Below are 52,180 nucleotides of genomic sequence, written 5' to 3'. Positions count from 1 at the left end.
TTGCCGCTGGCTTGCGGCAATACCGTCGTCTTCAAGGGCTCCGAAATCTGTCCGGCCACGCATGGCCTCATCATCGAAGCCATCCAGGATGCCGGCCTGCCTGCGGGCGTGGTCAACTTCATTACCAACGCACCGCAAGACGCCGGGCAAATTGTCGAGGCCATCATCGCCAACCCGGCGGTGCGACGGGTCAATTTCACCGGGTCGACCCGTGTGGGCCGCCTCATCGCCTCGCAATGCGCCAGGCACCTCAAGCCCGCCGTGCTGGAACTGGGCGGCAAGGCGCCTTTCATCGTCCTGCACGATGGCGACATCGAGGCGGCCGTACAGGCCGCAGCCTTTGGTGCCTTCGCCAATTCTGGGCAGATCTGCATGTCCACCGAGCGCATCATCGTCGACGAGCGCGTCGCCGATGACTTCGTCGCGCGTCTGGCCGCCAAGGCGCGCAGCCTGCCGCTGGGCGATCCGCGCCAGGGACCGGTGGTATTGGGTTCGGTGGTGGATCTGGCCACCGTACAGCGCTGCAACGCCCTCATCGACGATGCCCTGGCCAAGGGCGCAACGATGGTCTGCGGCGGCAAGGCCGAGAGCACGCTGATGCCGGCGACGCTGCTGGACCACGTAACGGCGCAGATGAATATCTACCACGAAGAGTCCTTCGGACCGGTCAAGCCCATCGTGCGGGTCAAGGATGATGAGGCCGCCATCGCCTGTGCCAACGACAACGAATATGGCTTGTCGGCAGCGCTGTTCAGCCGCGATGTCGCCCGCGCCCTGAGCCTGGCGCGCCGTATCGAATCGGGCATCTGCCACATCAATGGCGCCACCGTCCACGACGAGGCACAGATGCCCTTCGGCGGTGTCAAGTCGAGTGGCTTCGGCCATTTCGGCGGCAAGGCCGGCATCGCCGAATTCACTGACCTGCGCTGGGTCACGGTGCAAACCACGCCACGTCATTACCCGTTCTGAGCCGGACGAGATCAGGCGCGCAAAGATCCGGCCTGACCGAACACCACAACAATAATCGCAACAGCGGGCCGATCCGCATCGGACCCGTGCGATATCAACGAGGAGACCGCCATGACAACGACATCCTGGCTCTTGCAGCACGACTGCGCGCCCGCGCGCATCGCTTCACCCACCCCCGCGATCACCGTTGGCAACACCCGGGAGCGCGCATGAGCACCCACACCGTAGAACAAGCCAAGACCGTCGATATCGGACGCGTGCTGGATGAGGGCGCATTTACCGGTTTCCAGAAGCTGGTGGTGTGCCTGGCGGCGCTGTCGATCGTCATGGACGGCTTCGATGGGCAACTGATCGGTTTCGCCATCCCCAGCCTGATCAAGGAATGGGGGATCACGCGCAACGCCTTCGCTCCGGCGGTCGCGGCCGGCCTGGTGGGCATGGGCATCGGCAGCGCCTTCGCCGGGCTGTTCGCGGATCGTTTCGGGCGTCGCCTGGCCATCATCGGCAGTGTCTTCGTCTTCGGCCTGGCCACCAGCCTCATCTCGCTCTCGCCGGACATCACCACCATTGCCATCCTGCGCTTCTTCGCCGGCCTGGGCATCGGCGGGGCCTTGCCGACCTCGACCACCATGACGGCCGAATTCAGCCCGGCCCGCAGACGCACGCTGGCAGTCACGGCCACCATCGTCTGCGTTCCGCTGGGCGGCATGCTGGCGGGCTTGTTCGCCAACCTGGTGTTGCCGCACTACGGCTGGCGTGGCCTGTTCCTGCTGGGCGGTCTGCTGCCGGTCGCATTTTCGGTGTTGCTGTGGTTCGTCATCCCGGAGTCGCCGCGTTACCTGGCGCGCCAGCCGCATCGCTGGGATGAGCTGCGACGCCTGCTGCGGCGCATGTCGCGCGCGGTGGCAGCCGACATCCGCTTCAGCGATGCGCGTGAACAGACCACGCACCCGCGTGCCGGATTCGGCGCGTTGTTTGCCCCCGGGCAGGCACGCGACACCATGGCGCTGTGGATCGCCTTCTTCATGAACCTGCTGGCTGTCTACAGTGCATTCAGCTGGCTTCCCACGATGCTGGCCGGAGAGGGCCTGAGTCCCTCGGTGGCCGGCAGCGGCCTGACGGCCTACAACGTCGGTGGCGTCCTCGGGGCATTGCTGTGCGCTTTGATCATCGGCCGCTTCGGCTCACGGGTGCCGATGTTGCTGTGCTGCCTGGCCGCTGCGGCGACCGCATTGCTGCTGCGCAGCCTGGACGTGGCCAGCCAGACCACGCTGCTGGTGGTCGGAATAGGCTTGCACGGGCTCTTCGTCAATGCCGTCCAATGCACGATGTATGCACTGTGCGCCTATATCTATCCGACCCAGGTGCGCGCCACCGGCACTGCCGCAGCACTGGCCTTCGGTCGGCTGGGCGCCATCCTGAGCGCCTTTGCCGGCGCCATCGTGATCACCCAGGGCGGTGCCTCAGGTTATCTGGCGATGTTGGCAGGGGCGATGCTGTTCGTCTTTGTCGCGTTGCTGTCGGTACGCAAGCATATTCCCCGCGCTACGGTAGCCCCTGCGCATCTGAAGAAGGAACATTAAGCATGAACATTGCCATCGTCGGCGCTGGCGCCATGGGAGGCCTGTTTGGTGCGCGTCTCGCACTGAGTGGACAGCAGGTCAGTTTCATCGAAGTCACCCCCGCTACGATCGCTGCGATCAGCAGTAACGGCCTGTCCCTGAGCGATGACAAGGGCGTGCATACGGTGAGGGTGCCGGTCGGGACGGCCGACACCTTCTCCGAACCGTTTGATCTGATCGTCTTTTTTACCAAGGGCTTCCATACCCACGGCGCCGCCCATGCCCTGGGTCATCTGGTGGGGCCGGGAACCTGGGCGCTATCGGTGCAAAATGGCCTGGGGAATGCAGAAATCATTGCCGAAGTGATTCCGCGCGAACGCATCATCGTCGGCATGACCAACCTGCCCGCCGACCTCAGGTCTGCCGGGGTGGTGCACAGCCATGGCGATGGCCAGGTCAGGATATGGACGCTGTCGGGGCAGCACCGCCCGGAGGTGAGCCAGATCGCCGAAATCTTCAGCCTCGCCGGCCTCCATTGCAGCGCCGACCCGCAGGTGCAACAAGCCATCTGGGAAAAGATCGCCTTCAATGCAGCGTTGAATTCGGTCTGTGCCGTCAGCGGCTGCAATGTGGGTACGGTCGGATCAAGCGGTGAAGGCCGCAGCCTGGCATTGCGCATCGCCACCGAAACGGTGGCCGTGGCCCATGCACTGCAGATTCCGGTCAGTCTGCCTCAGGTGGAGCAGGCGATAGATCATGCGTTCAGGATGCACACAAACCACAAGCCATCGATGCTGCAGGATATCGAAGCCGGACGGCAGACCGAAATCGACTTCATCAATGGCGCCGTGATCAGGCACGGCCTCGAGCAGGGGGTGCCGACGCCGACCGTGACGGCGCTGTATCAGTTGGTCAAAATGATGGAGGCCAATGCCAGGTTGAAGAAAAGTGGTGGTCCCATCTGAGTGGTCTTGCCCCAAGGTCGGCAAGAAAGCTGATGACGGCAGAAACCGTCACTGTCGCGGACTCCCGAACCTTGGCAAGGTGGCCAAAAGTTTGAAGCCTCAGATGCAAGTATAGCCACCGTCGGCCTGGATGACGGCGCCAGTGATGAGGCTGGCCGCCTCCGAGGCCAGAAACGCCACCACTGCCGCGACTTCGTCCGGGCGCCCCATGCGCTGCTGGGGTGTGAGATCCATCCAGCGCGCGATCAAGGCCTTTTCCTTTTCCAGCTCCTGCAGCAGCGGCGTGGCGATATAGGTCGGCGCCACTGCATTGACCCTGATCCCGCGCGTGGCCCACTCCACCGCCAGCGAACGCGTCAGGTGGTGGACCGCCGCCTTGGAGGCGTTGTAGTGGCACTGCGGCTGCGGCACGTTGACGATCATCCCCGACATGGAGCCGATGTTGATGATGCTGCCCCTGCCACGTTCCAGCATGCGTCGGCCAAAGGCCCGGCAGGTCTTGAAGACGCCGCCCAGGTTGACCGCCAGCACGCGGTCCCATTCGTCATCTTCCATTTCCTCGGCCGGCGTGTTGCTGACCACGCCGGCATTGCAGACCAGGATGTCCAGCGGTGGAATCCTCGCGGCCAGGGCGTTCAAGGCCTTGCTATCGGTCACATCCAGCGCGAACGCCTGGCCTGGCCGCGCCAGTCCGGTGGCGATGGCGGCGGCACGATCCCCGTCAAGATCGGTGCAGACCACCGTGGCCCCTTGCTCGGCCAGTGCTGTCGCGCAGGCGGCACCGATGCCTTGCCCGGCGCCGGTCACCAGGGCCAGTTTGCCAGTGAGGTCCTGGGGTGAGCGTGTGTTCATGTTTGTGTCTCCTTGAAATCATAAATGATAGTAATGCTACATAAATCAGGCCTATCTTTTGACGTGCGGAATCTTTTTGGGCGTTTATCGTTAAATATATAGAAAAAATTCGACGCTTCTAAGTTGTCCACGGTGCATTTATCTAGTTATACTAGATTTTCCGTCGTTCGAGGAGGTGCATCATGCAGGATGTGTTGGCCCGGCTGTCGGGCAAGCTGTTTATCGCAGGCCAGTTCGTCGAGGGGCAGGGCTCGCGGCTGCAGGTGCGCAATCCCGCTCGCAACACGCCCATCGGCGACATTGCCGTGGCTACTTCGGCCGAGATCGATTCTGCCGTCGCGGCGGCCGAGCTTGCCTGGCGCCCCTGGTCGCGCCAGCCGGCACGGGTCCGCGCCGATGCCTTGCACAGGCTGGGCAGCCTGATCCTCGATGACGCGCCGACCATGGCCCAGGTGATGACGGCAGAACAGGGCAAGCCTCTCGGCGAGGCCCTGGGCGAGATCAAAAAGCTGGCTGAAGCCTGCCATTTCTATGCCGAAGAAGCCCTGCGGGTGCACGGCGAGATCATTCCCAATGACCAGCCCGGTTACCAGAGCCTGGTGATGCGCGAAGCCATCGGCGTGGTGGCGGCCATCACCCCCTGGAACTATCCGGCCGAACTGGTCGGCTGGAAGCTGTGCGCCGGCGTGGCCGCTGGGTGTGCGGTGATCATCAAGCCCTCCGAATTCACTCCCTTCACGGCACTGTATATCGCCGAGAAAGCCCGGCAGGCAGGCATTCCGGCCGGTATCGTGACCGTGCTGACCGGCGATGGTGCCAGCGTCGGGCTGGCGCTGGTGCAACACCCGTCTGTCTCCAAGATCGCCTTTACCGGATCGAGCCAGACCGGCTTGCGCATCCAGCAATCCTGTCCCTCGATCAAGCGCCTGTCGCTGGAGCTGGGCGGCAATTGCCCCATGCTGGTGACCCGCCACGCCGATCTGGCACAAGCGGTACGGGGCGCCGTGCGGCGTTCCTTCCGCAACATGGGGCAGATCTGCATCGCCATCAATCGCATCTATGTCGAGCGCGCCGTCTATGCGGACTTTCTGGAACAGTTCGCCACGGGCACGCGCGCGCTGGTCATCGGCGACGGGCTGTTGCATCCGCAGGCGGACGTAGGATCAATGGCGCAGCTTGCGCCCCTGCAGAAGACCCGGGTGCACCTGCAGGATGCGCTGGAGCAGGGCGCCAGGCTGGTGGCTGGCGGCACTGCCCCGGATGGCGAGCAGTTCGTGCAGGGCTTCTTCTTCCAGCCCACCATTGTGGCCGACTGCACCCACGCCATGCTGGTCATGCGCGAAGAGACCTTCGGCCCGCTGGTCGGCGTGGCGCCCTTCGATACGCTGGATGAGGCCATCGCGCTGGCCAACGACACGCCCTATGGCCTGGCCGCCTACGCCTATACCCAGAACCTGCAGGAAATCCATCGCTGCGCGGCTGAGCTGGACGTCGGCAATGTGGCCATCAACCATGTCGACGCCGGCATCATGAATGCGCCCTATGGTGGGCGCAAGCAGAGCGGGGTCGGCGTGGAGCACGGGCGCGAGGGCTTGCTGGAGTATTTCCAGTTCAAGCACGTGCGTCTGCATCACGGCGTGGGAGTCTGATCATGACGGCCTGCCTGTTGGGCATAGACCTCGGCACCTCCGCCTGCAAGGCCTTGCTGCTCTCGACCGATGCACGCATCCTCGCCAGCGCCAGCGTGGACTATCCGGTGTCGCAACCGCGCGAGCGCTGGGTCGAGCAGGAGCCGGCGCACTGGATAGCAGCGGCGCGCCAGGCCGTGGCCCAGGTGCTGCAGGCAGCGGGATCGGTCGAGGTGCTGTGCATCGGCCTGTCGGGACAGATGCATGGCCTCACCGCGCTGGATCAACACTACCGGCCGCTGCGTCCGGCCATCCTGTGGAACGACCAGCGCAACCAGGCCGAGGCCGACCGGATCACGCAGGCGGCCGGTGGCTTGACGTCCTTGCTGGCACACACCGGCAACCGCATGCTGGTCGGCTATACCGGAGGCAAGCTGCTATGGATGCAGCAGCACGAGCCGCAATGGTATGAACAGCTGCGGGTCGCCCTCAATCCCAAGGATTATCTGCGTTACGTGCTCACCGGAGAGATCGCCACCGAGGTCTCCGACGCATCCGGCACGGGCCTGTTCGACGTACGGCGCAGGCAGTGGGCGACCGAGCTGATCGCCTTGGTCGGGCTGGATTCCGCCCATTTGCCCGCCTGTTTCGAATCGCAGGTCGTCAGCGGCCATGTGCACGCTCAGGCAGCCGCCATGTTTGGCATCGCAGCGGGGATTCCGGTGATCGGGGGCGGCGGCGACAGCGTGATCCAGTCACTGGGTGCCGGCGTGGTGGCCCCCGGCACGCTGCAGACCACCATCGGCACCGCCGGCATCGTCGCCGCTGCGCTGGATCAACCCCTGTCTTCGCCGGATGGGCGGATACAGGTCTTCTGCAACGTCGCTGACCAACGCTGGCATGCCATGGGCGTGTCACTCAATGCGGGCGGGGCGCTGGCCTGGTTCCGCAATGTGCTGTGTGCCGGCGCGGGCGAGTCGCCATCCTTCGAGGCCATCGCCGAGGCCGCCGGGCGTAGCGTTCCCGGGGCACATGGCTTGCTGTTCCTGCCTTACCTCAACGGCGAGCGCTGCCCCCATCCCGATCCTTCAGCCCGTGCCGCCTTCATCGGCCTCCATGCCCGCCATGATCACGCCGACCTCTCGCGCAGCGTACTGGAGGGCGTGGTGCATTCCCTGTGCGACATGCAGGACCTGATGCGCAGCATGGGCGTGTCCTCTTCGGAAGTCAGCACCTCCGGCGGCGGCGCGCGCTCGGCAGTATGGCGGCAGATCCAGGCCGACATGCTGGGTTGCGACGTCCTCACGCGCCAGGGCGCGGCCGAAGGAGCCGCCCTGGGCGCAGCGCTGCTGGCCGGCGTCAGCATGCAGGTATGGCCGGACATCGACCACGCCGCCAGCCTGCTGCCGGAGCTTACCCGCGAGCGCCCCGACGTCACCCGGCGCGAGCGCTATGAGCAGGCCCGCGCCATCTATCAGCAACTCTATCCGCTGCTCACCGGCAGCTTCGCCCGCCTGGGCGCATTGGCAGAGCTCGGGGAGGTGCCATGAACCAGCACGCACACGCCAGCTACGAGGCCCTCATCTTCGACCTCGACGGCACACTCATCGACAGTGCGCCCGACATCGCCGCCGCCGTCAATGCCTACCTGGCCGAACAAGGCCATGCCGCCCTGGAGGTGGCGCAGGTCGAACGCTTCATCGGCAATGGTCCGCGCCGCCTGATCGAGGACATCCTCGTTGAACAGGGTGTCGCCCTTGGCACGGCCGAACTGGATGCCGCCGTGGCGTGCTACATCGCTCACTACCGCCGCAATCCGGCCAGTCATACGCGCTTCTTTCCCCATGTGCGCGAAGACCTGGCCAAGCTGCGGGCGGCCGGCATCCGTCTGGGCATCTGCACCAACAAGCCGCATGCGCTGACGCGGCAAATCCTCGATCTGCTGGAGCTGTCGCCGCTGGTGGAAGTGGCGTTGGGCGCCGATGCCGTACCGGCCTGCAAGCCCGATCCCGGCCATCTGCTGGCGGTGGCCGAACAGATGGCGCTGGCCGAGGGCGCCTGGGCCTACGTCGGCGATACCACGGTCGACCAGGCCACGGCCGCTGCGGCCGGCGTGCCGTTCTTCGTGGTGCCCTGGGGGGGCGGCAGCGATGTCAGGGTTGGTCAGGAGCAAAGACTGCATCGCCTGGAGGACCTGCTGTCTTATAGAATCGCCCCCTGGGTAAAACCGACAATAAAAGCCGACAATAAAGGACAGTCATGAGCAATAGCCTGCTACAGCAGATACTGCGCGAGCAAGAGGAAATGAAGACCGCCGAATTGCGCATCGCACGCTTCGTCAGCCAGGCGCCGGGCGAGGTGATCCACATGACCATGGCCGCGCTGGCCGAGCGTTGTGCCGTCAGCGACCCGACCATCGTGCGCTTCTGCCGCCGCTTCGGCTTCAACGGCTATCAGGACTTCAAGTTGGGACTGGCGCAAAGCCTGGTGCCCACGGCGCCCTTCGTCTACGAGCAGATCACCAGGCACGATGATATCGGCAACATCGTGCGCAAGACCTGCCGCAATTCCCTGTCCGCCATCCAGCGCGCGCTGGACGATCTGGTCCCGCGCCAGATCGAAGAGGCAGCGGCCCTGCTGCAGTCGGCCAACTGGATCGGCATCTATGCCAGCGGCATTTCCGAGATCACCGCGCTGGACGCCGAACACAAGTTCCAGCGCCTGGGCCTGCGTTGCTCGGCGGTGATGGAAGAAAAGAAGCAATGGATGCACGCCGAGCGCTCGCGCCCCAACGAAGTGGCGCTGATCTTCTCGCAATCGGGGCATACCAAGCGCATGGTGGAACTGGCCATGGCGGCCCGTACCGGCGGCGCCCGGGTGGTGTCGGTGACCGCAGCCAACAGCCCGCTGGCAGCGGTCACGGATGCCCTCATTGCCGTCTTGCCCTATGACCAGACCGAATTCATGACGCCGCTGGCTTCGCGTCTGAATCACCACCTGGTGGTCAACATGCTGGTGACCGCCATCGCCGTGGCCAGCAACAGCGAATTCCCCGATCAGTTGCCGGCGCTCGATTCCTGGATGACGGACAAGATCTAGCGCTTTGCCCAACCTCATCCGGGCCCGTGTTTTTCAAGAGGAGACATCCATGCAGTTGAACCAGAACGAAGCAAAGAAACTGGCCGGCCGCCGCGCCATCGAGGAATTCGTACGCAATGGCATGCGCCTGGGACTGGGCTCGGGAACCACGTCGCACTTCTTCGTGCGGGAACTGGCCAAGCACATCGCCGATGGCCTCGACGTCACCTGTACCGCCACCTCGCGCTCCACCATCGACGTCGCCCGCGAAGTCGGCATTACCATCATGGACCCCAATGAAATCGGCCAGCTCGACCTGACCATCGACGGTCCGGATGAAATCGACCGCGACTTCCAGATGATCAAGGGGGGTGGCGCCTGCCTGCTATGGGAAAAGATCATCGCCCATGCCTCCACCCGGATGATCACCATCTGCGACGAGAGCAAGATCGTCGACCGGCTGGGCGCTTTCCCGCTGCCGGTAGAGGTGGTCCAGTTCGCCTGGAAGCAGACCGAACGCATGATCGCCAGGCTGTTGCAAGGGCAGGGCGTCGAGGCGCGTATCGTCCGTCGTACCCGGGACGAGCGGCCGGTGGTGACCGATAGCGGCAATTTCATCCTGGACTGCCACTGCCAGAGCATCGCCAATGCCCCGCTGCTGGAGACCGAACTCAACCGCATCCCCGGCGTGGTCGAGAACGGACTGTTCACGCGTGAAGCCGCGGGCATGGTGGTGGGCTGCTTTGATGGCACTTCCCATGTTCGCTTGCGTGCAGAGATCTAGTAAAACTCCGTCCGCCTGACACAAGCATTCTTTTGCCTTGCTTTGCGTTTTTTCTTGTTGTGTTTTTCCCCGAGGATGGCCCCTGATGTAAGCAGAAGCGTTTCACTGATAGTCAGCATGGCCTCGCTTGCATCATTTTTATAGCAAAACTATATAAATTTTTGGAGGTAGACATGAAGCACAATCACCAATCCACCCGCCGCCAGATCGTCCTGGGCAGCCTGGCACTGGGGGCCATGGCCACCACGCGCTGGGCGTCGGCGCAGCAGAAACTGCTGATCCCGTTCAGCAACAAGAGCCTGGACTATTACTTCTTCGTGATCGAGGAGGCGGCCGTGAAGCGCGCCGTCGAAGCCAACCAGGGCAGCTTCCAGGCCACCAACGCCAGCTTCGACAACACCCGCCAGCTGGAGCAATGGCAATCGCTGATGCTCTCGCGGCCGGCGGCGCTGGTGTCGGACCCGATCGACAGCCAGGCCATCGTCAGTGCGCTGCGCCGCTATAACCAGCAGAAGATCCCGGTGGCCATCATCGATACCCCGGCCGAAAGCGGCAACGTCGCCATCACCGTCAGCTTCGACAACCGCCTGGGCGGCGTCATGGCTGCCAGGGAAATCATCAACCGTCTGATCAAGAAGCACGGCAGCCCCAAGGGCAAGGTCCTCAACTGCTACGGCGCGCTGGCCAGCGTGGCCTGGCGCCAGCGCAAGGAGGGCATGGATGCCGAGTTCGCCAAGTATCCCGGCATCACCTACATTGCCCGACCCACCGAAGGCAAGCTGGACCAGATGCTGTCCGTCACCCTGGCCACGCTGTCCGAACATCCTGACCTGGACGCCGTGCATGCGCCCAGCGATTCGCCGGCACGCGGCATCGCCACCGCCCTGCAGCAGAAGAACCGCTGGAAGAAGGTTGATGAAAAGGACCACGTCATCTTCGTCACCATCGATGGCGAGCCGGTGGCGCTGCGCTGGATCCAGGATGGCTACATGGACGCCTGCGTCTCGCAGGACCCGATCGCCTATGGCGAGGTGGCGGTGGAAATGCTGGTCAAGTATTCCATCGCCGGCAAGGAAGTCCCCATCGGGCCGTACGAGAACAAGAAATACTTCTGGGAGAAGGGCCTGATCGTCAAGGGCCAGACCGGTCCCACGCTGATCATTCCGCCCTTCGTGATCGACCGCAGCAATGCCGCTGACCAGCGGCACTGGGGTTACGTGGCCGAGAAGGTGTGGGGCATCGCCTATACCTGATGGCCTGCCGGCCGATGAGCCAATAGCGGCCAATAGCGGATCACCACTCGCCAAGGAGGCGCCATGACGACCCAAGCAGCTCCCCGTGCATCGGTACAGGCCCAAGCGGACCTGGCCCTGCACGTGGAAAACATCAGCAAGCGCTATGGCGCCTTCCATGCACTGCGTTCCATCAACCTGGGCATCCGCCGTGGCAGCATCCACGGCCTGCTCGGCGAAAACGGTGCCGGCAAGAGCACGCTGGTGGGCATCATTTCCGGCCAACGCGCTCCCAGCGAAGGCCGCATTTTCCTGAACGACCAGGAGATCCAGGGCGCCGACGTCAAGCGCATGGAAGCCGCCGGCGTCTTCCTGGTACCGCAGGAACCGATGATCATCGAGCACATGTCGGTGATGGAAAACCTGATGCTGGGCCTCTGGCCGGCCTCACGCGGTTTCATCGCCTGGCGCCGCATGCGCGAGAATGCCACGCGCATGCTGGCCGGCACCGGTATCGAGGCCGACCGCCTGGCCGGTAGCCTGGATGCCGTCGCCCGTCGCAAGCTCAATATCCTGCGGGCCATGTTCTCCGGCGGCAGCGTCATCATCCTCGATGAGCCGACGGCCTCACTCACGGTGCCGGACCGTCTGCAGCTGTTCGACTTCATGCGCCAGCTGCGCGCATCCGGCGTGACCTTTCTCTTCATTTCCCACTTCAACGATGAAATCCTCGACATCTGCGACGCCGTCACCGTACTGCGCGATGGCGAACTGGTGGCCAACTGCGAGGAGGTGGGCAGCCTGAATTCCTCCCGGCTTTCCGAGTTCGTCCTCGGGCGCGAACTGGACCTGTTCCAGCGCGATCGCAGTCTATCCCCCAAGGGCGAGGAAGGGATTCGCCTGAGCGGCGTGCGGGGAGAGCGATTGGACGTGGCGCAGCTGGACATCCGCGCCGGCGAGATCGTCGGTTTCACCGGCTTGCCAGGGGAGGGGGCCAAGGAGCTGGCGCGCAGCCTGTTCGGCCTGGCAGCGCTGCAGGCCGGGCAGATCGCCTTTGCACGCGAGGCGACGGCCCGCGTGCCGCAGACGCCTGACCAGGCCTTTGCCATGGGCATCGCCTATCTTTCCGACGACCGCCGTCGCGACGGTGTGGTGGGGCATCTGTCGATCCGCGAAAACATCGCGCTGTCTTCACTGCGCCAGCGCATCCGGCGCGGCCTGGTGGATCGTGGACAGGAGCAGCAGGTCTGTTCCTCCTACTTCACCCGCATGGGCATCAAGGCCGGTAGCGCAGACGAGGCCGTCAATACCCTCAGCGGCGGCAACCAGCAAAAGGTCTGCCTGGGCCGCGTGCTGGCGACCATGCCGCGCCTGCTGATCCTGGACGAGCCGACCCGTGGCATCGACGTGGGCGTCAAGCAGGACGTCCTGCGCATCCTCGATCAGCTGAGCCGGGCCGGCGTGTGCGTGATCATCGTCTCCACCGATGTCGACGAACTGGCCCGTGCCGCGGACCGCGTCTGCATCTTCCAGCGCGGGCGTATCGCCCATGTGGTCGAGGGCGACGACATCAGTACCGACAGGCTGCGCCAGCTTTCGCAATGAGCGCCGCCTGGAACAGACCATGACAAAAGGAGACACCCGCATGACAAGCGCAACAGAAATCGGCGCCACGCCCGGCGCCCCGCAGTCCGCCAGCGGACAACCTGGCCCACAAGGCAGGCCACAGGGCAGTTCATCACACCGGCCCCGCCAGGTACTGGGCTGGGTACTGCGCAATGTGGTCTGGATCTGGCTGGTGGCCCTGGTGCTGGGCTTCGGCCTGTTCAGCCAGTTCTTCCTCAGCGTGATGAACCTGCAGAACATCCTGGTCCAGGCCACCGTGCTGGGCCTGCTGGCGCTGGCAGTGGCCCTGCCGTTGCTGGTGGGCGAGATCGACCTGTCGCTGCCGGCCAACCTGGGCTTTTCCTCGGCCATCGGCGCCTGGCTGTATGCCAGCGTCGGCGGGCCGTGGTGGATCACCATGCTGGCCGGCGTGGCGGTGGCCACCCTGATCGGCTGGTTCAACGGCCTGTGCATCACCCGACTGCGCATGGTCTCGCTGATCCAGACACTATCCATGATGATCGTGCTGCAGGGCGCCTTGCTGGCGCTGACCCAGGGCAAGACCATCACCAACCTCGACGATGGCTACATCTGGATCGGATCGGCCACCCTGGGTGGCTGGCCGATCATGCCGGTGATCTTCGTGCTGGCCTTGCTGGCGATGTCGGTGCTGCTGCGCCGGACCGTGCTGGGCCGCTCCATCTACGCCGTGGGCGGCAATGCGCTGGCCTCGCATGCGGCCGGCATCCGGGTACACCGGATCAAGATCATCTGCTACGCACTGGCCGGTTTCCTCGCGGGTGTTGCCGGTTATCTGCTGGCTTCCTGGCAGATCGCCATCACCTCCAACCAGGGCGCGAGCTATCTGCTATATGCGATCGCCGCCCCCATCATCGGCGGTGTGAGCGTATTCGGCGGGCGTGGCAGCGTTCTGGGCATCCTCGGTGGCGTGCTGTTGCTGACGGTGATCCAGGTCGGCCTGGCCATCACCAACGTGCCCTCGTTCTATGTCGGCATGATTGGCGGGGTGATGATCTTCATCGCCGTTGCCATCGATGCCATCCGCGTGCGCTTCTTCGTCCAGTGAGCCCGACGATGGAAGCCTTGATCCGCAGTCTGCAGGACATCGTAGGCCCGCCCCACGTGCTGACCAGCGCCTCCGCCAAGCGCCGCTATTGCCGGGGATATCGCTATGGCCAGGGCGACGCGGCTGCCGTGGTGCGCCCCGGCAGCCTGCGCCAGATGTGGCAGGTGCTGCAGGCCTGTCATGCGGCCGATACCATCGTCATCTGCCAGGCGGCCAACACCGGCCTGACGGGCGGCTCCAGTCCTGCCGAAGCGGGCTATGACCGGCCCGTGATCGTGCTCAACACCTTGCGCCTGCGTCGGCTGGAACTGCTGGCACAGGGACAGCAGGTGCTGACCCAGCCCGGCGTCACGCTGGACCAGCTGGAACGGACCCTGAAACCGCTCGGTCGCGAGCCGCATTCGGTGATCGGATCAAGCTGCATGGGCGCCTCCGTCACCGGCGGCATCTGCAACAACTCCGGTGGCTCGCTGATACGCCGTGGTCCGGCCTACACCCAGTTGGCGCTGTATGCGCAGGTGGATAGCGACGGTCAACTGCGTCTGGTCAATCATCTGGGGCTGGAATTGGGAGAGACACCGGAAGAAATCCTCGACCGCCTGGACGGCGGCCAGTTGCCCAATACCGACGGTGGTGGCGTTGGCGCTGCTGACAACTGCGACTGCGGTGGTCGCCATGCGTCCGATCATGAGTATGCCCAGCATGTGCGCGATGTCGACGCCGCCACGCCAGCCCGCTACAACGCCGACCCGCGCCGCCTCTATGAAGCCTCAGGCTCGGCCGGCCACGTGGTGGTATTCGCCCTGCGGCTGGACACCTTTGCGGCCGATGCCTCGTCCACCGTGTTCTACATCGGCAGCAACGACGCCGCCGAACTGGAAGACATCCGGCGCGGGCTGCTGCAGCAGTCGCCGCATCTGCCGATTGCCGGCGAATACATGCACCGCTCCGCCTTCGAGGCCAGCGAGCGCTATGGCAAGGACCTGTTCCTCTTCATCCATCATTTCGGCACGGAACGTCTGATGCAGGCCTTCGCCATGAAGAGCCGGGTCGACGCCTGGCTGGAGCGGCTGGGCCTGCGCCCCGGCTGCAGTGATCGCCTGCTGCAGCGGCTCTCCGGCTGGTTGCCGCGACATTTGCCGGCGCGATTGACGCAATATCGGGATCGCTACCAGCACCACTTGCTGTTGAAGATGAGTGAAGACGGCGCGGCCTTCGCGCGGGGCTTCCTGCAGGCGCGCATGCCGTCGGTGACGGGGGATTTCTTCGAATGTGATGCCGCCGAGGGCAGGGCGGCCTTCCTCAACCGCTTCGTGGTGGGCGCCGCCATCGTGCGCTATCGCGCCGTCCATGCGCAGGAAGTGGAAGACATCGTGGCGCTGGATATCGCGCTACCGCGCAATACCCGCGACTGGTTCGAGCAGCTTCCTCCTGAGATCGCCGACAAGATCCGCTTCACCATGTATTGCGGCCACTTCTTTTGCCACGTGATGCACCAGGAATACCTGGTCCGGAAGGGGGAAGACTGCGAGCAGGTCAAATCAGCCATCCTGGCCCTGCTCGACGCCAAGGGCGCCAAGTACCCGGCCGAACATAACGTCGGCCATCAATACCGGGCCGAACCCGCACTGGAAGACTTCTATCGCAGGCTCGACCCGACCAACAGCTTCAACCCCGGTATCGGCAAGACCTCGCGGCTGAAGCACTGGCGCTAGAGAAACGGTCAAGGAGCTGGATGCGCGGCTGTCTCTTCACCACCTCAGCCGATGCCGAATGAATACTGCATTGGCGAGCGGTGTCACCGCGCCTGGCTAACTGGCTTGCTACAGGCAGACGTCGAAGGTTTCGCACAGGATGTTGCTCAGACCTTCCCGCAGCAGATGAAAGCGAAAGGCCTTATGCGGCCCTTGTGGCAGTACCGCGTCAGCAAGGGGCTGGGCAAGTGCCAGCCCTGCGTCGCTATTGGTGAGCATGACATAGCCATCTCCGCTCGTGGTCGATGCCATCACGAAGGCCCTGTAGCCCGGGTTGTTGCCCCAATGCCAGATCAGAATATCGTCCGGTTTGCGCTCCAGCCCCCAACCCAGACCCCAGCCCAAATCCAGCTTGGGATTGACTATCACGGGTGACTCGACGATCTGCCTGAGAGTGCGCTCATCGTTGAGAAGGGCGGCGAGAAACAGCCCGTAGTCCTTGGCACTCGTGTAGAGCGTGAAAGCGGCCACGGGAACCCTGAAAGGGAAGGGCCGCATGACCGTTCCGTCGCTGGTCGAACCAGCCACGATATGTTGTTCCAGTCTCGATTGGCGAATGAAGGCACTGTTCTTCATGCCCAGTGGCCGGAAGACCCGGCGTTCCATGAATTCGTCGAGCTTTTCATGGGTCACTGCCTCGACTGCACGCTGCAGCAGCACATAAGCTTCGCCGGAGTATCGCCACCTCTCGCCAGGCTCGCCTTCGAAGGTCAGTGGTCCTCCCGCCCAATTGGGCAGGCCGCTGGTGTGGTTCAACGCCATGCGTACCGTGATGGACTGGATGCGAGGATCGCTCACCTGATCGGTCTTCGAATTCTGCTTGTAGGGTTGGGCCTGATGCAGGTATCCATCCGGAAGGTAGTTCAAGACAGGAGCGTCAAGGTCCAGCGTCCCATCCTGTACGAGCTTGAGCACCGCATAGGCGAACACGGGCTTGCTCAGGGAGGCCGCTTCAAAAACGCTATCGGGAGTCAAGAGCGAAGCGGATGCGCAACCTTGAGCCGTTTCGACGGATAGAAGTTGGCGTTGCTTGATGAGCGCCGTTGTGGCGCAGACACCGTACCGGCTGGCGTTTTGCTGTAGCACGTCCCGCAGCGAAACGATCTGTGCTGATGTTCTGCCGTCATGAACTGAGGCGCAGCCGTTGGTCAGTGCGGCCACGATGCCCCACAGACTGGTCAATACCGTTTTCTTGAGTGGATGTCTGAACATGTCTTGAATGCTTGCGGTCCCAGAGGAACTGGCTGCAATGGTGATGTTTTCCGGTGCTTGAAGTTCGTTGGTCGTTGAACTTAGCGCCGCGAATATTCCGTTGACAGGTTTTACGTGTCAACCATTCGCTCAAACGAGATCATTCCCTCAAAGAACTTTGATGAAGACGCCTAAAAGTGTGTTCGCGTCTGAGGCGTCACTTCATCTTGGTAGAGTTCGCTCGCACGAAGTTGATGCGCAGCGCCCTCTCGTTGTTGTGATCCATGAGGACTGTGCCAGCCTGATTTGTTTTGAGGCAGACCAGCAGAATGACAAAAACCCTATCAAGCTCTCAGCCGAGAGAATCGAATTGGCGATATCTAATGGCGATCGCGTTGGCGAGCCTGCTCCATCTCGCGCTAGCGTGGTGGCTGACGCACGCGACCGCGCCACGCGTTCGGGCTCATGGCGTTGAGCGGGAGTCTCGGTCGATTACGGTCGTTCTCGTGCCGTCGGCAACTGCGAGTCCTGCCCTGTCATTGCGTGGAGAACCGGCAGAATTATCTCCAGTACCCAGGCGAAGAGCATCACGGGCAGCAGTCCTGCCGAGACCATCTACCGTGTCGCCGACGACCGCGCTGGTGCAATTGGAAAGTAATGGATTAAAGCAGGCGAGCGACGCTACTCAAAGCTTGGCCACGTCCGCGTCTCCTGCCGTACTGGGGAGCGATAGCCGGGCGTCGATTGGGGCGCCATTGATCCTTCCAGATCACTACAGAGACACGCAACCACGGCAAAAGAGCTATGCGGAGATGGCCAATGAGCAATTAAACCCTGGCGGACCACGTAACAGCCTCGCTGAGGGGATCAAGAAAGCCGTCGTTCCGGAATGCACGAGCGGCGGCGGCTTGCTCGGACTGCCCGTCATCATCTACAAAACCGTCAACGGTAAGTGCAGATAGGGGCAGAACGAGCGTTTTCAGCCGCTATCAGAAAGCGTCGCCCGGCACCCGCACCCAACCCTCCATCAGCACCCGCGCACTGCGGCTCATGATGGCCTTGGTGACCACCCACTGATCGTCTTCCAGCCTGGCCTCGGCGCCCACGCGCAAGGTGCCGGAGGGGTGGCCGAAGCGCACGCTGTTGCGTTCGCCACCACCTGCAGCCAGGTTGACCAATGTCCCGGGAATGGCCGCGGCCGTGCCAATGGCTACCGCTGCGGTCCCCATCATGGCGTGGTGCAGCTTGCCCATGGACATGGCGCGCACCAGGACGTCGGTATCCTGCACGCCCACCGTCTTGCCGCTGGAGGAGACATATTCCTTGGGCTTGGCCACGAAGGCTACTTTGGGAGTGTGCTGGCGGGTGGCGGCTTCTTCTACCTTGGTGATCAAGCCCATGCGGATGGCACCGTGGGCGCGGATGGTCTCGAAACGCGCCAGCGCGGCCGGGTCGCTGTTGATGGCGTCCTGCAGCTCGGTGCCGGTGTAGCCGATCTCTTCCGCATTGAGGAAGATGGTCGGAATGCCGGCATTGATCATGGTGGCCTGGAAGCTGCCCACGCCGGGCACGTCCAGCGTATCGACGACGTTCCCGGTGGGGAACATGGCGCCGCCGGCGCCTTCTTCCTCGGCCGCCGGGTCCATGAATTCGAGTTGCACTTCGGCGGCCGGGAAGGTCACGCCGTCCAGTTCGAAGTCACCGGTTTCCTGCACCTGGCCGCCCCGGATCGGGACATGCGCCACGATGGTCTTGCCGATATTGGCTTGCCAGATGGTGATCACGGCCACGCCATCCTGCGGCAGCTTGGAGGGATCGACCAGGCCGGCGGCAATGGCAAACGGGCCGACGGCGGCCGACAGGTTGCCGCAATTGCCGCTCCAGTCCACGAAATCCTTGTCGATGGAGACCTGGCCGAACAGGTAGTCGACGTCATGGCCGGGACGGCTGCTGCGCGAGATGATGACCGTCTTGCTGGTGCTGGAGGTAGCGCCGCCCATGCCATCGATCTGCTTGCCATAGGGATCGGGGCTGCCGATGACGCGCTGGAGCAGCTTGTCACGGGCGCGACCCGGTACGCGGGCGGCCTCGGGCAGGTCGTCCAGCTTGAAGAAGACGCCCTTGCTGGTGCCGCCACGCAGGTAGGTGGCGGGGATACGGATCTGGGGGACTTGGCTCATGCTTGTTCCTTTGCGTTCTGGCCGGCACTGGCGGAGGCTTCCAGGAAATCCTGGGCGAAGCGTTGCAGTACGCCGCCGGCTTCATAGATCGAGACTTCTTCGGCGGTATCGAGACGGCAGGTCACCGGCACTTCGACGCGTTCGCCGTTCTTGCGATGGATGACCAGGGTCAGGTCCGCGCGCGGGCGGCGCTGGCCGATGACGTCATAGGTTTCGGTACCGTCGATGGCATAGGTGTTGCGATTCTCGCCGGTCTTGAACTCCAGCGGCAGCACGCCCATGCCGATCAGGTTGGTGCGGTGGATGCGTTCGAAGCCCTCGGCCACGATGGCTTCCACACCGGCCAGGCGCACGCCCTTGGCGGCCCAGTCGCGCGAAGAACCCTGGCCATAGTCGGCGCCAGCGATGATGATCAGCGGCTGCTTGCGTTCCATGTAGGCTTCGATGGTTTCCCACATGCGCATGACCTTGCCTTCCGGCTCCAGGCGCGCCAGAGAACCTTGTTGCACGCTGCCATCGGCTTTCTTCACCATCTCGTTGAACAGCTTGGGATTGGCGAAGGTGGCGCGCTGCGCGGTCAGGTGGTCGCCGCGGTGGGTGGCGTAGGAATTGAAGTCTTCTTCCGGCAGGCCCATCTTGGCGAGGTACTCGCCGGCGGCGCTGTCGAGCAGGATGGCGTTGGAGGGCGAGAGGTGGTCGGTGGTGATGTTGTCGCCCAGCACGGCCAGCGGGCGCATGCCCGAGAGCGTGCGCTCGCCGGCCAGCGCGCCTTCCCAGTAGGGCGGACGGCGGATGTAGGTGCTCTGCGCGCGCCAGTTGTACAGCGGGCTGACCGACTGGCTGCGATCCACGCGGGCCGAAAACATCGGCGTGTAGACATTGCGGAACTGCTGCGGCTTGACGGCGCTGGCGACCACGGCGTCGATCTCCTCGTCGCTGGGCCAGATGTCCTTGAGGCGGATCTCGCGCCCGTCGGCGGCCTTGCCCAGCACGTCCTGCTCGATGTCGAAGCGGATGGTGCCGGCAATCGCATAGGCCACCACCAGTGGCGGCGAGGCGAGGAATGCCTGTTTGGCATAGGGGTGGATGCGGCCGTCGAAGTTGCGGTTGCCGGACAGCACGGCAGTGCTATAGAGGTCGCGGTCGATGATTTCCTGCTGGATCTTGGGATCGAGCGCGCCGGACATGCCGTTGCAGGTGGTGCAGGCGAAGGCCACGATACCAAAGCCCAGTTTCTCCAGGTCGGCAGTCAGGCCGGCTTCGTCCAGGTACAGTTCGACCGCCTTGGAGCCAGGCGCCAGCGAGCTCTTGACCCAGGGCTTGCGTTCCAGTCCCAGACGATTGGCGTTACGTGCCAGCAGCGCCGCTGCGATCACGTTGCGCGGATTGCTGGTGTTGGTGCAGCTGGTGATGGCGGCGATGATGACGGCGCCGTCGGGCATCTTGCCCGGTTCGTTCTCGACCTTGCCGGCGATGCCCTGGGCGGCCAGCTCGGAGACCGGCAGGCGCTTGTGCGGATTGCTGGGGCCGGCCAGGGTGCGCACCACGGTCGAGAGGTCGAAGCGCAGCACGCGCTCGTACTCGGCCTTGGCCAGGGTGTCGGACCACAGGCCGGCTTCCTTGGCATAGGTTTCCACCAGCTTGACCTGCTCGTCTTCACGGCCGGTCAGCTTGAGATAGTCGATGGTCTGCTGGTCGATGGAGAACATGGCGGCGGTGGCGCCATATTCCGGGGCCATGTTGGAGATGGTGGCGCGGTCGCCGAGGGTCAGGCTGGCGGCGCCGTCGCCATAGAATTCCAGATAGGCGCCCACCACCTTCTGCTTGCGCAGGAACTCGGTCAGCGAGAGCACGATGTCGGTGGCGGTAATGCCGGGCTGGCGACGACCGGTCAGCTCCACACCGATGATGTCGGGCAGGCGCATCCAGGAGGCGCGGCCCAGCATGACGTTCTCGGCTTCCAGGCCGCCCACGCCGATGGCAATGACGCCCAGGGCATCTACGTGCGGGGTATGGCTGTCGGTGCCGACCAGGGTGTCGGGGAAGGCCACGCCGTCCTTGGCGTGGATCACCGGCGACATCTTCTCCAGATTGATCTGGTGCATGATGCCGTTGCCGGGCGGGATCACGTCCACATTCTCGAAGGCCAGCTTGGTCCAGTCGATGAAGTGGAAACGGTCTTCATTGCGGCGATCCTCGATGGCACGGTTCTTCTCGAAGGCCTGCGGGTCGTCGCCGCCACATTCCACCGCCAGCGAATGGTCCACGATCAATTGCACCGGCACCACCGGGTTGACCTTGGCCGGATCGCCACCCATGTCGGCAATCGCATCGCGCAGGCCGGCCAGGTCCACCAGCGCGGTCTGGCCCAGGATGTCATGGCACACCACGCGGGCCGGGAACCAGGGGAAGTCCAGTTCGCGCTTGCGCTCGATGAGCTGACGCAGCGAATCGGTGAGGGTGGCGGGGTCGCAGCGGCGCACCAGGTTCTCGGCCAGCACGCGGGAAGTGTAGGGCAGTCCCGCCCAGGCGCCGGCGCGGATGGCCTCCACCGCAGCGCGGGCGTCGAAGTAATCCAGGCGGGTGCCGGGCAGTGGCTTGCGGTATTGGGTATTCATGGCAGTTGGCTCGTGTCTCGTTGATGGAATTGGAATGATTGTGGGTTGGGCTGTTTCGTGGCGATGACTGCGCTCAGGCCTGATCGCGCCTGCTGTTCGCGCTGCCGCTCTCCCTCTGCGCGATCTGTTGTTCGATGTTGCGACGGGAGGCGCCGATGTGGCGCCGCATGAGCAAGTCGGCCAGTTCGCCGTCGCCATCGGCCAGGGCATCGAGAATGCGGTGGTGTTCGGCAAAGGCCTGGCGCGGGCGGTTGGGGGCGGCGGAATACTGGATGCGGTACATGCGGGCCAGCTGGTACAGCTCGCCGCAGAGGATGCGGGTCAGGATCTGGTTGCCGCTGGCCTGGATGATCTTGTAATGGAAGTCGTAGTCGCCTTCCTGCTGGTAATAGCCGCGCCCGGCCTGGAAGGCTTCATCCTTCTCGTGGGTTTCCAGCACCCGGCGCAGTTCGTCGAGTTCAGCGCGGCTCATGCGTTGGGCGGCCAGGCGGCAGGCCATGCCTTCCAGGGATTCGCGGATCTGGAACAGTTCCACCAGCCCCTCCAGCGTCAGCGAGACCACCCGGGCCCCCACATGCGGAACCCGCACCAGCAGGTTCTGGCCCTCCAGCCGGTGGATGGCTTCACGTAATGGTCCACGGCTGATGCCATAGGTGCGGGCCAGTTCGGGTTCGGAAATCTTGCTGCCGGGCGCGATTTCGCCCTGCACGATGGCGCTCTGGATCTTGCGGAAAACGTGTTCGGACAGTGTTTCTCCTTCACGTTCGGCACTGGGCAACGCAATCAGCTCGCTCATCTCATTTTTACCGTGTCGACAATCTAAGGGAATTGATGCGGTTAATCATAGCACTTTGATTAAAAAAGGGAAGAAGTGTCGACACCATAACAATTTAAGCACTAGGCAGTTAAAAAATAGCATGAGGAAATTTTCGTTACAGGTGAGAAAATTCACCCGCCGCTTGGGAATACGTGAAATGTCCTTTCAAATTTTTTCAAATTTTTTCCCTATATGCGGGAATCGTTCACCTAGAGTGAGAATTTAACCTTATATTTCCGTCATGGACTCTCCACAAACCTCTACCATTGTTGACCGCGTACTCCACGTCCTCGCGGGCGTGGCTCGTGCCGGCAAGCCCGTGAGCGCCAAGCAGATTGCTGCGATGGTGCAACAGCCGGTCAGTACCGTCTATCGCCACCTGGCCTCGCTGAAGAAGTGGGGATTGCTGCAGGAGCATATGAACTCGGGCACCTTCGAGCCTGGTCCGACCGGCGTGCAACTGGCCTGGGGCTTTGACCAGAATTCCAACCTGATCAGCCAGAGCCGGGAAGAGATCATCTCCCTGGTTCAGCGCAGCGGTGAGAGCGTGGGCCTGCTGGTGCCGATCAATGGCCAGATGGTGTGCATCGCCATGGAAGAAAGCGACCAGCCGCTGCGCTGTTCCTTCACCAAGGGTCGGGCGCATCCGCTGCTCAAGGGCGCTTCGGCCAAGAGCCTGCTGGCCTTCATGCCGCGCAAGCTGCAACAGAAACTGGTGGCCGACCAGCTCGTGGACAAGCCGGAAGAGGTCGCCGCGCTGGAAGCCCAGCTCGATGAAATCCGTCGCCGCGGCTACTGCATCAGCGAGAGCGAAGTCGACCTGGGCGTGTGGGGTGTCTCCGTTCCCATAATGACCTCCAATGGCCGTCTGGAAGGCACCATCACCCTGATGGCACCGGCGCTGCGCGTGGGCAATCGCGAGCAGGAACTGGTGCGCATGACGGTGGAAGCGGCACAGCGCATCTGTAATCGTTTTTGAACCTGCCCGGTCGCGCCGTCCTAGGGGCGTGACGGGCGGAATGCCCCAGGGATTTTGCAGTCCATCGCGCCGGAATGCTCCGGCGTCCAGTCCATGTTGTCGTTTCTATTGAGGAACTCATGATGAAGATTTCCAAGCTTCTTTGCGCCTTCACCGCCAGCATTGCCATGCTGACTGCCGTCATGCCGGCCGCCCACGCCGCCGACAACGTGATCCGTGTAGGCACCGACGCCACCTTCCCGCCAATGGAATTCGTCAAGGACGGCAAGCGCACCGGCTTCGACATCGAACTCATCGAAGCCCTGGCCAAGACCATGGGCAAGAAGGTCCAGTGGGTCGATATCGATTTCAAGGGCCTCATTCCCGGCCTGATCTCCAACCGTTTCGACATCGCCGCATCGGCCATCTACATGACCGACGAGCGCCGCAAGGTGGTCAACTTCAGCGATCCCTACTACCGTGGCGGCTTGGCCGTGCTGGTGCGTCGTGACGACACCAGCATCAAGGTGCCGGACGACCTGAACAAGGGCAAGCGCGTCTCGGTCCAGGTGGGCACCAAGTCGGTCAGCTACCTGAAGGACAACTACCCGGGCGTGGAGCGCGTGGAAGTGGAAAAGAACCAGGCCATGTTCGACCTGCTGGCCACCGGCCGCGTCAATGCGGTGGTGACCGGCCGTCCCGCGGCGGTGGAATATGCCCGTACCCAGCCGCTGGTACGTGTGCTGGACAAGGGCCTGACCACCGAGCTCTATGGTTACGCCATGCGCAAGGGCGATACCGAGCTGGCCGAGCAACTCAACAAGGCCCTGCAGACCCTGCGCGTCAATGGCACCTATACCGCATTGACCGACAAGTGGTTCGGCAAGGCCGAGTAAGCTACGTTTCAAGCACCGGCTTGGGCCGGGGTAGCGGCCGGCGTGAGCCGGTGAGGCCGACGGCCGCTGCCTTACGTGCATACTTTCCTGCATTTTTCACGCAGTTTCACGCATCTTCCTTCCTTGAGACCGCACAAGGCCCGGCCCGTTGACGATCCGACCGGGAACGGGACCTCTTTTGCCGGAGCACTTCATGAATCTGGATTTTTCAGGCGTCTGGGATAGTTGGCCGGCGCTCTTTCACGGCACCCTGGTCACGGTTGAAATCACCGCCGCCTCGCTGGTGCTGGGCTGTGTACTGGGTCTGCTGGTGGGCCTGGGTCGTCTCAACCCGCAGCGACGCTTCATCTACGGCATCTGCACCGTCTACCTGACCCTGGTCCGGGGCACACCGCTGCTGGTACAGCTGTTCCTGTGGTTCTTCGGGCTGCCGCACCTGGGCCTGCTGCTGCCGGCCTATGTCTGCGGCATTCTCGGGCTGGGCATCTATAGCGGGGCCTATGTCTCCGAGATCGTGCGCGGTTCCATCCAGTCCATCGAGCGCGGCCAGATGGAAGCGGCCCGCTCGCTGGGCCTGCCTTACCGCATGGCCATGCGCCGCGTGATCCTGCCGCAGGCCTTCGTGCGCATGATCCCGCCGCTGGGCAATGAATTCATCGCGCTGATCAAGAATTCGGCGCTGGTGTCGCTGCTGACCATCGCCGACCTGATGCATGAGGGCGAGAAGATCATCAGCGTGACCTACCGGTCGCTGGAGACCTATCTGGCCATCGCCGTCATCTATCTGGTCCTTACCAGCGCCACCACCCTGGTGTTGCGCCGGATCGAAAAAGTATTGCGTTCGGAAGGGAGGGTCTGATGTCGCAGCCCATCGTCGAAATCAAGGGATTGCAGAAATCCTTTGGCAGTCATGTCGTCCTCAAGAACATCGACTTTTCAGTCCAACCCAGCCAGGTGGTGGTCATCATCGGCCCCAGTGGCAGTGGCAAGAGTACCTTCCTGCGCTGCCTGAACGGCCTGGAGACCGCCGAAGGCGGCACCGTGGTGGTCAGCGGCCATCCGGTGGTGGAGGGCGGTCGGATGATGCCCGAAACCAAGCTCGACGCCTTGCGCGCCGAAGTGGGCATGGTGTTCCAGTCCTTCAACCTGTTCCCCCATCTGAGCGTGCTGGACAACATCACCCTGGCCCCCACCTGCCTGCGCGGCGTGCCGCGCAAGGAGGCACAGGAGCATGGCCTGCGGCTGTTGAAGAAGGTCGGCCTGGAACACAAGGCCAAGGATTTCCCCGGCACGCTGTCCGGTGGCCAGAAGCAGCGCGTGGCGATCGGCCGTGCCCTGGCCATGGACCCCAAGGTCATGCTGTTCGACGAACCCACCTCGGCGCTTGACCCGGAGCTGGTCGGCGAAGTGCTGCAGGTGATGAAGGACCTGGCGGCCGAAGGCATGACCATGCTCATCGTCACCCATGAAATGGGCTTTGCCCGCGAAGTGGCCGATGTGGTGGTGGTGATGGATCACGGCAGCATCGTCGAATCCGGCCCGCCGTCGGCCATCTTCACTGCGCCGCGCGAAGCCCGTACCCGCAGCTTCCTGCAGACCATGCTGGCACGCGAGGTCGCCCATGGCGCTTGATCTGAGCCAGACACAGGCCCCGGCCCGCGCGCAAAAACCGGCCAGCCCCATCCAGTTCGTGGGCGAACTGGGCCGCATCACTGCCGTCCCCTGGAAGAACGAGGGCGGGCAGACGCGTGAGCTCTGCGTGGAGCCACCGCAGTCGGATTTCGCCGGTTTCCTGTGGCGGGTCAGCGTGGCCGACGTGGGTGCCGATGGTGCGTTCTCGACCTTCAACGGCATCGACCGCACCATCGTCTTGCTCGAAGGTGGTGGCTTTGGCATGTATACCGACGGAGCGCGCGTCCACGATCTGGCAGAATGCTTCGTACCGCATGAGTTCCCGGGTGAACAGGCCATCAGTGTCCAGTTGCATGGCGCGCCGACGCTGGACTTCAACCTGATGGTCCGGCGCGAACGCGCAAGCGGCAAGGTGGTGGTCTTGCGCGAGCAGAATTCCCGCTGCCTGCCGGCTGATACCGCATTGCTGTATGTAGCGCGTGGCGCGGCCTGCCTGTCGGACGAAAGCGGTCTGCAGCAAGCCCTGCGTTGCGGTGAATTCGCCCGCCTGCGTGACGGTCACGGCACGCGCCAGCCGGATCTGCTGTGCACGCCCGGCAGCGTGGTGCTGGCGGTCTGCATCCGCCCCAACCCTGAAGGAACGCAGAGCTAGTACCTCAAGTGCCGGCACGGTCATCTTCCACCCGCTGCAAGCGGTATGTCCTTGCCCGGCATCCATTTTCAAGAAACGTCAATAATAAAGGTGAGCACATGGCATCGCCTCGCGAACTAGACCCACAACACCTCACTCCCTCTGCCGGCGGCACGATATTCTGCCCACTGGCCCTGCTGCCGGAAGGCTGGCGCCGCGATGTCATGCTGCGCTGGGACGAGACCGGCGCGCTCATCGAAGCCCGCCCCGACCAGGCCCCCGGGCAAGCTGCTGTCGCCAGCGGCCCGGTGATCGCCGGCATGCCCAATCTGCACTCGCATGCCTTTCAGCGCGCCATGGCCGGGCTGACCGAAGTCATGGGCAGCCCCTCCGACTCCTTCTGGAGCTGGCGCAAGCTGATGTACCGCTTCGCCCAGCGCCTGCAACCGGAACATCTGGAAGCCATCGCCCGCCATCTCTACATCGAGATGCTCAAGGCAGGCTATACCTCGGTCTGTGAATTCCATTACCTGCACCACGCCCCCGGCGGCGTGGCCTATGCCGATCCGGCCGAACTGGGGTTGCGGGTGATGCAGGCGGCCGGCGATGTCGGCATCGGCATGACCTTGCTGCCGGTGCTGTACCAGTATGGTGGCTTCGGCAGCCAGCCGACCTCGGCCGAGCAGGCGCGCTTCATCGGCACGGCACAGAGCCTGCTGGCCCTGCGCGAGCGTCTGCTGCACGCCTTGCCGGAAAATCCCATGCGCCGCTATGGCGTGGCACCGCATTCGCTGCGGGCAGTATCGCCGGCAGGACTGGAGGAACTGGTCAGCGGCTTGCGGCACCAGTCCGGCGGACAGGATGCCCCGGTGCATATTCATATCGCCGAACAGGAACGTGAAGTCCAGGACTGCCTGGCCTGGTGCGGCCAGCGACCGGTGCAGTTGCTGCACTCGCTGCAGGCCATCGACGCACGCTGGTGCCTGGTGCATGCCACCCACATGGATGCTGCCGAATACCAGGCCGTCGCCGTCAGTGGTGCTGTCGTGGGGCTATGCCCGACGACCGAAGCCAATCTGGGCGACGGCATCATCGATGCGGCCCGCCTGCTGGAGTCCGATACGCGCTGGGGTATCGGCTCGGACAGCAATATCGCCATCAACCTGCGCTCCGAACTGCGCCTGCTGGAGTATGGGCAGCGCCTGCACCATCGCCGCCGCAACGTGCTGGCTTCCGAAGCCGAGCCCATCGTCGGCGAGCGCCTGTATGCCCGTGCCGTGGCGGGTGGTGCCGCTGCCAGCGGACGCCCGGTGGCGGGGCTGGCCGTGGGCCAGCGTGCCGATTTCATCGTCCTCGACGGCGAGGACATCAACCTGGCCGACCGTAGCCCGGAGCAACTGCTGTCGGCGCTGGTCTTCTGCGAACATGACGGCCAGCCCATTCGCGATGTCTACGTTGGCGGCCGCCAGGTGGTCGCGGCCGGTCATCATGCGCTGGAAGACAGCGCCCGCCGCGCCTATCGCAGTGCCGTTGCCGAACTATTGAAGGACTGAGGAAGAAACCATGTCGAACGATATCTACCAGTTGCATCAGGGCAGCACCCCCTTGCTGATTTCCATGCCGCACGTCGGCACGCAATTGCCGCAGGACCTGCAATCGTCCTTCAGCGAGACCGGCCTGCAGGTTGACGATACCGACTGGCACATCGCCGAGCTCTATGACTTCGCCAGTACCCTGGGCGTTTCGGTGCTGCGACCTTTCCACTCGCGCTACACCATCGACCTGAACCGCCCGGCCGATGGGCAGAGCCTGTATCCGGGGCAGAACACCACGGGCCTGTGCCCCTTGACCACCTTCGACAACGTCGCCCTGTATCGTCCAGGCTGCGAGCCGGATGAGGCCGAGATCGCGCGCCGCCTGCAGATCTACTGGCATCCCTATCATGCCGCCCTGCAGGGCGAACTGGCGCGGCTCAAGGCCATCCACGGATACGCCTTGCTATGGGATGCGCATTCGATCCGTTCGCTCATCCCGCACCTGTTCGAGGGCGAACTGCCGGTCTTCAATTTCGGCAACGCCAGTGGTGCGGCCTGCGCGCCGGGCCTGGGCGAAGATCTGCTGGCGCTGGCGCAGCAACTGGCGCCGCACTATCCGGCGGTGCTCAATGGCCGCTTCAAGGGCGGCTATATCACGCGCCACTACGGACAGCCGGCGCAGCAGGTCCACGCCATGCAGCTGGAACTGGCCCAGCGCAGCTACATGCAGGAAGAGGCCCCGTACGCCCTGGATGACACCCTGGCCGGCCAGCTCAAGCCGGTGCTGCAGCGACTGGTGGAGCGCTTCCTGGCATTTCGTCCGACATAGACGAGCACCCTGGATGCCAGCGGACGGCCTGCCATTGCGCAGGCCGTTTTTGCATCCGCAGCTCCCGGGCAGGGCGCCGTTTGATCCAGCGCAAATGCGCGCACGACGGGCCTGGCGAGCCCGTGGCGCTTGATGCATGTCAAGTCGCTTCAGATGGCGCGGCCTTAGTATGCAGTCATACGAGCTCGACGCAATACGCAAGGCGAAATGCACAACGAGTCCGACGCCAATCCTGTCACCCCCTGAGGTCATCATGTTCAAGAACATACTGCTGGCAACCGATGGTTCCCGTCTGTGTAACGAGTCCGTGAAGGCGGCCATCGCACTGGCGAAAAGCTGCGGCAGCAATCTGGTGGGGCTGTCGGTGGCCGGCAATCTGCGAGCACTGTCCATCCCCGAAGTCAGTGTCGGCGTGGACGTGGCCCGTACCGATGAAGCCGGCCGCGCACGTGCCATGGCCAGCGTGGAAATGATCACTGAAATGGCGCGCGAGCAGGGCGTTCCCTGCTCGGTGCAGGTGGCCCAGGGCGGCCGCCCCTACGAAGAAATCATGCGCGTGGCCGAACGCGAACACTGCGACGCCATCTTCATGGCCTCCAAGGCGCGTTCGACGCTGGGCCGGCTGCTCATGGGCAGCCAGACGCAGAAGCTGCTGGCACGCAGCAAGGTGCCAGTCCTGGTGTTCCGTTGATCCATCAAGGCGCGTCCCTGTAGCGGGGCGTACCGTATAAGGTTTGTGGTGTGGAGGGTCGGGCCGTTCCTGTGGAGAGGGACGGCCCTTTTTTTGTTCATTTTTTTTTTGCGCTTGATGTACCGGTGGGAGTCGTCCCAGCCATCGTCAAGACTTGGAGAACGGGCGCTGCCTTGTTACAGTCTGGCCTGGTTCATGAAACGACAACAAGGAGCAGCCATTGGCCCACACCCCTCACCAATCCCAGGGCGGTAACGCCTTTACCCGATTCTTCGCGCATGAAGCGGCCGGTGGCATCGTGCTCGCCATTGCCGCCGTACTGGCGCTGCTGGTCAGCAACAGTGGCTGGCGTCAGGCCTACGAGGCCTTTACGCGCATCCAGGGCACGGTCGATATCGGTGGACTGGTGGTCTTGTCCAAGCCCTTGCTGCTGTGGGTCAATGATTTGTGGATGGCGGTGTTCTTCTTCCTGGTCGGGCTGGAGATCAAGCGCGAATTCGTGGAAGGCGAACTGGCCTCGCGCAAGAAGGCCATCCTGCCCGCCGCAGCAGCCCTGGGCGGCATGGTCGTGCCGGCCGCGATCTATGCCCTGATCAATCTCGGCGACCCGGTCGCCCTGCGCGGCTGGGCCATCCCGGCCGCCACCGATATCGCGTTTGCCATCGGCATCGTCATGCTGCTGGGCTCACGGGTGCCGACTTCGCTCAAGGTGTTCCTGACGGCCGTGGCCATCATCGACGATCTGGGTGCCATTGTGGTCATCGCCCTGTTCTATACCGACAACCTCTCACTGGGCATGCTGGCCGGCGCCGGCATGGGCACGCTGGTGCTGGTGCTGCTCAATCGCAGCGGCGTGCGCCGCGCCGACGTCTATCTGCTGGTGGGCCTGGTGATCTGGGTCTGCGTACTCAAGTCCGGCATCCATGCCACGCTGGCCGGGGTGGTGACGGCGCTGGCCATTCCCATGCGCGATGCCGACGAGCAGCCGCTGGCCGGCGCACTGGAACACGGGCTACACCCTTGGGTGGCGTTCCTTGTGTTGCCGATGTTCGCCTTTGCCAATGCCGGCGTTTCTCTGCAGGGGATGTCGCTGGGCAGCCTGTTCGAGCCGATTCCGCTGGGGATTGCCGCCGGCCTTGTGCTGGGCAAGACCATCGGCGTCTTCGGCGCCGCCTGGCTGATGGTGCGCAGCGGACTGGCCGATGCACCGGCCGGCGCCACCACGCGCCAGTTCATCGGCGTGTGCATGCTGTGCGGGATCGGTTTCACCATGAGCCTGTTCATCGGCGGCCTGGCCTTCCAGGGCCTGGGCGCCGATTTCGAAGCCAAGCTCAAGCTCGGCGTGTTGGGCGGCTCCATCCTGGCAGGCCTGTGCGGAACGCTGGTGTTGTGGCGCAAGATATAAGCGGCGTGAACATCAGGCCATCGCGACATGTCGGGGCGGCAAGCAGGGCGGATGCCGCCTAAAAGCATCCCAATCCCGCATCAAATTCGCATCACGTCGTCGTTTGGCGACTATTCCACAACTTTCGGTTTTGCAACGCAAAAGATTGATCAAAAATTAAGTTTTTGCACACCGTTAGTGCATATCCGCCCTGCAATGGGCTTATGTGCTCATCCGTGAGAATGCGCACTGCTGCTTGGTTCCGTTGATGCAGGGCAGGGCCGGCGCCAAATGCTGCTGCGCGGAATAATGGATTCTTTACATCATCATTTGGCAGTAGGAAGATATTTGCACGGGCCTTTATCGGCGCGGCGTGGAAGGGCGCCGAGCCGTTTTCGGGTGACAGCAAGGCCCGCAGCAAGTGGGGGATGTTGTTGTTTCGACATTTTCATCCCTTGGGACGATAAGCTGCGCGAATAACAGCGCAGCAGTCATAGCAGAGGAGACAGACATGAACCTGATGGAAATGTTGATGGCCTATGGTAGCCAGATGCTGGCGTGGTATGCGTTGTATGTGGTGATCGGCAGTTGCGCCTTTGGTGCTTACGTCTGGCGCCGTACCCATTTCGGTCACTGATCCCCGTACAGGATTGCCAGGGCGCGCGCCGGCCTCGATCCGGTGCGTCGCAGTCGGCGGGTTGCGTGCAACATGCAGCACCTGCCTGAAGCGTAGACGAGAGCGCAGACGAGAGCGCCAAACCAGTCGCCGGCCTGAAGCATGCCGTCTTCCATCCCGGGCAGGGGCCTGGACATGGGAGCGGTGCTGCGCTGGTTACCGCTCGGCTGCCTGAATTTCGTATCTCCAGTTCCTCCGTACTTTCATCACGGCGGGAGGTGCCATGCCGGCGCCTCCCGCCGTTTGTATTGGCCCTCCGACTGCGCTCCAACTGCGCGCAGGGCCGCGCTGGGTGAGGTATCCAGCCCTTCCTTGAACTTCCGTTGCCGTCCCCGCAAAATGAAAAAAAAAGCTGCACTGCAGCTTTATTTTCTTATTTTGCGGTGCTATTCTCCAACTCGCGCAAACGTTTGCGCAACGATAACGGCGTCTATCTTCTAGGAAACGCCGGCAACATCAATACTGGAGACCCAGATGAACAAATTCACCCGCCGCCATTTCGCCATTGCCACCCTGGCTTGTGCAGTCCTCCCCGGCGCCGCCCTGGCGCAGACCCCGGCCAAGCCCAAGGTGGCGCTGGTCATGAAGTCGCTGGCCAACGAGTTCTTCCTGAACATGGAGAACGGCGCCCGCGAATACCAGAAGGCCAATGCCGGCAAGTTCGACCTGATCGCCAACGGCATCAAGGATGAGCAGGACACCGCCAACCAGATCAAGATCGTCGAACAGATGATCGTCTCCAAGGTCAACGCCCTGGTCATCGCCCCGGCCGATTCGAAGGCCCTGGTCCCGGTGGTCAAGAAGGCCATCGACGCCGGCATCATCGTGGTCAACATCGATAACAAGCTTGATGACGCGGCGCTGAAGGAAAAGGGCATCACCGTGCCCTTCGTCGGCCCGGACAACCGCAAGGGCGCCAAGCTGGCCGGCGATTACCTGGGCAAGCAACTGCAGAAGGGTGACAAGGTCGCCATCATCGAAGGCGTCTCCACCACCTTCAATGCGCAGCAGCGCACCCTGGGATTCCAGGATGCCATGAAGGACGTCGGTGCCAATGTGGTGACCGTGCAGTCCGGCCAGTGGGAAATCGACCAGGGTAACAAGGTTGCCGCCTCCATCCTGAACGCCCATCCGGACATCAAGGCCATCCTGGCCGGCAATGACAATATGGCGCTGGGCGCCGTGGCCGCCATCCGCGCCGCCGGCAAGACCGGCAAGGTGCAACTGGTCGGCTACGACAACATCAACGCCATCAAGCCGATGTTGAAGGATGGCCGCGTGCTGGCCACTGTTGACCAGTTCGCCCAGCAGCAGGCCGTGTTCGGCATCGAAACCGCCCTGAAGGCGGTCTCCGAGAAGAAGCCGCAAAGCGCCCTGGGCGGCGTGGTCGAGACCAAGGTCTCGCTGGTCACCAAGTAAGCTGGCGGCAAGCGCGGCGCAGGCCTGCACTAGTGCGCTAGTGCAGCCACCCGCGTCTCACTTGCAAGGTACCTGCGCCCGTTCTGCGGCGCAGGCCTTTGTTTCCTCATCGTCCTTTCTGCCGCCGCTTCATGCGCGCCAAAGACCCATGCAGCCCAACGACTCCCCCTCCCGAACCGCCGCCTTGCTGACCCTGTCCGGCATCGGCAAGAGCTATGCCGCACCGGTACTGGACGGCATCGACCTGGATCTGCATCCAGGCCAGGTGCTGGCCCTGACCGGCGAAAACGGTGCCGGCAAGAGTACGCTGTCCAAGATCATCTGCGGCCTGGTCGATGCCAGTGCCGGCCAGATGACCCTGGATGGCCAAGCCTATCAACCGGTGTCGCGCACCCAGGCCGAGGCGCTGGGCATCCGCATGGTGATGCAGGAACTGAACCTGATCCCCACGCTGTCGATTGCCGAAAACCTGTTCCTGGAAAAGCTGCCGCGTCGCTTTGGCTGGATCGACCGCAAGAAACTGGCCGAGGCCGCCCGTACCCAGATGGAAGTGGTCGGCCTGGGCGAGCTGGATCCGTGGACACCGGTCGGCGACCTGGGTCTGGGCCATCAGCAGATGGTCGAGATCGCCCGCAACCTGATCGGCAGCTGCCGTTGCCTGATCCTGGACGAACCCACGGCCATGCTCACCAACCGCGAGGTGGAACTGCTGTTCTCGCGCATCGAGCGCCTGCGCGCCGAAGGCGTGGCCATCATCTACATCTCGCACCGGCTGGAAGAACTGAAACGCATCGCCGACCGCATCGTGGTGCTGCGTGACGGCAAGCTGGTCTGCAACGACGACATCGGCCGTTACTCCACCGAGCAACTGGTGCAACTGATGGCCGGCGAACTGACCAAGGTTGACCTGGACGCCGGCCATCGCCGTATCGGCGCGCCCCTGCTGCGCGTGCGCGGTCTGGGTCGGGCCGGCGTGGTACAGCCGGCCAGCTTCGCCCTGCATGCCGGCGAGGTGCTGGGCATCGCCGGGTTGATCGGCTCGGGCCGCACCGAACTGCTGCGCCTGATCTTCGGCGCCGATCGCGCCGACCAGGGTGAAGTCTTCATCGGCGACGGCCAGCAACCGGCCCGCATCCGCAGTCCCAAGGATGCGGTCAAGGCCGGCATTGCCATGGTCACCGAAGACCGCAAAGGGCAGGGCCTGCTGCTGCCGCAAGCCATCAGCGTGAACACCTCGCTGGCCCATCTGGGCCGCGTCAGCCGGGGCGGCATGCTGGACCACGCGGCCGAAGCCGACGTCGCTCGCGACTATGTGAAGAAACTGCGCATCCGCAGTGCCGGCGTGGCGCAGGCTGCCGGTGAACTTTCCGGTGGCAACCAGCAGAAGGTGGTGATCGCACGCTGGCTGTACCGCGATTGCCCGATCATGCTCTTCGACGAGCCCACCCGGGGCATCGACATCGGCGCCAAGTCCGATATCTACCGCCTCTTCGCCGAACTGGCGGCACAGGGCAAGGGCCTGCTGGTGGTCTCCAGCGACCTGCGCGAACTGATGCAGATCTGCGACCGCATCGCCGTCATGAGCGCCGGCCGCATCGCCGACACCTTCAGCCGTGACGACTGGTCGCAGGAACGCATCCTGGCGGCTGCCTTCAGTGGCTATGTCGGACGCCAGGAAGCCGCCGAAGCGGCCCATGTGGCCGGCAACACGGCCTGAGCGGGCCGCCTGCGCCCAGCCAGAACTTCAACTGCCAAGAATTGACGAGACAGATGCAAACTTCCTCTACCTCCACTCCTGCCGCCAGCCGGCAAGCGGCCTACCTGGCCGGTTTCAAGAACTACCTGGGCCTCATCGCCGCGCTGTTGGCGATGTGCGTGATGTTTGCCTTCCTGAGTGAAAACTTCCTCAGTGCGGCCACCTTCATCACGCTCTCCAATGACATCCCGCCGCTGGTGGTGATGTCGGTGGGCATGACCTTCATCCTCATCATCGGTGGCATCGACCTGTCGGTCGGCTCGGTGATGGCACTGGCGGCCTCCATGCTGTCCATGGCCATGGTGCGCTGGGGCTGGCCGCTGTACGCCGCCGCCCCCCTGGGCGTGGTGGTTGCGGCGCTGTGCGGCACGCTGACCGGTCTGGTGTCGGTGCACTGGCGCATTCCGTCCTTCATCGTTTCGCTGGGCGTGCTGGAAATCGCCCGCGGCCTGGCCTACCAGGTCACCAACTCGCGCACCGAATACATCGGCAGCGCCGTGGACGTCATCAGCTCGCCGGTGCTGTTTGGCATGTCGCCGGCCTTCCTCTCGGCCATTGCCATCGTCATCATTGCGCAACTGGTGCTCACGCGGACCGTCCTGGGGCGCTACTGGATCGGTATCGGCACCAACGAAGAAGCGGTGCGCCTGTCCGGGGTCAATCCCAACCCCAGCAAGATCCTGGCCTTCGCCCTGATGGGCGGGCTGGCCGGCATCGCAGCGCTGTTCCAGGTGTCGCGCCTGGAAGCGGCCGATCCCAACGGCGGCGTGGGCATGGAACTGCAGGTGATCGCGGCCGTGGTCATCGGCGGCACCAGCCTCATGGGCGGGCGTGGCTCCATCGTCAGCACCTTCATCGGCGTGCTGATCATTTCGGTACTGGAAGCCGGCCTGGCGCAGGTGGGCGTGAGCGAGCCGATGAAGCGCATCATCACCGGCGCGGTCATCGTGGTGGCCGTGATCCTGGACACCTATCGTCGTCGTGGCCAGCGCCACGCTCGCTGACGGCAGCACCCACGCCATGTCTACCATCAAGGATGTCGCCAGGCTGGCCGGGGTGTCCTACACCACGGTCTCGCACGTGCTCAACCAGACCCGTCCGGTCAGCCCGGAGGCCAAGGAGCGCGTGCTGGCCGCGGTCAAGGAACTGGACTACGTGCCCAGTGCGCTGGCGCGTTCGCTGCGCAGCAAGGTCACCGGCAGTATCGGCCTGATCATCCCCAACAACACCAACCCGTACTTTTCGGAGCTGGCGCGGGGCATCGAAGACCACTGCTATGGCGCCGGCTACAGCGTCATCCTGTGCAATTCCGACGATGACCCGGCCAAGCAGCGCGACTACCTGCTGGTGTTGCAGACCAAGCGCTGCGACGGTCTCATCCTCGCCACGCTGAACCAGTCCGACCTGAATCCGGCCGGCAAGCTGGACATCCCCACCGTGCTGCTGGACCGCGCCCCCAAGGAACTGGACATCGATCTGGTCAGCACCGACAACGCCCTCGGCGGCAGCCTGGCGGCCCGCCATCTGCTGGACCTGAAGCGGCGCCACATGGCCTGCATCGCAGGACCGGAGGGGCTGGACCTGTCCGACGAGCGGGTGCAGGGTTTCCGCCAGACGTTGGAGGAGGGCGGTGGCAAGCTTGCGCCCAATGACCTGCTGCATGCCGACTTCAGCGGCATCGGCGGCTACCAGGCGGCCATGCGACTGCTGCAGGAGCGTCCCGCCGATGCGCGTCCCGACGCCATCTTCTGCTGCAACGACATGATGGCCATCGGCGTGCTGCGTGCCGCGGGCGAATTGCAGATCGAAGTGCCGGGCCAGCTGTCGGTGGTCGGCTTCGATGACATCGAACTGGCCCAGTTCGTCCATCCGCCCCTGACCACGGTGGCCCAGAACACCCGCAGGCTGGGCAACCTGACGGCGCAATTCCTGCTGGAACGCATCGCCGACCCGGACCTGCCGGCGCGCCGCGAGACGGTGGCGCCACAATTGCAACTGCGGGGCTCGACCGCCCCGTTCGACAACAAGATAAAGAAATAAGAGAAAGCACATGATCGTCATCATCGGCAGCGTCAACATGGACCTGGTTTTGCGCGTGCCTCGCATGCCCATGCCGGGAGAAACCCTGGCGGGCGACAAATTCATGACCATCCCCGGCGGCAAAGGCGCCAACCAGGCCGTGGCCTGCGCCCGCCTGGCCGCACCCGGTACCGCCGTGGCCATGGTGGCCTGCGTGGGCGACGATGCCTTCGGCGCCCAGATGCGCCAGTCCATTACCGCCTGCGGCATCGATGACCGCTACCTCGACGAGGTGGCCGGCGAAGCCACCGGCATTGCCTCCATCATGGTCGATGCCAACGCCCAGAACAGCATCGTCATTGCCGCCGGTGCCAATGGCCGCCTGGACGTGGAACGCATCGAACGCGCCCGCCCGTTGATCGAACAAGCCTCCATCGTGCTGCTGCAACTGGAAGTCCCCATCCCCACCGTGATCCACGCCATCGAGATGGCCCACTCCCTGGGCAAGACCGTGGTGCTGAACCCGGCGCCGGCGCAGGCGCTGCCTCGCGAACTGCTGCAGAAGGTCGATTACCTGATCCTCAATGAGATCGAAGCTGCCATGTTGGCCGAAGAGCGTGCCGTGGCCAACTCCGACGACATCCCGCAACTGGCCGCGCGCCTGCATGCGCTGGGCGCACGCAATGTGGTGGTCACGCTGGGTGAGAAGGGCGTCTACGGCGCCTTCGCCGATGGCCGGCAAGACCATCTGCCGGCGCGCAAGGTGCAGGCGGTCGATACCACGGCTGCAGGCGACACCTTTATCGGCGGCTTCATCGGCGCCATCGCCCAGGGGCGCGACCCGTTCGACGCCATCGCCTACGCCCAGGCCGCTGCTGCCCTGAGCGTGACGCGCATCGGCGCCCAGACCTCCATCCCGACGCGCGACGAAGTCGTGCTCTGATCGTTTGATTTCTCTGCCAGGAATGCCATGAAAAAGACCGCCTTGCTCAACGCCGCCATCTCCCAGCTGATTGCCACTATGGGCCATGGCGACACCGTGGTCATCGGCGACGTCGGCTTGCCGGTGCCGGCCGGCGTCCCTGTGATCGACCTTGCGGTCACGCGCGGCGTGCCGGACTTCATGACCGTGCTGCAGACGGTGCTGAGCGAACTGCAGGTCGAATTCCACGTCGTGGCCGACGAAATGCAGACCGTCAGTCCCGCCCTGGCCGCCCAGGTCGAAGCGCTGGGACTGCCCGGCAAGCGCAGCGTCCCGCATGAAGATTTCAAGCGCCAGAGTGCCCGCGCCAAGGCCTTGATCCGCACCGGCGAATGCACCCCCTACGCCAATATCATCCTCGGCTCCGGCGTGGTGTTCTGAGGCCTAGGCCTGCCATCCCTCTGACAAGCGGCCGGCCGCTTCTCCTATAGCCAGCAACGGTCCTACAGCTGATACTGTCGCGTTTGGATGAAACCTAAGCGGTCAGGACAGAACCATGCAAAGTGAAGGAGGGCGGAGATGCGCGTGCACTCGGTGAGGCTGCCTGGCAGGCCACTGCTGGCCAGGCTGGGCCGCCTGCTGACCTGGTGCGTGACCGCGCTGGTGGCGCTGGCGGCCTTGCTGGCCCTGCTGGTGGCGCTATTCGACTGGAACCTGGCCAAGCCCTGGATCAGCCGCCAGCTCTCCACCATGCTGGCCCGGGAAATACGGGTCGATGGCCCGATCAGCCTGTCCTGGTCGCTGGCCCCGGCCACACCCCAAAGCGACAGATCCTGGCTGCCGCAACTGCACTTTACCGCACGTGACCTGCAGATCGGCAACCCGGACTGGGCGCAGAGCGCCGACCATCTGGTCCGGGCCAGTCTGCTGGACCTGCATTTTTCCCCACTCCCGCTATTGCACTGGCACTGGCATATCACCGACATGCGCGTGACCGGCCTGGACCTGGTCATGGAACGGGCTGACGAGCGCCGCAAGAACTGGCGCTTCTCCGAGCAGCCGCGTTCGCGCTGGAGCTTCGACATCCACCAGATCGTCTTCGACCATGCCCAGATCCGCTATGTGGACCAGCCGCTGGACCTGGACCTGCGCTTCGATGCCCGCCCCCTGAGTGCGGCCGCCATGCGCACCGCCGAGGGCAGCGACAGTCCGCCTGGACTGGTCCTGCAGGCAGCGGTATCGGGCCGCTACGGTGAGGCTGACATACAGGGCCAATTGCGCGGCGGCCCCTTGCCCGACCTGCTCAACGAAGGCAGCGTCTATCCCCTGCAGGCGCAGGGCGACGTGGGCGAAGTCCACACCGTGATCAGCGGCAATCTCGTCAATCCTCATCAGCTGCGGCGAGCCGACCTGCAGATCCGTCTGAGTGGCGACAGTCTCGACCGGCTCTATGCCGCCAGTGGCGTTCCCTTGCCGGCCACGCGTGCGTTCAGCACCCAGGGCAGCCTGACCATCCAGCGGGCCGAGGCCGCGGGCGCGGGCAAAACCGATCGCGATAACGCCACCAAGGCCTGGGACTGGCGCTATGAACGCTTCACCGGCAAGGTCGGTGAGAGTGATTTCGCCGGGGATGCCCATTACTACCGCGGCCCGCCCAAGAACCACCTGAGCGTGACCGCCCACGCCGATCTGTTGCGGCTGGAGGATTACGTGCCGGCCGCCGGTGGCAAGCAGAAAGAGGGCAAACAAGAGGGTAAAAGCGAAGGCAAGCGCCAGGATCGTGTGCTGCCTGAACGCCCGGCGCAGCCGCAGCGCTGGGCCAGGCTGGATGCCGACATCGAACTCAAGGCCAGTCGCGTGCAATTGCATGGTGGGCTGGACTGGCAGGACGCCAGCACCACCCTGCGGCTGAAGGACCAGGTGCTAACCGTCGCGCCTCTGCAATTTGCCATGGCCGGTGGCAAGGGGGACGGCGAAGTCACGCTCGATGGCCGCCAGAACGACATCCGTTCCAGCCTGCAAGTGAACCTGCATGGGGTGCAGGTGCGCCAGCTGTTTCCGAAACTGGCCAGGATCGACGCCAGCTTCGGCAAGCTGGACGGCCAGGCCAGCCTCAACGGCAGCGGCAACTCGGTCGCCGCCATGCTGGCCAGCGCCGACGGGCGGATCAAGGCCGATCTGAGCCAGGGCACCATCAGCCAGTTCATCCTGGAAGCTGCCGGTCTGAACCTGGCCAACGCAGTGTTTGCCAAGATGTACCGTGACCAGCAGGTCAAACTGCTATGCGGCGCCGCCGACGTGACGATCAAGGAGGGCGTGGCGCAGGTGCGGCACGGCATCCTCAATACCGAGGACGCGGCCATCGACATCACCGGCCAAGTCGATCTGGGGCAGGAAAAGCTGGCACTGAACGTCTATCCGCGCACCAAGCAGGTTCGCATCCTGTCGCTGCGGACCCCCTTGTATGTGCGGGGCAGCTTCGCCAAGCCCGACATCGGTGCCAGCAAGGAAGGCCTGGCTGCACGGGCAGGCGCGGCCGCCGCCCTGGCGCTGGTGGCACCGGTAGCAGCGGTGATTCCGCTGATCACCCCCGGCGAGAAGATACCCGACGATTGCGCCCCGCACGCTGCGGCCGATGCGCGCTAGCGCTGCAACAGCGCTAGCCCAGGAATTCGAACAGCGCCTGGAATGCCGGCAGGGCCACCACCAGCCGCTGCGGCTCCTGGTGCAGCGGCAGCCCCAGGGCTTGGGCCCCTGCGCTGATGCGTGAGAGGTCGCCGCCTGAAAAGCGCAGCGCCGCGAAAGCGGCCGGGCGCTGCGGTGCAAAGGCGGCCAGCCCACCAAAGCGCGCCTGCAAGCCAGCGGCATCGGCAAATTCGAGTGCGAAACCGTCTTCCCATTCCCCCAGGCGGGCATAGGCGGCCCGGGTAGCCTCGGGATCGGCATCGGTCACCAGCATGCTGGTGAGACCCTGCACGCCATTGGCATGGCCCATCCATTCAGGGCGCCACACCAGTTCCGGCGTGAAGTGATGGCAGGCGTAGACCCGTCCCGCGGCGAACTGGCCGGGAATCAGGCGTACGGTGGAAAAACGGGCATCGGTGGCAACCCCGTCCAGCAGCACCGGCCGCGAGAAGTGTTGCACCGGCTGCACCGCCAGGCCCAGTGCCTGCCAGGCGTCGTGGCAGGCCGGCACGTCGGCCACGGCATAGACCAGGCCGTCGAGGCCCAGCGGGCTGTCCAGGATTTCCTGGCGCACCTTGTCGCTGTCGCGGGGCTGGCCGATCAACTCCAGGTAGCCGCCGGGGAACATCACCAGATGGTTGACCGAGCCCAGTGTGTGATAGCCGCGCGGGGTGAGCGTAAAGCCCAGCGCCTGCAGCTGGGCATGGGCAGCGTCGATGTCGTAGTGGGTATTGAGGACGAGGTGATCCAGCCGCGCGGGAATATTTTGCGCCAGCGGGAGCGTTTCGGGCAGACCTTGGGTCATAGAAGCCAATCAACAAGAATGAATCTGCCAGGAAGCGGCAGGCTGCCATTTTACGTGCGGCAAGCTGGCCTGTCATGGCAGGGGATTTGTCTCGGAAAGTGGCCGCGACGCCAAGCTTTCCGATAAGCTTGCCACCAAGCTCTACCGTGGCGGCGCAAGTGGGTGGACATGGGCAGTCAATCGACCCGTACGAAGGCAAGTACGAAGACAGTACGATCAGGAAGGGCATTATTTTGGATCAGCAACCGGCAATGGAGGGGAATAGCCCCCTCAGCAGTGCCTATCGTCACGCCTTGCTGGAGGCTATCGATGATGGTTTTTGCATCATCGAGTTCATCGATGGGCCGCATGGCCCCTTGAGCGATTATGTTCACATCGAGGCCAACTCCGGCTATTACCGTCATACCGGCATCGAGGGCATCGTCGGCAAGCGCCTGCGTGAAATCGAGCCCGAGAATGCCCAGGTCTGGCTGGATGTGTATGGACAGGTCCTGCTGACCGGCCAGCCCCTGCGTTTCGAGCAGGAATTCAAAGCCGTCGGTCGTCATATCGAGGTCTCCGCCACGCGCGTGGGGCCGGTGGAAATGCGCCAGGTCTCGGTCCTGTTCCGGGACGTGACGGCGCGTCGCCGGACCGAGGCCGCCTTGCGCGAGAACGTCCAGCGCGTGCAACTGGCCCTGGAAGCCGGCGCCATCATCGGCACCTGGATCTGGGATATCCCCTCGGACCGCCTGAACGTCGACGAGGGCTTTGCCGTGGCCTTCGGCCTGGCGCCAGAGCGCGACCTGTCGCGCCTGTGCATCGCCGACATCATGGAAGCGGTGCACCCTGACGACCGCGAACTACTGTCGGCCCGCATCCGTGAAACCCTGGCCCGGGGCGGCACCTACGCCCACCAGTACCGCACGCGTCGACGCGATGGTCGCTACTACTGGCTGGAAGCCAACGGCCGCGTGGAATTGACCCCGGATGGCGTACCCAGCACCTTCCCCGGCGTACTGATCGATATCGAGGGCCGGCGCGCCGTCGAAGCCGAGCGCGACCGCGCCCTGGCCGCCTTGCGCGCGCTCAATGAGACCCTGGAACAGCGCGTCCAGGAACGGACCACCGCCTTGCTTGAGGCCGAGGAAGCCTTGCGCCAGGCACAGAAGATGGAAGCGGTGGGGCAACTGACCGGTGGCCTGGCGCACGACTTCAACAATATCCTGGCCGGCATCAGCGGCAGCCTGGAACTGATGAAGGTACGCATGGCCCAGGGCCGCATCAGCGACATCGAACGCCATCTCAACGGCGCCCAGTCCGCCGTCAAGCGTGCTGCCGCGTTGACCCAGCGCCTGCTGGCGTTTTCGCGACGGCAGACGCTGGACCCCAAGCCCGCCGATCTCAATCGCATCGTGGCCGACATGCACGAACTGATCGGCCGCAGCGTCGGCCCGGCCATCACGGTGGAAACCATTGCCGCCGGCGGGCTCTGGCATACCTTCGTGGACGTCGGCCAACTGGAAAACGCCTTGCTCAACCTCTGCATCAACGCCCGCGACGCCATGCCGCATGGGGGCCGCCTCACCATCGAGACTGCCAACCGCTGGCTGGACGACATGGCGGCCATGCAGCGCGGTGTGACGCCGGGCCAGTATGTGTCCCTATGCGTGAGCGATACCGGCACCGGCATGTCGCCGGACGTGGTGGCGCGCGCCTTTGATCCCTTCTTCACCACCAAGCCCACGGGGCAGGGGACGGGGTTGGGCCTGTCCATGGTGTATGGCTTTGCCGGCCAGTCGGGCGGTGCGGTACGCATCTATTCCGAACTGGGCCAGGGCGCCACCCTCTGCATCTACCTGCCGCGTCACCACGGCCAGGCGGGCGAAGAAGAACTGCTCATGCCGGACGAAGCCGGTGCCACGGCAGCGCCAGGCAGCAAGACCATCCTGGTGGTGGACGATGAACCGCTGGTGCGCATGGTGACCGTGGAGGTCCTGTCCGACCTGGGTTACAGCGTGCTGGAGGCCGAAGACGGGCCGACGGCCCTGAAGCTGCTCCACGCCTATCCGGAGCTGGACCTGCTGATCACCGACGTCGGCCTGCCCAATGGCATGAACGGCCGCCAACTGGCCGACGCCATCCGCGCCCCGCGACCGGATTTGCCGGTGCTGTTCGTGACCGGTTATGCCGAGAACGCGGTGCTCAACCATGGCCACCTGGAACGGGGCATGCAGGTATTGACCAAGCCGTTCGCAGCCGATGTGTTGGCGCGGCGGGTACGGGAGCTGGTGGGAGAGGAAAGGTAGTCCGCGAGCCTCAGTCGAGCTCCTGAAGGCAGTAGTCTGAACGGTGGCGGCACGGCTGCTCCCGTTGGCAGCATTTCAGGCAAGGCAATCTGCATCTGGTCGCATGACGCTGGCGACGCGTGGGGACAGCCGTGACAATCGGGTCCATCGTTTTATCGGAAACCGCCATGTCCCCGCCCCCCATCGTCACCCTACACCTGAGTGCTGCGTTGTGTGCCGCGGCAATCGGCCCGCTCGCCCTCTGGACCCGCCTGGGTCGCACGGTACGTCCGCGCTGGCATCGCGTCCTCGGTTATGGCTGGCTGGGCTGTATGGTCATCACCGCTCTGTCAGCGCTCTTCATCCGTTCGCATGACTTGCCCAATGTCGGCGGATTTTCGCCACTGCATCTGCTGGTGCCGTTGACCGGGGTAGGGCTCTATCGCGCCATCACCGCAGCCCGGCGCGGAGACATCGTCCAGCATCGGCGCACCATGCAGGGCATCTATGTCGGCGCCTGTCTGGTGGCGGGGCTCTTCACACTGCTGCCCTCACGCTATCTGGGGCAACTGGTCTGGGGCCAATGGCTGGGCTGGCTGTGACCGCGCTGGCCCGTCTAGACCGCCGCGCCAAAGAATGAACCGATGGCCGCAGTGCTGGCCATGGCCAGCGAGCTCCACAGGCTGACCCGCAAGGCCCCCTTCCAGAGGTTGGCGCCCCCGGTCCGGGCCGCGACCGCGCCCAGCACCGCCAGCGACAACAGGGCAGCGATCACGATCGCCTCCAGCAGCACGCCTGCAGGGGCCAGCCATACCACGGCCAGCGGCAGGGCTGCGCCCACCGCGAAACTCAGCGCCGAGACCAGTGCCGCCTGTACCGGGCGCGCGGTGGTAGTTTCGGAGATGCCCAGCTCATCGCGGGCATGGGCGTCCAGGGCGTCGTGGGCCATCAACTGGGTCGCTACCTGGTTAGCAGTTTCCTGCTTCAGGCCACGGCGCATGTAGATCGCCATCAACTCGCGATGTTCGCCCTCGGGGTCGGTTGCCAGTTCTTCCTTCTCCTGGCTCAAGGCCGCCTTTTCGCTATCAGCCTGGGAATGCACGGAGACATATTCGCCGGTGGCCATGGACATGGCACCAGCCACCAGGCCAGCCACGCCCGTCAGCAATACGTTCTCGTGGCTGGCGTTGGCGGCCACCACGCCCACCAGCAGGCTGGCAGTGGAGACGATGCCGTCGTTGGCACCCAGGACGGCGGCACGCAGCCAGGAAATGGCATCGACCTTGTGATGTTCGAGATGGAATCTGGGCATGGCTATGCAGTAGACGAGGTGTCGGAATGGCGCAGATTCTAGGGGTGGGGCGGCGAGAATGCCATGACAATTAGCGAAAATGAGGGCAATTCGCATTTGTTGGCCGCTTGGTGAAGAAACTGACGGGCGCTGACTTCCTGCAGTCCCACGAGGATGACAGACGGGATGATGGGCCGCTCGCGGTAGTGGCCGATGCCGCTGGTTTTAGCGCTCTGCTAGTCTGGGCTGCAGGATCGCCTATTCGTTTCCGCTGACACTGCAAAGGCTGCAGAGCCTGCCATCGCACCATCACCAGAAGGAGAACATCATGTCCGATCGCAAGCCCAAGACTGCCATCGCAATCGTTGCCGCCATTGCGGTGTTGGCGCTAATCGGTGGCGTTTCCTTGCTGGGGATGTTCCAGGCCGCCGGCCACAGTTGAACGGCAGCGACACGACGCCGCAGCAGGCCGGGTGCAAATCCGGCAGAGGGCATGAACCTCTACGTTCAGCCCTGACTGCCGTGGCGTGACCTGCTCTCCAGCCATCGGAACAGCACCATCCCCGCCAGCATCGCGACGACGAAGGCCATCCCTTTCCGTTCTCCCTCACCCAGCAGCACCAGTGCCGGGCCCGGGCAGATGCCGGCGATTCCCCAGCCGACCCCAAACAGCAGACTGCCCAGAATCAGGCGCCGGTCAATGCGCGTGGCAGCGGGCAGTTGCATCGGCTGTCCCAGCAGCGATTGCTGCATCTTGCGGGCGCGCGCGAAAGCGATCACACCGACCCCGATCGCTCCACCCATCACGAAGGCCAGCGAAGGATCCCACGCCCCCGCCAGATCAAGGAAGCCGAGTACCTTGGCCGGATCGGCCATGCCGGAAACAATCAGTCCCAGGCCGAACAGGAGACCGGCTACCCCTGCAGCGAGCGCAGCGAACATCTCTTTGTTATTCATCTTTGCACCCATGGATGGTGAACTCAGAATCCGGCCAGGTGGCGCAGCAAATAGACGCTGACGAAGCCGGCGCCCATGAAGCTGGCAGTGGCAACTGCCGACCGAGGAGAAAAGCGGGATAAGCCACAGACGCCATGCCCGCTGGTGCAGCCAGCGCCGTAGCGCGTGCCCACCCCCACCAGCAAGCCGGCCAGCACGACCTGCGGGTAGCCGGCGTCGATGCGCACCGCGGGGAGGGCCGTGACGGCGCCATAGAGCAGCGGCGCCAGCAACAGTCCCAGCACGAACAGGACGCGCCAGCCGGTGTCGCGCGAGGGGGGCTGCAGCAGCCCGGCCACGATGCCGCTGATACCGGCAATGCGGCCAGTGAAAAGCACCAGCAGGGCGGCAGCGGCCCCGATCAGCATACCTCCCACCAGCGCCCCGCCGGGGGTAAAACTGTTCCACGCAATGTGCATGTTCATTCCTTCGGGCAGTAGAGTTGGTACATCAGTTCGAGCATCGCCAGCAGCCGTTCATCGGCCACACGGTAGTAGACGCGCTTGCCGTCGCGGCGGGTAGTGACCACGCCCTCGTTGCGTAGCACGCCCAATTGTTGCGACAGGGTGGGCTGCCGGATATCAAGCGCTTCTTCCAGTTCGCTGACGCACATCTCCTGCTGCGACAGCTGGCACATCAGCAGCAGGCGGTCTTCATTGGCAAGGACCTTTAGGGCGGTGACCGCTTCACCGGCGGCCTGACGCATCTGTTCGGCGCGTAGCGGGGTTACGTTGCTCATGCGTTTTCAATATCAAAAAATATAATATATTAAAACATATAATAATGGCCGCAAGCGGACAACGCAAGGATTTCAGGAAAGGGGCAGGAAAGAGAAGGGACTGCAGGCAGGAGTGCGGGCCGGGCTGCGGCAGAGGTCGCGCAAGCAAGCAGGCGGCGGACCGGTGTTGGCGAGATCCTCGCCCGGATGATTCAGGAAGCGGCGTGCAGCAGATCGATCAGCCGACAACTGGCCTGTCTGGCGGCCGCCATGGCTTCTTCGGCAAATGCAAAAGGCGCGTCTTGTCCGCAAAACTGCAGTTCGCCATTGATATAGAGATCCCAGGTCCACCCACCGACACCGGTTCTTCCGTTGCCGCCTGTAGCACCGCCGTCGGGGCTGGCCGGACATTTGAGCTCGATCCGGACCAGCTCGTTGCGATACCTGAAAAGTGCCTTTCTCATCTTCCCCGCCGCGTTTCTTATCGTGGAGCAGGTGGCTTTGACAAAGCTCATCCTGAACTGCCCCAGTGTACGCTATTACTCCAATGACAACAGTGCTATTGAGCCACATGCACGAAATGCAATCATTGCCAATACGGCAATAGCAGTCGTCTATGGATTTTCACTTGGCGGCGATACGCTTCCCTCCAGATGCGTCCGGCCCGGCGCCAAGCAGCTTGTCTAGCCATTCGTCGTGATGATGGTGGGGCGTGGTGATGGCGTAGAAGCTCTCGACCAGTTCACTGGTCTGCCCGGCCACGACCAGGGTGCCGTTGCGCAGTTCATCCTGCACCACCACTTCCGGCAGGACGGTCAGCCAGCCGCTGTCGCGGGCGATCAATCGCAGCATGGCCATGTCGTCGACTTCGGCGCGCATGCGGGGGCGCACGTCGTTGGAAATGCACAGGGCGTCGAACTGCATGCGCAGTGCGTGGCGCGGCCCGGGTAGGGCCATATCCACGCCTTCCAGATCTTGCGGGATACGCAGGCTGCGGCTTTCCCAGCGCTGCGCCGGGCCCACCACCGATACTGCCTGGCTGCCCAGGAAACGGCAGTGCAGCGGACGATCCGGGTCGGAGGGCACCGTCTCGTTGGCCAGGACCACGTCCAGCTGGTGTTGCACCAGGCGCTCCAGCAGGCCCTCCAGCAAGCCCGATTCCAGGGTCAGCGACACGCTGGCGTCCGACATGATCGGCCTCAGCCAGTTTTCCTGATAGTTACGCGACAGCGTCGCCACGCTGCCTACCCGCAGCCGGGTGATGCCGGCGGAGCGTCCTTCCAGGCGGCCCAGCATTTCCTGGCTCAAGCCGAAGATATTGTCGGCATAGGTGAAGACCAGTTGACCGGTATCGGTCAGGCTCAGTCGACGGCCCTCGCGGATGAAGAGATCTTCTTCCAGCTGCTTTTCCAGCTGACGAATCTGGGCTGACACCGCCGATTGCGAGGTATGGAGCTCTTCCGCCGCGCGGGTCAAATGGCCGAGCTTGGCGACGCGCCAGAAATAGCGCAGATGATGGAAATTAAGCTGTTCTAGTCGCATCGTTCTTTTTTATAGATTGATTTGTTCATATAAATGTAATTTACAGAACGATCTTTGACAAGCATCATCCGGCCATCGCACTGCATGAGGCTTCCTGTCATGACCACCATTTCCGTACTTTCCTGCGCAGCCTGGGCAGCGCCCGGGCTGATGTTCGCCATGGCCACCCTGGCGGCCGGCACGTCGTTGCCACCCATGCGTCTGTGGCGTTGTTACCAGGCCCTGTCAGGCCTGGCGCTGTTTCTGGCATTGTCGCTGGCCGTAGCGGCCTTGTTCTTCGACCGCCATGCTGCTCCCTGGCCCGGGGTTCTGGGCACGTCCACCCTCGGTCTGGTGCTGGCGCTACTGGTGCAGGGCCTGGGTACGGTGATCGGCAGCTTTTCGGCTCGCTACCTGCAGGGGGAGGGCGGTCAGCGCCCCTACATCGCGGCCCTGTCGGTGGTGCTGATGGCCGTACACCTCTTGCTGCTGGCGGACCACTGGCTGGTGCTCATCGTCGCCTGGGCGCTGGTCGGGCTGGCGCTGGAAAAGCTGCTGTGCTTCTACCCGGACCGGCCCTTCGCTCGCCTGGCGGCGTACAAGAAACGCATCGCCGACCGCCTGGCCGATGTGCTGTTGGTCGCAGCGGCCGCACTGGCGTGGTCGGCAGTCGGCAGCGGTTCGTTGCCGGCGCTTTGGTCTCACCTGGCTCACCTGCCTCACGCGGAGCAACATGCCATGTCCCCGGGCCTGCAGCTGAGCGCACTCTGCCTGGTGCTGGCGGTAATCCTGCGTACCGCCTTGCTGCCGGTGCACGGCTGGTTGATCCAGGTGATGGAGGCGCCCACGCCGGTCTCGGCCCTGCTGCATGCAGGCGTGGTCAACCTGGGCGGCTTCGTGCTGGTGCGCTTTGCGCCGCTGCTGGACCAGGCCGTGGCCGCGCGCAGCGTGCTGCTGGTGGTCAGTGGCGGGACGGTGCTGCTGGCCGGGCTGGTCATGCTCACACGCATCAGCATCAAGGTGAAGCTGGCGTGGTCCACCGTGGCGCAGATGGGTTTCATGCTGCTCGAATGCGTTGCCGGCCTGTACATGTTTGCGGCCCTGCATCTGATCGGTCATTCACTGTACAAGGCGCATGCCTTCTTGTCCGCGTCGTCGGTGGTGCGGGACACCCGGCTGCAAGCCCTGCATGCGCCGGCCCTGCCATCCGCGGCCAGCGTGGTCGCAGCACCGCTGCTAAGCGCTGCGTTGGTCCTGGCCCTGCAAAACGTCAGTCCCCATGCGGCCTGGCCGTGGTGGTGGAGCGGGGTGCTGGTCCTGGCCTGGGCACCCTTGTTGTGGCTGCCGCAGCGGCCGGAAGGGTCACGCCTGCGCAGCGTCGGCCTGGGGCTGGGTGGCGCCGCCGGCCTGACGCTGGCCGCCCTCGTGGCGCACCGGTTGCCGCTGCAGATCGTCGATTCCCCCCGCACCGGCTACGGCGTGCTGGCGCTGCTGACCATGCTGGTCCTGTATGTCTGCATGGGCTTGCTGCAGCTTCGCCCGCAAGCCATGGCGGCATGGCGTCGCCGTAGTTACGCCGGCTTCTACCTGGATGAGGCCTACACCCGCCTGGCCTTGACCCTGTGGCCATCCGACTGGGCGCCCAAAGCGCGCCGGGCGGCCGCAAATCAACAGACTAATCAGGGTACAACGCAGACCGCGCCCAGCTTGCTGGGCGATGCCCGGCATTGAGCCAGCCAGATCCGGATCACAAGGAGAACACCCATGAATGCCTTACATCAGAATGCCCAGGCAGCGCTGGCCAGCGCGCCGGTGCAGGCACAGGCCTGGACCGGGCAACAGGACCGCCTGCTCGAACAAGCCTGCCAGGACGCCTGCGGCGCCATTGCCCCGGCCTGGCCACTGGATCGCGCCATTGCCGTCAATCCCCACTGGACCCGCGTGGGTATGCCGCTGCGCCAGGTTGCTGCGCGCATGCTGCTGCTGGGCGGGATCCAGGTCTTCCCGCCGCAGGAGCAGTTGCGCCAGGCCTGGGAGCAGGGCCGCGTCACCCGCGACGACTTGCGCTATGCGCTGCAACAGTCGCAGGAAGCGGCCGACCGTGGCATCGACGAGGCCCATTGCCTGGCGATGCTGACCTCGCCCACCCAGGTGCAGCGGCTGCCCTTGCTGATCGACGTCCTGGACAACGATCCGCAGCGCCATACCCGGCTATCCTGGCGGCAGGCCATCACGCACCAGGTCAGCCAGACCTGTGCCGCCTATTTCGACCGTCACCAGGCCGATTGGCAGCCGCAGCGCGGCATGGGCCTCTACGCCTTCTGGCGCGAGACGCTGGAGCATGACCACGGCATCGGCCTGTTGATGGGCCTGCCACACATCGCCGATGGGATCCGCGCCTTGCCGGCCAGCGCCCATGAGGCCGAGCGCTGGGTCATGCAGCACCTGGGCCTGCCCAGTGAAGTCTGGGCCGATTATCTGGAAGCAGTGCTGCTGACGGTCAATGGCTGGGCCTCCTGGTGCGCGTATCTAGGCTGGCAGGCGCGCCTGGAACAGGGCGAGGACCAGCACCTGCGCGAACTGCTGGCCATCCGCATGGCCTGGGGCGCCTTGCTGCTGGAGTGCAAGGACGATGTCGCCGCCGGTCACGCTTTCCACACCGTCCAGCAGGCCTGGGCGCGGTCGCCGGAACGGTTGCAACAGGCGCAGCACGATCTGCTGGTGGACGAACTCTGGCAGGTGGCCCTGGAGGCCGGCTATCAGCGCCGTCTGGCGCAGCAACTGCAGCGCCACGGCGAGCCCGCCGCAAGCGCTGCGCCTACCATCGAGGTGCAAGCCGCCTTCTGCATCGACGTGCGCAGCGAGCCCTTGCGCCGCGCCCTGGAGGGCGTGCATCCTGGCATGCAGACCCTGGGCTTCGCCGGTTTCTTCGGTCTGCCGGTGGCCTATACCCCGCTGGCCAGCGAAGCCAGTCGTCCGCAATTGCCTGGCCTGCTGGCACCGGCCTACCAGGTGCGCGATACCATCCAGCCAGCCGGCGCCGCCCAGCCCAGCAGCGTGCTGACCGACGCCGTGGGCCGCAGCCGGCGCCAGACCCTGGCCACCCAGGAACAGTGGCAGGGCAATACCCGCTGGCCGGGGTCGGCGTTTTCCTTCGTCGAGGTGGCCGGCGTGACGGCGCTGGGGGGCTTGTGGAAGTGGTTGCGCCCCGGACAGGCCGAACGCGCGCGGGACGACCTGCACGGCTTGCCGAGTCGTTACCGCCAGCTCTGCCGTCCGCAACTGAACGCCATCTCGCTCCCCGACAAGATCACCCTGGCCGCGCGGGTGCTGCACGCCATGGGACTGGATCGGCAGATCGCGCCGCTGGTGCTGCTGGTGGGCCATGGCAGCCAGTCGGCCAACAATGCGCATGCGGCCGCCCTGGATTGTGGCGCCTGCTGCGGCCAGACCGGCGAGGTCAATGCCCGTACGCTGGCACAGCTACTCAATGAGACCGAGGTGCGGCGCGGCCTGCTGGAGCGGGGGATCCTCATTCCCGAGGACAGCCGCTTCCTGGCCCTCCTGCACAACACCACCACCGACGAGGTGGAGGCCTTCGATCTGGACCTCTTGCCGACGAACGCCCGCCAGCGCTGGGATGCCTTGCAACCGACCCTGGCCGAGGCCGGCGATCGGGTGCGCCGTGAACGCGCCGGCCGGCTCGGCCTGCAGGACAGGCTGACGCCGCCAGCCCTGTTGAAGGCATTGCGCCGGCGCGCCAATGACGGCGCCGAGACCCGCCCGGAATGGGGGCTCACCGGCAATGCCGCCTTCCTGATTGCGCCCCGCACGCGCAGCCGCGGGCTGGATCTGGGCGGTCGCTGCTTCCTGCACGATTACGACGCCAGCCAGGACGCCGACGGCAGCGTGCTGGAACTGCTGATGACCGCACCCATGCTGGTGACCCACTGGATCAACTGGCAGTACCACGCCTCCACCAGCGACCCGGTGCGGCTGGGCAGCGGCAACAAGCTGCTGCACAACGTGGTGGGCGGCACCATTGGCGTATTCGAAGGCAATGGCGGCGATCTGCGCATCGGGTTGTCGCGCCAGTCACTGCATGACGGCCAGCAGTGGGTGCATGAGCCCTTGCGGCTGACGGTAGTGGTGGACGCCCCGCAGGCAGCCATCGACGACATCGTCTCCCGCCATGCCATCGTGCGGCAGCTGCTGCAGCATGGATGG

General features: G+C 64.2%; 45 protein-coding genes. 33 read left to right on the top strand and 12 right to left on the bottom strand.

Annotation, left to right across the window (positions count from 1 at the left end):
• The 3 genes from HFRIS_RS20310 to HFRIS_RS20300 all read left to right on the top strand — a co-directional run.
• On the top strand, positions 1–969 hold a 969-nt coding region (locus tag HFRIS_RS20310), incomplete at its 5' end, for an aldehyde dehydrogenase family protein (RefSeq protein WP_039876659.1).
• 209 nt (positions 970–1,178) lie between these two features.
• Positions 1,179–2,552, top strand: a complete 1,374-nt coding sequence (locus HFRIS_RS20305) for an MFS transporter (RefSeq protein ID WP_006464870.1) — start codon at positions 1,179–1,181, stop codon at positions 2,550–2,552.
• A 2-nt stretch (positions 2,553–2,554) separates the two neighbouring features.
• Positions 2,555–3,496: a ketopantoate reductase family protein gene (locus HFRIS_RS20300; RefSeq protein ID WP_006464869.1), complete on the top strand. Its 942-nt coding sequence runs from the start codon at positions 2,555–2,557 to the stop codon at positions 3,494–3,496.
• Positions 3,497–3,595: 99 nt separating this feature from the next.
• Here HFRIS_RS20300 and HFRIS_RS20295 read toward each other — a convergent pair whose 3' ends face one another.
• Positions 3,596–4,348: an SDR family NAD(P)-dependent oxidoreductase gene (locus HFRIS_RS20295; RefSeq protein WP_006464868.1), complete on the bottom strand. Its 753-nt coding sequence runs from the start codon at positions 4,346–4,348 to the stop codon at positions 3,596–3,598.
• A 182-nt stretch (positions 4,349–4,530) separates the two neighbouring features.
• On the opposite strand from HFRIS_RS20295, the gene HFRIS_RS20290 reads away from it, so the two are divergent.
• The 9 genes from HFRIS_RS20290 to dld all read left to right on the top strand — a co-directional run bounded on the left by HFRIS_RS20290 (position 4,531) and on the right by dld (position 15,477).
• Entirely contained in the window at positions 4,531–5,997 is a 1,467-nt protein-coding gene (locus HFRIS_RS20290; RefSeq protein ID WP_006464867.1) for an aldehyde dehydrogenase family protein, read from the top strand.
• A 2-nt stretch (positions 5,998–5,999) separates the two neighbouring features.
• On the top strand, positions 6,000–7,526 hold the full coding sequence (gene xylB, locus HFRIS_RS20285) for a xylulokinase (RefSeq protein WP_006464866.1): 1,527 nt from the start codon (positions 6,000–6,002) through the stop codon (positions 7,524–7,526).
• The gene (gene gph, locus HFRIS_RS20280) at positions 7,523–8,239 is read left to right on the top strand and encodes a phosphoglycolate phosphatase (protein ID WP_006464865.1); all 717 of its coding nucleotides are present in this window, start codon (positions 7,523–7,525) and stop codon (positions 8,237–8,239) included. The genes xylB and gph overlap by 4 nt, the downstream gene beginning before the upstream one ends.
• Complete coding sequence (locus tag HFRIS_RS20275) at positions 8,236–9,075, top strand: MurR/RpiR family transcriptional regulator (protein WP_006464864.1); 840 nt, start codon at positions 8,236–8,238, stop codon at positions 9,073–9,075. The genes gph and HFRIS_RS20275 overlap by 4 nt, the downstream gene beginning before the upstream one ends.
• A 49-nt stretch (positions 9,076–9,124) precedes the next feature.
• The gene (gene rpiA / locus HFRIS_RS20270) at positions 9,125–9,838 is read left to right on the top strand and encodes a ribose-5-phosphate isomerase RpiA (protein WP_006464863.1); all 714 of its coding nucleotides are present in this window, start codon (positions 9,125–9,127) and stop codon (positions 9,836–9,838) included.
• Between the two features lie 173 nt (positions 9,839–10,011).
• The gene (locus HFRIS_RS20265) at positions 10,012–11,091 is read left to right on the top strand and encodes a sugar ABC transporter substrate-binding protein (protein WP_006464862.1); all 1,080 of its coding nucleotides are present in this window, start codon (positions 10,012–10,014) and stop codon (positions 11,089–11,091) included.
• Between the two features lie 63 nt (positions 11,092–11,154).
• Positions 11,155–12,675 (top strand): sugar ABC transporter ATP-binding protein, encoded by a 1,521-nt coding sequence (locus HFRIS_RS20260; RefSeq protein ID WP_006464861.1) that lies wholly within the window; start codon positions 11,155–11,157, stop codon positions 12,673–12,675.
• 40 nt (positions 12,676–12,715) lie between these two features.
• Positions 12,716–13,762 carry an ABC transporter permease gene (locus HFRIS_RS20255; RefSeq protein ID WP_006464860.1) on the top strand — a complete coding sequence of 349 codons (1,047 nt, stop codon included), beginning with the start codon at positions 12,716–12,718 and terminating at the stop codon, positions 13,760–13,762.
• A gap of 8 nt (positions 13,763–13,770) precedes the next feature.
• The gene (gene dld, locus HFRIS_RS20250) at positions 13,771–15,477 is read left to right on the top strand and encodes a D-lactate dehydrogenase (RefSeq protein ID WP_006464859.1); all 1,707 of its coding nucleotides are present in this window, start codon (positions 13,771–13,773) and stop codon (positions 15,475–15,477) included.
• Between the two features lie 108 nt (positions 15,478–15,585).
• Here the strand turns inward: dld and HFRIS_RS20245 are convergent, their stop codons facing one another.
• From HFRIS_RS20245 to HFRIS_RS20230, 4 genes are all read right to left on the bottom strand, one after another.
• The gene (locus HFRIS_RS20245) at positions 15,586–16,728 is read right to left on the bottom strand and encodes a serine hydrolase domain-containing protein (protein WP_039876655.1); all 1,143 of its coding nucleotides are present in this window, start codon (positions 16,726–16,728) and stop codon (positions 15,586–15,588) included.
• Positions 16,729–17,696: 968 nt separating this feature from the next.
• Complete coding sequence (gene prpF / locus HFRIS_RS20240) at positions 17,697–18,887, bottom strand: 2-methylaconitate cis-trans isomerase PrpF (protein ID WP_006464856.1); 1,191 nt, start codon at positions 18,885–18,887, stop codon at positions 17,697–17,699.
• Positions 18,884–21,505: a Fe/S-dependent 2-methylisocitrate dehydratase AcnD gene (gene acnD / locus HFRIS_RS20235; RefSeq protein ID WP_006464855.1), complete on the bottom strand. Its 2,622-nt coding sequence runs from the start codon at positions 21,503–21,505 to the stop codon at positions 18,884–18,886. The genes prpF and acnD overlap by 4 nt, the downstream gene beginning before the upstream one ends.
• A gap of 73 nt (positions 21,506–21,578) precedes the next feature.
• Positions 21,579–22,301 carry a GntR family transcriptional regulator gene (locus HFRIS_RS20230; protein WP_006464854.1) on the bottom strand — a complete coding sequence of 241 codons (723 nt, stop codon included), beginning with the start codon at positions 22,299–22,301 and terminating at the stop codon, positions 21,579–21,581.
• 262 nt (positions 22,302–22,563) lie between these two features.
• Between HFRIS_RS20230 and HFRIS_RS20225 the strand changes: the two genes are divergently transcribed.
• From HFRIS_RS20225 to HFRIS_RS20150, 17 genes are all read left to right on the top strand, one after another.
• On the top strand, positions 22,564–23,301 hold the full coding sequence (locus tag HFRIS_RS20225; protein WP_039876652.1) for an IclR family transcriptional regulator: 738 nt from the start codon (positions 22,564–22,566) through the stop codon (positions 23,299–23,301).
• A gap of 122 nt (positions 23,302–23,423) precedes the next feature.
• Positions 23,424–24,176 carry a glutamine ABC transporter substrate-binding protein gene (locus HFRIS_RS20220; protein WP_006464852.1) on the top strand — a complete coding sequence of 251 codons (753 nt, stop codon included), beginning with the start codon at positions 23,424–23,426 and terminating at the stop codon, positions 24,174–24,176.
• A gap of 193 nt (positions 24,177–24,369) precedes the next feature.
• Positions 24,370–25,035 (top strand): amino acid ABC transporter permease, encoded by a 666-nt coding sequence (locus HFRIS_RS20215; protein ID WP_006464851.1) that lies wholly within the window; start codon positions 24,370–24,372, stop codon positions 25,033–25,035.
• Positions 25,035–25,808 (top strand): amino acid ABC transporter ATP-binding protein, encoded by a 774-nt coding sequence (locus HFRIS_RS20210; RefSeq protein ID WP_006464850.1) that lies wholly within the window; start codon positions 25,035–25,037, stop codon positions 25,806–25,808. Before HFRIS_RS20215 ends, HFRIS_RS20210 begins: the two co-directional genes overlap by 1 nt.
• Positions 25,798–26,460 carry a HutD/Ves family protein gene (locus HFRIS_RS20205; protein WP_006464849.1) on the top strand — a complete coding sequence of 221 codons (663 nt, stop codon included), beginning with the start codon at positions 25,798–25,800 and terminating at the stop codon, positions 26,458–26,460. The genes HFRIS_RS20210 and HFRIS_RS20205 overlap by 11 nt, the downstream gene beginning before the upstream one ends.
• Before the next feature lie 98 nt (positions 26,461–26,558).
• The gene (locus HFRIS_RS20200) at positions 26,559–27,992 is read left to right on the top strand and encodes a formimidoylglutamate deiminase (RefSeq protein WP_039876646.1); all 1,434 of its coding nucleotides are present in this window, start codon (positions 26,559–26,561) and stop codon (positions 27,990–27,992) included.
• A gap of 10 nt (positions 27,993–28,002) precedes the next feature.
• Complete coding sequence (hutG, locus tag HFRIS_RS20195) at positions 28,003–28,803, top strand: N-formylglutamate deformylase (protein WP_006464847.1); 801 nt, start codon at positions 28,003–28,005, stop codon at positions 28,801–28,803.
• A 253-nt stretch (positions 28,804–29,056) separates the two neighbouring features.
• Positions 29,057–29,494 carry a universal stress protein gene (locus HFRIS_RS20190; RefSeq protein WP_006464846.1) on the top strand — a complete coding sequence of 146 codons (438 nt, stop codon included), beginning with the start codon at positions 29,057–29,059 and terminating at the stop codon, positions 29,492–29,494.
• Positions 29,495–29,714: 220 nt separating this feature from the next.
• Positions 29,715–30,899, top strand: coding sequence for a Na+/H+ antiporter NhaA (gene nhaA / locus HFRIS_RS20185; RefSeq protein ID WP_006464845.1), 1,185 nt, complete (start codon positions 29,715–29,717; stop codon positions 30,897–30,899).
• Positions 30,900–31,389: 490 nt separating this feature from the next.
• Positions 31,390–31,515 carry a hypothetical protein gene (locus tag HFRIS_RS25970; protein WP_006464844.1) on the top strand — a complete coding sequence of 42 codons (126 nt, stop codon included), beginning with the start codon at positions 31,390–31,392 and terminating at the stop codon, positions 31,513–31,515.
• 513 nt (positions 31,516–32,028) lie between these two features.
• Positions 32,029–32,973 (top strand): sugar ABC transporter substrate-binding protein, encoded by a 945-nt coding sequence (locus HFRIS_RS20180; protein ID WP_006464843.1) that lies wholly within the window; start codon positions 32,029–32,031, stop codon positions 32,971–32,973.
• Positions 32,974–33,121: 148 nt separating this feature from the next.
• A complete protein-coding gene (locus HFRIS_RS20175; RefSeq protein WP_006464842.1) occupies positions 33,122–34,690 on the top strand; it encodes a sugar ABC transporter ATP-binding protein in 1,569 nt (522 codons plus the stop codon).
• Between the two features lie 53 nt (positions 34,691–34,743).
• A complete protein-coding gene (locus HFRIS_RS20170; RefSeq protein ID WP_006464841.1) occupies positions 34,744–35,733 on the top strand; it encodes an ABC transporter permease in 990 nt (329 codons plus the stop codon).
• A 16-nt stretch (positions 35,734–35,749) separates the two neighbouring features.
• Complete coding sequence (locus HFRIS_RS20165; protein ID WP_039876671.1) at positions 35,750–36,769, top strand: LacI family DNA-binding transcriptional regulator; 1,020 nt, start codon at positions 35,750–35,752, stop codon at positions 36,767–36,769.
• Between the two features lie 10 nt (positions 36,770–36,779).
• Positions 36,780–37,691, top strand: coding sequence for a ribokinase (gene rbsK / locus HFRIS_RS20160; protein ID WP_006464839.1), 912 nt, complete (start codon positions 36,780–36,782; stop codon positions 37,689–37,691).
• A gap of 27 nt (positions 37,692–37,718) precedes the next feature.
• Positions 37,719–38,111: a D-ribose pyranase gene (gene rbsD, locus HFRIS_RS20155; RefSeq protein WP_006464838.1), complete on the top strand. Its 393-nt coding sequence runs from the start codon at positions 37,719–37,721 to the stop codon at positions 38,109–38,111.
• Between the two features lie 138 nt (positions 38,112–38,249).
• On the top strand, positions 38,250–40,316 hold the full coding sequence (locus tag HFRIS_RS20150) for an AsmA family protein (RefSeq protein WP_006464837.1): 2,067 nt from the start codon (positions 38,250–38,252) through the stop codon (positions 40,314–40,316).
• 13 nt (positions 40,317–40,329) lie between these two features.
• Here the strand turns inward: HFRIS_RS20150 and HFRIS_RS20145 are convergent, their stop codons facing one another.
• Positions 40,330–41,160, bottom strand: a complete 831-nt coding sequence (locus HFRIS_RS20145; RefSeq protein WP_006464836.1) for a VOC family protein — start codon at positions 41,158–41,160, stop codon at positions 40,330–40,332.
• Positions 41,161–41,411: 251 nt separating this feature from the next.
• Here HFRIS_RS20145 and HFRIS_RS20140 point away from each other — a divergent pair, with 251 nt between their 5' ends.
• Entirely contained in the window at positions 41,412–43,448 is a 2,037-nt protein-coding gene (locus HFRIS_RS20140) for a hybrid sensor histidine kinase/response regulator (protein ID WP_006464835.1), read from the top strand.
• A 167-nt stretch (positions 43,449–43,615) separates the two neighbouring features.
• Positions 43,616–44,029, top strand: a complete 414-nt coding sequence (locus tag HFRIS_RS20135) for a DUF2306 domain-containing protein (RefSeq protein ID WP_081626891.1) — start codon at positions 43,616–43,618, stop codon at positions 44,027–44,029.
• Positions 44,030–44,043: 14 nt separating this feature from the next.
• Here HFRIS_RS20135 and HFRIS_RS20130 read toward each other — a convergent pair whose 3' ends face one another.
• From HFRIS_RS20130 to HFRIS_RS20105, 6 genes are all read right to left on the bottom strand, one after another.
• On the bottom strand, positions 44,044–44,739 hold the full coding sequence (locus HFRIS_RS20130; protein WP_006464833.1) for a VIT1/CCC1 transporter family protein: 696 nt from the start codon (positions 44,737–44,739) through the stop codon (positions 44,044–44,046).
• 486 nt (positions 44,740–45,225) lie between these two features.
• Complete coding sequence (locus HFRIS_RS20125; RefSeq protein ID WP_039876664.1) at positions 45,226–45,675, bottom strand: YeeE/YedE family protein; 450 nt, start codon at positions 45,673–45,675, stop codon at positions 45,226–45,228.
• 23 nt (positions 45,676–45,698) lie between these two features.
• A complete protein-coding gene (locus HFRIS_RS20120) occupies positions 45,699–46,133 on the bottom strand; it encodes a YeeE/YedE family protein (RefSeq protein ID WP_006464831.1) in 435 nt (144 codons plus the stop codon).
• 2 nt (positions 46,134–46,135) lie between these two features.
• A complete protein-coding gene (locus tag HFRIS_RS20115) occupies positions 46,136–46,453 on the bottom strand; it encodes an ArsR/SmtB family transcription factor (RefSeq protein WP_006464830.1) in 318 nt (105 codons plus the stop codon).
• 191 nt (positions 46,454–46,644) lie between these two features.
• Entirely contained in the window at positions 46,645–46,947 is a 303-nt protein-coding gene (locus HFRIS_RS20110; protein ID WP_234296667.1) for a hypothetical protein, read from the bottom strand.
• 109 nt (positions 46,948–47,056) lie between these two features.
• A complete protein-coding gene (locus HFRIS_RS20105) occupies positions 47,057–47,974 on the bottom strand; it encodes a LysR family transcriptional regulator (RefSeq protein WP_006464828.1) in 918 nt (305 codons plus the stop codon).
• A gap of 99 nt (positions 47,975–48,073) precedes the next feature.
• Between HFRIS_RS20105 and HFRIS_RS20100 the strand changes: the two genes are divergently transcribed.
• Entirely contained in the window at positions 48,074–49,684 is a 1,611-nt protein-coding gene (locus HFRIS_RS20100; protein WP_006464827.1) for an NADH-quinone oxidoreductase subunit L, read from the top strand.
• A 33-nt stretch (positions 49,685–49,717) separates the two neighbouring features.
• Positions 49,718–52,180 (top strand): YbcC family protein (locus HFRIS_RS20095; RefSeq protein ID WP_006464826.1); only part of this gene is annotated, 2,463 nt, incomplete at its 3' end.

This window comes from Herbaspirillum frisingense GSF30 (assembly GCF_000300975.2).
Classification (GTDB): Bacteria; Pseudomonadota; Gammaproteobacteria; order Burkholderiales; family Burkholderiaceae_D; genus Herbaspirillum; species Herbaspirillum frisingense.
The sequence above is the reverse complement of the archived record's forward strand: the minus strand, read 5'-3'. Positions and strand labels throughout refer to the sequence as shown.

Excerpts from the sequence above, each read along its gene's own strand:
- gph (WP_006464865.1), top strand. The coding sequence starts at position 7,523 with ATGAACCAGCACGCACACGCCAGCTACGAGGCCCTCATCTTCGACCTC.
- HFRIS_RS20100 (WP_006464827.1), top strand. The coding sequence starts at position 48,074 with ATGACCACCATTTCCGTACTTTCCTGCGCAGCCTGGGCAGCGCCCGGG.
- rbsK (WP_006464839.1), top strand. The coding sequence starts at position 36,780 with ATGATCGTCATCATCGGCAGCGTCAACATGGACCTGGTTTTGCGCGTG.
- hutG (WP_006464847.1), top strand. The coding sequence starts at position 28,003 with ATGTCGAACGATATCTACCAGTTGCATCAGGGCAGCACCCCCTTGCTG.
- HFRIS_RS20120 (WP_006464831.1), bottom strand. The coding sequence starts at position 46,133 with ATGCACATTGCGTGGAACAGTTTTACCCCCGGCGGGGCGCTGGTGGGA.
- HFRIS_RS20220 (WP_006464852.1), top strand. The coding sequence starts at position 23,424 with ATGAAGATTTCCAAGCTTCTTTGCGCCTTCACCGCCAGCATTGCCATG.
- HFRIS_RS20110 (WP_234296667.1), bottom strand. The coding sequence starts at position 46,947 with ATGAGCTTTGTCAAAGCCACCTGCTCCACGATAAGAAACGCGGCGGGG.
- HFRIS_RS20200 (WP_039876646.1), top strand. The coding sequence starts at position 26,559 with ATGGCATCGCCTCGCGAACTAGACCCACAACACCTCACTCCCTCTGCC.
- HFRIS_RS20165 (WP_039876671.1), top strand. The coding sequence starts at position 35,750 with ATGTCTACCATCAAGGATGTCGCCAGGCTGGCCGGGGTGTCCTACACC.
- dld (WP_006464859.1), top strand. The coding sequence starts at position 13,771 with ATGGAAGCCTTGATCCGCAGTCTGCAGGACATCGTAGGCCCGCCCCAC.
- HFRIS_RS20145 (WP_006464836.1), bottom strand. The coding sequence starts at position 41,160 with ATGACCCAAGGTCTGCCCGAAACGCTCCCGCTGGCGCAAAATATTCCC.
- prpF (WP_006464856.1), bottom strand. The coding sequence starts at position 18,887 with ATGAGCCAAGTCCCCCAGATCCGTATCCCCGCCACCTACCTGCGTGGC.
- HFRIS_RS20255 (WP_006464860.1), top strand. The coding sequence starts at position 12,716 with ATGACAAGCGCAACAGAAATCGGCGCCACGCCCGGCGCCCCGCAGTCC.
- HFRIS_RS20275 (WP_006464864.1), top strand. The coding sequence starts at position 8,236 with ATGAGCAATAGCCTGCTACAGCAGATACTGCGCGAGCAAGAGGAAATG.
- rbsD (WP_006464838.1), top strand. The coding sequence starts at position 37,719 with ATGAAAAAGACCGCCTTGCTCAACGCCGCCATCTCCCAGCTGATTGCC.
- HFRIS_RS20105 (WP_006464828.1), bottom strand. The coding sequence starts at position 47,974 with ATGCGACTAGAACAGCTTAATTTCCATCATCTGCGCTATTTCTGGCGC.
- HFRIS_RS25970 (WP_006464844.1), top strand. The coding sequence starts at position 31,390 with ATGAACCTGATGGAAATGTTGATGGCCTATGGTAGCCAGATGCTGGCG.
- HFRIS_RS20205 (WP_006464849.1), top strand. The coding sequence starts at position 25,798 with ATGGCGCTTGATCTGAGCCAGACACAGGCCCCGGCCCGCGCGCAAAAA.
- acnD (WP_006464855.1), bottom strand. The coding sequence starts at position 21,505 with ATGAATACCCAATACCGCAAGCCACTGCCCGGCACCCGCCTGGATTAC.
- HFRIS_RS20130 (WP_006464833.1), bottom strand. The coding sequence starts at position 44,739 with ATGCCCAGATTCCATCTCGAACATCACAAGGTCGATGCCATTTCCTGG.
- HFRIS_RS20125 (WP_039876664.1), bottom strand. The coding sequence starts at position 45,675 with ATGAATAACAAAGAGATGTTCGCTGCGCTCGCTGCAGGGGTAGCCGGT.
- HFRIS_RS20190 (WP_006464846.1), top strand. The coding sequence starts at position 29,057 with ATGTTCAAGAACATACTGCTGGCAACCGATGGTTCCCGTCTGTGTAAC.
- HFRIS_RS20115 (WP_006464830.1), bottom strand. The coding sequence starts at position 46,453 with ATGAGCAACGTAACCCCGCTACGCGCCGAACAGATGCGTCAGGCCGCC.
- HFRIS_RS20150 (WP_006464837.1), top strand. The coding sequence starts at position 38,250 with ATGCGCGTGCACTCGGTGAGGCTGCCTGGCAGGCCACTGCTGGCCAGG.
- HFRIS_RS20225 (WP_039876652.1), top strand. The coding sequence starts at position 22,564 with ATGGACTCTCCACAAACCTCTACCATTGTTGACCGCGTACTCCACGTC.
- HFRIS_RS20210 (WP_006464850.1), top strand. The coding sequence starts at position 25,035 with ATGTCGCAGCCCATCGTCGAAATCAAGGGATTGCAGAAATCCTTTGGC.
- HFRIS_RS20230 (WP_006464854.1), bottom strand. The coding sequence starts at position 22,301 with ATGAGCGAGCTGATTGCGTTGCCCAGTGCCGAACGTGAAGGAGAAACA.
- HFRIS_RS20140 (WP_006464835.1), top strand. The coding sequence starts at position 41,412 with ATGGAGGGGAATAGCCCCCTCAGCAGTGCCTATCGTCACGCCTTGCTG.
- HFRIS_RS20300 (WP_006464869.1), top strand. The coding sequence starts at position 2,555 with ATGAACATTGCCATCGTCGGCGCTGGCGCCATGGGAGGCCTGTTTGGT.
- HFRIS_RS20245 (WP_039876655.1), bottom strand. The coding sequence starts at position 16,728 with ATGTTCAGACATCCACTCAAGAAAACGGTATTGACCAGTCTGTGGGGC.
- HFRIS_RS20215 (WP_006464851.1), top strand. The coding sequence starts at position 24,370 with ATGAATCTGGATTTTTCAGGCGTCTGGGATAGTTGGCCGGCGCTCTTT.
- HFRIS_RS20295 (WP_006464868.1), bottom strand. The coding sequence starts at position 4,348 with ATGAACACACGCTCACCCCAGGACCTCACTGGCAAACTGGCCCTGGTG.
- HFRIS_RS20305 (WP_006464870.1), top strand. The coding sequence starts at position 1,179 with ATGAGCACCCACACCGTAGAACAAGCCAAGACCGTCGATATCGGACGC.
- HFRIS_RS20180 (WP_006464843.1), top strand. The coding sequence starts at position 32,029 with ATGAACAAATTCACCCGCCGCCATTTCGCCATTGCCACCCTGGCTTGT.
- HFRIS_RS20260 (WP_006464861.1), top strand. The coding sequence starts at position 11,155 with ATGACGACCCAAGCAGCTCCCCGTGCATCGGTACAGGCCCAAGCGGAC.
- HFRIS_RS20175 (WP_006464842.1), top strand. The coding sequence starts at position 33,122 with ATGCAGCCCAACGACTCCCCCTCCCGAACCGCCGCCTTGCTGACCCTG.
- HFRIS_RS20265 (WP_006464862.1), top strand. The coding sequence starts at position 10,012 with ATGAAGCACAATCACCAATCCACCCGCCGCCAGATCGTCCTGGGCAGC.
- rpiA (WP_006464863.1), top strand. The coding sequence starts at position 9,125 with ATGCAGTTGAACCAGAACGAAGCAAAGAAACTGGCCGGCCGCCGCGCC.
- HFRIS_RS20170 (WP_006464841.1), top strand. The coding sequence starts at position 34,744 with ATGCAAACTTCCTCTACCTCCACTCCTGCCGCCAGCCGGCAAGCGGCC.
- HFRIS_RS20135 (WP_081626891.1), top strand. The coding sequence starts at position 43,616 with ATGTCCCCGCCCCCCATCGTCACCCTACACCTGAGTGCTGCGTTGTGT.
- HFRIS_RS20290 (WP_006464867.1), top strand. The coding sequence starts at position 4,531 with ATGCAGGATGTGTTGGCCCGGCTGTCGGGCAAGCTGTTTATCGCAGGC.
- xylB (WP_006464866.1), top strand. The coding sequence starts at position 6,000 with ATGACGGCCTGCCTGTTGGGCATAGACCTCGGCACCTCCGCCTGCAAG.